The organism is Pseudomonas sp. S44, assembly GCF_016624805.1.
Taxonomy (GTDB): Bacteria; Pseudomonadota; Gammaproteobacteria; order Pseudomonadales; family Pseudomonadaceae; genus Aquipseudomonas; species Aquipseudomonas machongensis.
Genome location: NZ_JACVTY010000014.1, coordinates 1 through 56,930 on the forward strand (window position 1 = coordinate 1; position 56,930 = coordinate 56,930).

At 65.3% G+C, this 56,930-nt stretch carries 48 protein-coding genes (1 of these 48 running past the window's edge); 29 read left to right on the top strand and 19 right to left on the bottom strand.

Features of this window, described 5'->3' with window-relative positions; genetic code table 11:
• Positions 1-100: 100 nt before the first annotated feature.
• Positions 101-634 (bottom strand): cytochrome b, encoded by a 534-nt coding sequence (locus tag IAE40_RS12480; protein WP_125929736.1) that lies wholly within the window; start codon positions 632-634, stop codon positions 101-103.
• Entirely contained in the window at positions 631-1,677 is a 1,047-nt protein-coding gene (locus IAE40_RS12485; RefSeq protein WP_153773827.1) for a catalase family peroxidase, read from the bottom strand. The genes IAE40_RS12480 and IAE40_RS12485 overlap by 4 nt, the downstream gene beginning before the upstream one ends.
• A 130-nt stretch (positions 1,678-1,807) precedes the next feature.
• Between IAE40_RS12485 and IAE40_RS12490 the strand changes: the two genes are divergently transcribed.
• Genes IAE40_RS12490 through IAE40_RS12500 form a run of 3 tightly spaced genes read left to right on the top strand, consistent with a single transcriptional unit; the run spans position 1,808 to position 3,532 of the window.
• The gene (locus tag IAE40_RS12490) at positions 1,808-2,329 is read left to right on the top strand and encodes a sigma-70 family RNA polymerase sigma factor (RefSeq protein ID WP_200603257.1); all 522 of its coding nucleotides are present in this window, start codon (positions 1,808-1,810) and stop codon (positions 2,327-2,329) included.
• Complete coding sequence (locus IAE40_RS12495; RefSeq protein WP_197891054.1) at positions 2,326-3,078, top strand: anti-sigma factor family protein; 753 nt, start codon at positions 2,326-2,328, stop codon at positions 3,076-3,078. The genes IAE40_RS12490 and IAE40_RS12495 overlap by 4 nt, the downstream gene beginning before the upstream one ends.
• A 52-nt stretch (positions 3,079-3,130) precedes the next feature.
• Positions 3,131-3,532, top strand: a complete 402-nt coding sequence (locus IAE40_RS12500) for a hypothetical protein (RefSeq protein ID WP_054890856.1) — start codon at positions 3,131-3,133, stop codon at positions 3,530-3,532.
• Positions 3,533-3,535: 3 nt separating this feature from the next.
• Here IAE40_RS12500 and IAE40_RS12505 read toward each other — a convergent pair whose 3' ends face one another.
• The 4 genes from IAE40_RS12505 to IAE40_RS12520 all read right to left on the bottom strand — a co-directional run bounded on the left by IAE40_RS12505 (position 3,536) and on the right by IAE40_RS12520 (position 9,140).
• Positions 3,536-4,153 (bottom strand): LysE family transporter, encoded by a 618-nt coding sequence (locus IAE40_RS12505; protein ID WP_054890855.1) that lies wholly within the window; start codon positions 4,151-4,153, stop codon positions 3,536-3,538.
• Positions 4,154-4,259: 106 nt separating this feature from the next.
• Positions 4,260-5,510 carry a carbohydrate porin gene (locus IAE40_RS12510; protein WP_197891058.1) on the bottom strand — a complete coding sequence of 417 codons (1,251 nt, stop codon included), beginning with the start codon at positions 5,508-5,510 and terminating at the stop codon, positions 4,260-4,262.
• A 78-nt stretch (positions 5,511-5,588) separates the two neighbouring features.
• Positions 5,589-8,006, bottom strand: a complete 2,418-nt coding sequence (locus IAE40_RS12515) for a glucose/quinate/shikimate family membrane-bound PQQ-dependent dehydrogenase (protein WP_200603258.1) — start codon at positions 8,004-8,006, stop codon at positions 5,589-5,591.
• 219 nt (positions 8,007-8,225) lie between these two features.
• Complete coding sequence (locus tag IAE40_RS12520; RefSeq protein WP_200603259.1) at positions 8,226-9,140, bottom strand: AraC family transcriptional regulator; 915 nt, start codon at positions 9,138-9,140, stop codon at positions 8,226-8,228.
• Between the two features lie 102 nt (positions 9,141-9,242).
• Between IAE40_RS12520 and IAE40_RS12525 the strand changes: the two genes are divergently transcribed.
• From IAE40_RS12525 to IAE40_RS12545, 5 genes are read left to right on the top strand one after another with little or no spacing between them, the layout of a single operon-like run.
• The gene (locus tag IAE40_RS12525) at positions 9,243-9,803 is read left to right on the top strand and encodes a carboxymuconolactone decarboxylase family protein (RefSeq protein ID WP_153773823.1); all 561 of its coding nucleotides are present in this window, start codon (positions 9,243-9,245) and stop codon (positions 9,801-9,803) included.
• 46 nt (positions 9,804-9,849) lie between these two features.
• Positions 9,850-10,914, top strand: a complete 1,065-nt coding sequence (locus IAE40_RS12530) for an acyl-CoA dehydrogenase family protein (protein ID WP_200603260.1) — start codon at positions 9,850-9,852, stop codon at positions 10,912-10,914.
• The gene (locus tag IAE40_RS12535) at positions 10,911-11,732 is read left to right on the top strand and encodes an ABC transporter ATP-binding protein (RefSeq protein WP_054890849.1); all 822 of its coding nucleotides are present in this window, start codon (positions 10,911-10,913) and stop codon (positions 11,730-11,732) included. The genes IAE40_RS12530 and IAE40_RS12535 overlap by 4 nt, the downstream gene beginning before the upstream one ends.
• Entirely contained in the window at positions 11,719-12,924 is a 1,206-nt protein-coding gene (locus IAE40_RS12540) for an ABC transporter substrate-binding protein (protein ID WP_153773820.1), read from the top strand. The genes IAE40_RS12535 and IAE40_RS12540 overlap by 14 nt, the downstream gene beginning before the upstream one ends.
• Entirely contained in the window at positions 12,924-13,679 is a 756-nt protein-coding gene (locus IAE40_RS12545; RefSeq protein WP_054890847.1) for an ABC transporter permease, read from the top strand. Before IAE40_RS12540 ends, IAE40_RS12545 begins: the two co-directional genes overlap by 1 nt.
• A 69-nt stretch (positions 13,680-13,748) precedes the next feature.
• Here the strand turns inward: IAE40_RS12545 and IAE40_RS12550 are convergent, their stop codons facing one another.
• The 6 genes from IAE40_RS12550 to IAE40_RS12575 form a co-directional block, all read right to left on the bottom strand.
• A complete protein-coding gene (locus IAE40_RS12550; RefSeq protein ID WP_153773818.1) occupies positions 13,749-14,837 on the bottom strand; it encodes an LLM class flavin-dependent oxidoreductase in 1,089 nt (362 codons plus the stop codon).
• A gap of 30 nt (positions 14,838-14,867) precedes the next feature.
• Positions 14,868-17,420, bottom strand: a complete 2,553-nt coding sequence (locus tag IAE40_RS12555; RefSeq protein WP_200603261.1) for a TonB-dependent receptor plug domain-containing protein — start codon at positions 17,418-17,420, stop codon at positions 14,868-14,870.
• Between the two features lie 231 nt (positions 17,421-17,651).
• A complete protein-coding gene (locus IAE40_RS12560; protein ID WP_197891066.1) occupies positions 17,652-19,205 on the bottom strand; it encodes an ABC transporter substrate-binding protein in 1,554 nt (517 codons plus the stop codon).
• Between the two features lie 4 nt (positions 19,206-19,209).
• Positions 19,210-20,409: an LLM class flavin-dependent oxidoreductase gene (locus tag IAE40_RS12565; RefSeq protein ID WP_200603262.1), complete on the bottom strand. Its 1,200-nt coding sequence runs from the start codon at positions 20,407-20,409 to the stop codon at positions 19,210-19,212.
• Between the two features lie 12 nt (positions 20,410-20,421).
• Positions 20,422-21,645, bottom strand: a complete 1,224-nt coding sequence (locus tag IAE40_RS12570) for a lipase family protein (protein ID WP_200603263.1) — start codon at positions 21,643-21,645, stop codon at positions 20,422-20,424.
• A gap of 22 nt (positions 21,646-21,667) precedes the next feature.
• Positions 21,668-22,741, bottom strand: coding sequence for an ABC transporter substrate-binding protein (locus IAE40_RS12575; RefSeq protein WP_200603264.1), 1,074 nt, complete (start codon positions 22,739-22,741; stop codon positions 21,668-21,670).
• Positions 22,742-23,179: 438 nt separating this feature from the next.
• Here IAE40_RS12575 and IAE40_RS12580 point away from each other — a divergent pair, with 438 nt between their 5' ends.
• Positions 23,180-24,250, top strand: coding sequence for a sigma-54 interaction domain-containing protein (locus tag IAE40_RS12580; RefSeq protein ID WP_054890840.1), 1,071 nt, complete (start codon positions 23,180-23,182; stop codon positions 24,248-24,250).
• 54 nt (positions 24,251-24,304) lie between these two features.
• On the opposite strand, the gene metH is transcribed toward IAE40_RS12580, so the two are convergent.
• Positions 24,305-28,012, bottom strand: coding sequence for a methionine synthase (gene metH / locus IAE40_RS12585; RefSeq protein ID WP_153773804.1), 3,708 nt, complete (start codon positions 28,010-28,012; stop codon positions 24,305-24,307).
• Between the two features lie 173 nt (positions 28,013-28,185).
• Between metH and IAE40_RS12590 the strand changes: the two genes are divergently transcribed.
• The 5 genes from IAE40_RS12590 to IAE40_RS12610 all read left to right on the top strand — a co-directional run bounded on the left by IAE40_RS12590 (position 28,186) and on the right by IAE40_RS12610 (position 33,730).
• A complete protein-coding gene (locus tag IAE40_RS12590; protein WP_200603265.1) occupies positions 28,186-30,486 on the top strand; it encodes a fatty acid cis/trans isomerase in 2,301 nt (766 codons plus the stop codon).
• Between the two features lie 189 nt (positions 30,487-30,675).
• Entirely contained in the window at positions 30,676-31,710 is a 1,035-nt protein-coding gene (locus IAE40_RS12595) for an acyltransferase family protein (RefSeq protein ID WP_200603266.1), read from the top strand.
• A 58-nt stretch (positions 31,711-31,768) separates the two neighbouring features.
• Positions 31,769-32,353 carry a Fe-S biogenesis protein NfuA gene (gene nfuA, locus IAE40_RS12600; RefSeq protein WP_063545100.1) on the top strand — a complete coding sequence of 195 codons (585 nt, stop codon included), beginning with the start codon at positions 31,769-31,771 and terminating at the stop codon, positions 32,351-32,353.
• Positions 32,354-32,638: 285 nt separating this feature from the next.
• Positions 32,639-33,247, top strand: a complete 609-nt coding sequence (locus IAE40_RS12605) for an SCO family protein (RefSeq protein ID WP_054890835.1) — start codon at positions 32,639-32,641, stop codon at positions 33,245-33,247.
• Positions 33,248-33,730 (top strand): copper chaperone PCu(A)C, encoded by a 483-nt coding sequence (locus IAE40_RS12610; protein ID WP_197891082.1) that lies wholly within the window; start codon positions 33,248-33,250, stop codon positions 33,728-33,730. It abuts the gene before it with no gap.
• A 51-nt stretch (positions 33,731-33,781) separates the two neighbouring features.
• Here IAE40_RS12610 and IAE40_RS12615 read toward each other — a convergent pair whose 3' ends face one another.
• From IAE40_RS12615 to IAE40_RS12630, 4 genes are all read right to left on the bottom strand, one after another.
• Positions 33,782-34,009: a hypothetical protein gene (locus IAE40_RS12615; protein ID WP_054890833.1), complete on the bottom strand. Its 228-nt coding sequence runs from the start codon at positions 34,007-34,009 to the stop codon at positions 33,782-33,784.
• Between the two features lie 64 nt (positions 34,010-34,073).
• Positions 34,074-34,907: an AraC family transcriptional regulator gene (locus IAE40_RS12620; protein ID WP_200603267.1), complete on the bottom strand. Its 834-nt coding sequence runs from the start codon at positions 34,905-34,907 to the stop codon at positions 34,074-34,076.
• Positions 34,904-35,218 carry an AzlD domain-containing protein gene (locus IAE40_RS12625; protein WP_054890831.1) on the bottom strand — a complete coding sequence of 105 codons (315 nt, stop codon included), beginning with the start codon at positions 35,216-35,218 and terminating at the stop codon, positions 34,904-34,906. The genes IAE40_RS12620 and IAE40_RS12625 overlap by 4 nt, the downstream gene beginning before the upstream one ends.
• On the bottom strand, positions 35,215-35,916 hold the full coding sequence (locus IAE40_RS12630; RefSeq protein WP_200603268.1) for an AzlC family ABC transporter permease: 702 nt from the start codon (positions 35,914-35,916) through the stop codon (positions 35,215-35,217). The genes IAE40_RS12625 and IAE40_RS12630 overlap by 4 nt, the downstream gene beginning before the upstream one ends.
• Positions 35,917-36,067: 151 nt before the next feature.
• Here IAE40_RS12630 and IAE40_RS12635 point away from each other — a divergent pair, with 151 nt between their 5' ends.
• Positions 36,068-36,967, top strand: a complete 900-nt coding sequence (locus tag IAE40_RS12635; RefSeq protein ID WP_200603269.1) for a hypothetical protein — start codon at positions 36,068-36,070, stop codon at positions 36,965-36,967.
• Positions 36,968-37,026: 59 nt separating this feature from the next.
• Here the strand turns inward: IAE40_RS12635 and IAE40_RS12640 are convergent, their stop codons facing one another.
• A complete protein-coding gene (locus tag IAE40_RS12640; protein ID WP_197891088.1) occupies positions 37,027-37,695 on the bottom strand; it encodes a class I SAM-dependent methyltransferase in 669 nt (222 codons plus the stop codon).
• Between the two features lie 113 nt (positions 37,696-37,808).
• Between IAE40_RS12640 and IAE40_RS12645 the strand changes: the two genes are divergently transcribed.
• The 4 genes from IAE40_RS12645 (at position 37,809) to IAE40_RS12660 (ending at position 42,631) form a co-directional block, all read left to right on the top strand.
• Positions 37,809-38,561 (top strand): methyltransferase domain-containing protein, encoded by a 753-nt coding sequence (locus IAE40_RS12645; protein ID WP_200603270.1) that lies wholly within the window; start codon positions 37,809-37,811, stop codon positions 38,559-38,561.
• 88 nt (positions 38,562-38,649) lie between these two features.
• On the top strand, positions 38,650-38,796 hold the full coding sequence (gene ykgO / locus IAE40_RS12650; RefSeq protein ID WP_200603271.1) for a type B 50S ribosomal protein L36: 147 nt from the start codon (positions 38,650-38,652) through the stop codon (positions 38,794-38,796).
• A 103-nt stretch (positions 38,797-38,899) separates the two neighbouring features.
• On the top strand, positions 38,900-40,114 hold the full coding sequence (locus IAE40_RS12655) for a YeeE/YedE family protein (RefSeq protein ID WP_197891092.1): 1,215 nt from the start codon (positions 38,900-38,902) through the stop codon (positions 40,112-40,114).
• Positions 40,115-40,405: 291 nt separating this feature from the next.
• Positions 40,406-42,631, top strand: a complete 2,226-nt coding sequence (locus IAE40_RS12660) for a TonB-dependent siderophore receptor (RefSeq protein WP_153773796.1) — start codon at positions 40,406-40,408, stop codon at positions 42,629-42,631.
• 49 nt (positions 42,632-42,680) lie between these two features.
• On the opposite strand, the gene IAE40_RS12665 is transcribed toward IAE40_RS12660, so the two are convergent.
• Entirely contained in the window at positions 42,681-43,292 is a 612-nt protein-coding gene (locus IAE40_RS12665; protein ID WP_054890823.1) for a LysE family translocator, read from the bottom strand.
• Between the two features lie 218 nt (positions 43,293-43,510).
• Between IAE40_RS12665 and IAE40_RS12670 the strand changes: the two genes are divergently transcribed.
• The 10 genes from IAE40_RS12670 to IAE40_RS12715 all read left to right on the top strand — a co-directional run.
• Complete coding sequence (locus IAE40_RS12670; protein ID WP_200603272.1) at positions 43,511-45,181, top strand: ABC transporter substrate-binding protein; 1,671 nt, start codon at positions 43,511-43,513, stop codon at positions 45,179-45,181.
• On the top strand, positions 45,178-46,161 hold the full coding sequence (locus IAE40_RS12675; RefSeq protein WP_200603273.1) for an ABC transporter permease: 984 nt from the start codon (positions 45,178-45,180) through the stop codon (positions 46,159-46,161). Before IAE40_RS12670 ends, IAE40_RS12675 begins: the two co-directional genes overlap by 4 nt.
• Complete coding sequence (locus IAE40_RS12680; protein WP_200603274.1) at positions 46,158-47,021, top strand: ABC transporter permease; 864 nt, start codon at positions 46,158-46,160, stop codon at positions 47,019-47,021. Before IAE40_RS12675 ends, IAE40_RS12680 begins: the two co-directional genes overlap by 4 nt.
• On the top strand, positions 47,018-48,727 hold the full coding sequence (locus IAE40_RS12685) for a dipeptide ABC transporter ATP-binding protein (RefSeq protein ID WP_200603275.1): 1,710 nt from the start codon (positions 47,018-47,020) through the stop codon (positions 48,725-48,727). The genes IAE40_RS12680 and IAE40_RS12685 overlap by 4 nt, the downstream gene beginning before the upstream one ends.
• A 10-nt stretch (positions 48,728-48,737) precedes the next feature.
• Positions 48,738-49,949, top strand: coding sequence for an acyl-CoA dehydrogenase family protein (locus IAE40_RS12690; protein WP_200603276.1), 1,212 nt, complete (start codon positions 48,738-48,740; stop codon positions 49,947-49,949).
• A 119-nt stretch (positions 49,950-50,068) separates the two neighbouring features.
• Positions 50,069-51,268: an amino acid aminotransferase gene (locus tag IAE40_RS12695; protein ID WP_065862743.1), complete on the top strand. Its 1,200-nt coding sequence runs from the start codon at positions 50,069-50,071 to the stop codon at positions 51,266-51,268.
• A 279-nt stretch (positions 51,269-51,547) separates the two neighbouring features.
• On the top strand, positions 51,548-52,828 hold the full coding sequence (locus tag IAE40_RS12700; RefSeq protein ID WP_054890817.1) for a serine/threonine transporter: 1,281 nt from the start codon (positions 51,548-51,550) through the stop codon (positions 52,826-52,828).
• A 124-nt stretch (positions 52,829-52,952) separates the two neighbouring features.
• The gene (gene tpx, locus IAE40_RS12705; protein ID WP_054890816.1) at positions 52,953-53,453 is read left to right on the top strand and encodes a thiol peroxidase; all 501 of its coding nucleotides are present in this window, start codon (positions 52,953-52,955) and stop codon (positions 53,451-53,453) included.
• Between the two features lie 213 nt (positions 53,454-53,666).
• Positions 53,667-54,938 carry an MdtA/MuxA family multidrug efflux RND transporter periplasmic adaptor subunit gene (locus IAE40_RS12710; protein WP_153773793.1) on the top strand — a complete coding sequence of 424 codons (1,272 nt, stop codon included), beginning with the start codon at positions 53,667-53,669 and terminating at the stop codon, positions 54,936-54,938.
• Positions 54,935-56,930 carry the 5' portion of an MdtB/MuxB family multidrug efflux RND transporter permease subunit gene (locus IAE40_RS12715; protein ID WP_200603277.1) on the top strand. Its footprint extends 1,103 nt past the window's final position, so the window shows 1,996 of its 3,099 coding nt (coding positions 1-1,996); its start codon is at positions 54,935-54,937; its stop codon lies beyond the right edge, outside the window. Before IAE40_RS12710 ends, IAE40_RS12715 begins: the two co-directional genes overlap by 4 nt.

Here is a 56,930-nt window from a genome sequence, read left to right on the forward strand (position 1 = left end):
GCTTGGGGCAGGGTGGGAGATGCAGTGTCCTTCGCGGTGGTCATTGAAACATCCATGGCAGGCGGAAAGGTATCGGCCCCATTCCGCCTGCAGGCGTTTTTCAGTCGCTGCGGCGCAAGGGCCCTGGCCACATGCTACGCAATACGCCATCGCGACGCACCAGTGCATGGAACAGCGCTGCGCCGAGGTGGGCCAGGATGGTGACGAACAGCAGGTAGCCCGCCCAGCCGTGCGCTTGGCGCAGCACGGCATACAACTGCAGGTCGTGAGGCATGATCGCCGGCAGTTGCAAGGGCCGTGGGTAGCCGCCGGCCGAGAGCATCGCCCAGCCGAGCAACGGCATGGCCAGCATCAGCCCGTACAGCGCCAGGTGCGAGGCGCCGGCAGCGAAACGCTGCAGCGGTGGCAGGTCGGCGGGCAGTGGCGGGTGCGGCAGGGTCAGGCGCAGGATGATGCGCAGCACCACCAGTGCCAGCAGCGCCAGGCCCGTGGCCTTGTGCAGCTCCACCAGCCAGGGGTGACGTGGCGACAGGTCGCCGACCATGCTCACGCCGATGAACAGCATCGCCAGGATCAGTATCGCCATGAGCCAGTGCACCAGGCGGGCCAGGGGGTGGAAGGCGGACGGTTTCATGGGCGTGCTCCTGCGCCGAGGCTTTCACGGCTGCGGCGGTTGAACGATTCCGAGTAGGCGGCCGAGCGCGCGGCGAGGATCGGATCGGCGGAGGCTTCGATGCCGCTGGGCAGAATCAGCGGGTCGAAGTTGAGGTCGCGGCAGGCGCCTTGTTCAGGTGCATCGACGTGGTCGATCACCAGGGTGCCGGCATCGATGCTGCGGCGCGAGTCGGGCCATTGGCTGGCCGGGTCGTCGATGGCGTCGCCGGGTTCGGCGAGGGTCAGGCGCAGTGTCCAGCGCAACGGCGCCTGGCTGAGGCGTTGTTGCAGGTCGTGTTGCAGGTACAGGTTGTCCTCGACCTGGGCGGGCAGAGGGGCAAAGGGTGTTTGCGCGACCATGCGCCAGCGCACGGCTTGCGCCTTGCCACTGGCATCGATCAGGCGAAAGGCGTTGATGCTGTTGTAGTCGGTGTTGGCGAAGCTGTCGCTGGGCTTGGCGCTGGCGGCCCATTGGCGAAAGGCTGCGCTTTCCGGGTGGGCGGCGAAGAACGCCTGCAGCTTGGCCGGGTCCGGTTTGCCGGTGGCCGGGCTCGGGCCGCTGGCCACGACCAGTTCATAGAAAGCTTGCGGGGTGCTTACCGCCAACACGGGTGGATTGTTCATGCCGGTACGCCATACCTGGCCGTCGTCGGTACTCAGCTGGACCGCCAGGCTGCGGGTCGGTACGCCGGCGTCGGGGCTGTAGGGGTTGGCACCGCCGATGGCGAAGCGGCCGATCACCGGCACCCGTGCCTGGCTGAATACCCGCGCGCTCGACAGCGCCTGCGCCTGGCCGCTGCTTTCGAAGTAGCCGCTGACGCACAGGCCCTTGGCGTGGTTCTTGCGGTAGCCGGGATGGTGGCCGGCCTGGGCTTCGAAGGTGTCGATGATGCGCTGTGGCGTCAGGGCAGGGGTGCCGATCCATCCGGCGGCATAGGCGAAGCCCGCACCCAGCGCCACGACCGTGGCGCCTATGGCGGCCAGGCGCAGGGCCTTGGCAGGGCCTTGCAGGGGTGTGTTCATGGTGACGTTCCGAGTCAGTGAATGAGCCGGTATGACGTGGGAGCGAAAAATTTATTCCCTCGACGGGAATAGATTTCGTCGCGCCCCGTCTGCCCATTACACTGACAGCCCATGGGGCCGGGGCCTGACCATGCATGACCTGGATGAACAACAATGGCGCGAACTGCTGCAAAGCCTGCGGCGCTTCGCCCTGTGGCTGACCCGCGAAAGCGGCAGTGCCGACGACCTGGTCCAGGCCACCGTCGAGCGTGCGCTCACCCGCAGCGGTCAACAGCGAGAGGAACAGAACCGGCGTGCCTGGCTGTTCACCATCCTCTATCGGCTGTTCCTCGACGGCAAGCGCCGCGATCGCCTGCACTCGCGCTGGCTGAACTGGTTCGGTCGCGGCGGGCAGGCCGAGGAGCCGCTGGGCCACGAGACCGAGAGCATCGTGCTGGCCCAGGCCGACCTGCAGGCCTTCGCCCGCCTGCCCAGCGAACAGCGCGCGCTGTTGCTGCTGGTCAGCGTCGAGGGCTTGAGCTACAAGGAAGTCGCCCAGGCCCTGGATATACCGATCGGCACCGTCATGTCGCGCTTGTCGCGCGCCCGTGCCGCGTTGCGTGAACTGACCGAGGGCAAGCCATCGTCCCCGGCCTTGCGGAGACTGAAATGACTCGCCTGATCCCCACCGAGCAAGAGCTGCACGCCTTTGTCGACGACCAACTGGAGCCTGTACGCCGGGCCGAGGTCGAGGCCTGGCTTGCGGCCAACCCGGAGCAGGCCGCGCGGATCGAGGCCTGGCGCAGCGATGCCCGGCGCCTGCGCGCGGCGCTTGCCGGTTTCAACGACATGCCCCACAACCCGCAACTGGAACTCGCCCACCTGCGGCGGCGGGTGCGTCAGCGTCGCCAGCAGCGCTTCGCGTCGGCCGCTGTCCTGCTGCTGGCGTTGGGGCTTGGCGGGCTAGGGGGCTGGCAGGCACGTGAATCGACGATGCTGGCAGGCGATTTGCCGATGGCCGACGCGGTGCAGGCACACAAGCTGTTCGCCGACGCCACGGCCCTCGATGTCCAGGCCGATGACCCTGCACAGTTGCAGTCGTGGCTGGGGCGGCATTTCAACCGGGTCGGCCAGGTGCCGGATCTCAGCGGATACGGCTTCCAGCCTGTGGGTGCACGCCTGCTGGCCAACGAGGACGGCCCGGCGGCATTGTTGGTGTTCCAGGACAAAAAAGGCGAACGCATCAGCCTGTTCATGCGCTCCCCAGGCGGGCGCTACGAGCAGATGCCCAGCGGGCAGCGCGTCGATGGGCAGCTCGAGGCGCGCTACTGGTCCCATGGTGACTACAACTTCGCCCTGGTCAGTGCGGCAGACGATGCTCGCGCGGAACAGGTCAGGAGGACCTTGGGCGTCAGTCTCTAGCGACGATTTCCAGGGGAGGCGAACTTTCATTTGAAAGCGCTATGCTTGGCCCATGTCCAGCACACCTGCCTTGCGCCAGCCTTGCCCTCCCGGCGCCTGTGATTGCGGGCGCGAGCAGTTGCACGCGCACCCACCCCAGGCCCAACGCATTCTTCTGCTCAACCGCCAGGAGGAGAAGCGCCTGCTCGAACGTCTGGAAAACCTCCAGAGCCTGGAAGACCTGCAGCGCCTGCAGTCACGTCTCTACGAGCAATTGGGCATTCGCGTGCATATCGCACCAGGCTACAACGAGGTGCGTACCATGCGCGGCTTCGTCATCGAGCTGGACGACCAGCCGGGGCTGTGCCGCAAGACCCGCCAGTCGATCCCTGCTGCCATTCGCAAAGGCCTGGAGCGCAATCCGGAAGTGGCCTTCCGGCTGCTCGATGCCCACGACCTGCTTGGTGGTGCCTGAGTCTCAGCGCATCGCCGCCAGCTTGATGCCAAACCCGACCAGACAAGCACCGGCCAGCCGCTCGAGCAGGTTGGATATCCGCGGATTGGCGCGCATGCGCTCGGCCAGGTGGTGGGTCAGCAGCACCGCGAACAGGCCGTAGAGAAGGGTCAGCCCGGCGACCGTCACCGCCATGAAGGCGAAAGTGATGAAGCCCTGATGCTGTACCGGATCGATGAACAGTGGGAAGAAGGCCATGTAGAACATGATCGCCTTGGGGTTGAGCAGCGTGATCATCATGGTCTGGCGCAGGTAGTGACCGCTGTCCATGCGGCTTTCACGCGGCCCAGTGCCGGGCTTGCTCAACACCATGCGCAGGCCGAGCCAGGCCAGGTAGGCGGCGCCAGCCCATTGCACGACGTGGAAGGCGGCCGGGTAGGCGGCGAGCAGGGTGGCGACGCCTGCAACGGCCAGCCACATCAGCACCTGGTCGCCGAGGATCACCCCGAGGGTCGCCGCCAGCCCGCCCTTGATCCCGCCTTTGCCGGTGGCGGTGATCAGGGCGAAGTTGCCGGGGCCGGGAATGGCCAGGAGGACGATGAAGGCGATGACGAAGGCGCCGTAGTCGGTTACGCCGAGCATGGGAAAGTTCTCCTGGGGGAATGCCAGGATATATGCCACGTTCCGCCCGCCTTGCATAGCGGCTCATCATGAATGCGCTGGAACCTGCAGAAGCGGATCTTGCCGGTCAAAACGTCGCCTTGACCTGCAGCCCGACGACCAGCGCGTTGTCGATCGCTTCGCCGGAGAAGGCGCCCGGCTCGATGATGTACTGCACATCCGGGCGCAGGTTCAGCCATGGCGTGGCCTGGTAGCCATAGCTGAGTTCGATCAGTTGCTCGGCGCTGTCCAGGCCGGGGAAGTCACGCCCGGCATCCAGCGCGGTGGTTTCCAGCAACTGACGGCTGCGCGGATTCGGCACCGCCCGCCCGTAGCCCAGCGCCAGGGTGTCGCGCGGTCGTCCTTCGAAGGGCTTGTACAGCACCACACCGGCGCCATACCAGCGAGTGAAGGGCGAGGCGGCCTTGCTCGACGCTGAATATTGGCCGAACGCATGCAGGCTGCGACCCGCAGAGGCTGGGTCGTTCCACAACGCCTGGTCGACCAGCAGGTAATGGCCACTGCGTCCGGCCACGTCCTGGTCGCTGCCGATGCGCTTCACGTTGGAGCTGTCGTAGTAGTAGCCCAGCTTGTACTCGCCCGGCCGTTCGCCCTGCACCTTGTAGACCAGCTCCACAGGCACCACGGTGCCGGTGCTGTGCTTGGGCCCCAGGTGCCAGGCGCGGCTGGAGTTGCCGTTGCTCTGCGGATCGACGTTGAAGGCCGCCACGCGCAGTTGCCAGGAGGGCGAGAGATCGTATTTGACCCGGGCGCCGAGGTGCGCGTTGGGGTAGTTGGTCCAGCCGCTGCCACCGGACATGTTCAGCGGGTGGCCGCAGAAGCCGGCATTCATGAAATTGCACAGGATGCCGCTGTCCAGGCCGCCGAGGTCGTTGCCCATGGCCATGTAGCCGAGCTTGAGGTTCAAGGCCGGGGTGAACAGGTTGCGCTCGTAGCTCAGTTCGGTGAGGCGGGTATACAGGCCGCCGTAGTTCTCCTGGATCGGCAGACGGTTGCCGACCAGGTCTTCAGAGGCGCTGTTGCCGCGGCGGTCGTTGACGGTGAGCTGGACCTTGCCGCCGTTGTCCAGGCCATACAGTTTCGACAGGTCGAATTGCACGCCCAACTTGAGGTTCTGCGAATAACGCGCCGAGCGGTGCAGGCCACCGTGGGCGTTGTAGGCGGTCTCGCCGCTGTAGTCGCCGGTGATGTGGATGCCGTCTTCTTCCAGTTGCTGGCGCAGGCCGCCCCAGTCACCGGTCAGGGTGTTGTCGGCGGCGAGCGAAGCGGTGCTGGTCAGGGCGAAGACAAGAGGGGTCAAGCGAAAAGCGGGGGACATTGCAGGGTCTCGGATGGTCTGTGAGGGCCCCTTCGCGTGCAGGCCGCAGCGACTTGCACGCGAAGGGAGCAACGCGGTCTATGGCAAGGCGTACGAAATCACATAGTCGCCACGGTCAGTCGACTGTCGCGCGCCACCGGCGGTGATCACCACGTACTGCTTGCCGGTCTTGGGCGATACGTAGGTCATCGGCCCGCCCTGGCTGCCGACCGGCAGGCGCGCCTTCCAGATCTCGTTGCCGTTGCTGCTGTCGTAGGCACGCAGGTAGAAATCCTGGGTACCGGCGATGAACACCAGGCCGCCTTGGGTGGACAGGGTGCCGCCCAGCGTCGGCAGGCCGATCTTGATCGGCAGGTGCATGCGGATACCCAGGGGGCCGGTGTCCTCGACGGTGCCGACCGGCACCTGCCAGGCGATCTGCCGGGTCTTCATGTCGATCGCGGTGAGGGTACCGAACGGCGGCGCCTGGCAGGGGATGCCGGCCACCGACAGGAAGCGGTTCTTGTTCACCGCGTAAGGCGTGCCCTTGAGCGGCACGGCACCCATGCCAGTGTTCAGCGCCTCGCCACCGGAGGCTGCCTGGCCACTGTTCTGCGAAGGGATCATCTGGATCCACAGGCCCAGGCGCATGTCGTTGACGAAAATGAAGCCGTGCACCGGATCAGTCGAAAGGCTGCCCCAGTTCATGCCGCCCAGCGAGCCGGGGAAGCTCAGCGACAGGTCAGTGCCGGGGGCGGTGTACAGGCCGTCGTAGCGCATCTTCTTGAAGTCGATGCGGCACAGCAGTTGATCGTACGGGGTGGCGCCCCACATGTCTGACTCGGTCAGGGTCTGCGCGCCGATCTGCGGCATGCCGACGGATTTGGGCTGGGTCGGCGAGTAGGGCTCGTTGGGGATGTTGCTCGGCTTGACCGGTACTTCATCGACCTGAGTCAGCGGTGTACCGGTGGCGCGGTCGAGCACGTAGATCTGCCCGGCCTTGGTGCCGATCACGACTGCCGGCACCGTGCTGCCGTCGTCCTTGGTGAAGTCGATCAGGCTTGGCTGCATCGGCAGGTCGAAGTCCCAGAGATCGTTGTGCACGGTCTGGTAGACCCACTTCTGGTTGCCGGTGGTGGCGTCCAGGGCCAGCACCGAGGCACCGTAGGTGTGGTCGAGCTTGCTGCGCTCCACGCCGTAGATGTCGGTGGAGGAGGAGCCCATCGGCAGGAACACCGTGTTCATCGCCGGATCGTACGACATCGGCGCCCAGCTGTTGGGGGTGCTGCGCACGTAGGTGCTACCGTCGGCGGGGGCGTTGCGGTCCTGCGGATTGCCCGGATCGAAGGCCCAGCGCATCTGCCCGGTCATTACATCGAAGCCGCGCAGTACGCCGCCGGGCATGTCGGTCTGGACGTTGTCGGCGACCCGCCCGCCAACCACCACAGTGGTGCCAGCCATCAGTGGCGCCGAGGAAAGCTGGTAATAGGAATCCGGGACGTCACCCAGGCCGGCCTTCAGATCAACCTGGCCGTTGTTGCCGAAGCCTTCGCAGAAGGCACCGGTGTCGGCATCCACCGCGATCAGGCGACCGTCGATGGTGTTGGTCAGCAGGCGGCGCTGGCAGTTGGCGCCCGCCGGCAGCGCGGCAACGGTGATCGGCGAACTGTGCGGTTGGGTCGGCTGGACGATTGGCGCGGTGGCATCGAAGTAGGCCAGGCCACGGCAGCGCTGCCAGACCTTGGATTGCGCGTTGATGGCGTTTTTCCAGAGCTCCTTGCCGGTGTCGGCATCCAGGGCGATCAGGTTGTTGTGCGGGGTGCAGATGAACACCTTGTCGCCGACCTGCAGCGGGGTGAGCTGGTCTTCGGCGCCATTGCCGTCGCTGATCGCGACATCACCGGTGTGGTAGGTCCAGGCCACCTTGAGCTTGTCGACGTTGGCGCGGTTGATCTGGTCCAGCGCGGCGAAGCGGCTGCCGCCTTCGGTGTTGCCGTAGTGCGCCCAGTCCTTCTGCTCTTTGCCCGGTTCCACGGCGGTCAAGCCAGGGCCGTTGCCGGTCGGTGCGACGCTGGGGTGAGCGACGAACATATTGCCTGCGGCGATGGCCAGTACCACTGCCAGTGCTGCAGCCAAAGCATAGGCGCGTCGGCCGCGACTGCCGCCGTTGGCACCCACCAACAGGGGATAGATCAGCGTGACCACCAGGCCTATGGCGCCGAACATGAACAGCCGCGAGAACAGCGGCCAGAACACCAGGCCTACATCGGCCAGTGCCCAGATAACGGTGCCGAGCAGGAACACGGCGTAGAGCCATGCGCCGGCAGGCTTGCGACGGGCGATGAGCAGGCCGGCGATGGCCATCGCCAGGCCGCCGATCAAGAAGTACCAGGAACCGCCCAGGCCGACCAGCTTGACGCCGCCTGCGGCCAGGAGCAGACCGAGCAGGGCGATGATCACGCCCAACCCGACCAGGAGGAATGTGGAGGCGCCAGAAGCGCGGGGTGTGTCGTTCATGCCAAGGATCTCGCAGGTGGAATGCGTGAAGTCTAAGCCCTTAGCAAGCTAATTAACAAGTTAGTACATTTTATTCGGTGACGGATTGTCGCAGGCGCTTACAAGCTTTTCTTCGGGAAAAACCAGTAATCCAGCGGCTAAATGTAGCTAACTTTGGGCGAACGACATTGCTTAAACATTCGACCAACGTCGCATGCGCAAGGTCGCATTACGTCGAAATCAGCGCTTGAGTTCGTGTTGCTTGCGGTAGGCACCCGGCTGCATGCCGATCGCTTTTGCGAATGCTCGGGTGAAGGCCGCCACGGATTGATAGCCCGCCTGGGCGCCAACCTGTTCCACGGTATTGCCTGCGCGCAGCAACTGGCAGGCATGGCGCATGCGCAAGGCCAGCAGCACCTGGCCCGGCGACTGCCCGGCGAGTTCGTTGAAACGCTTGAAGAACGCCGAACGCGAAAGCCCGGTGCAGGCCGCCATGCTCTCCAGCGACCAGCTCTGGCCCGGGTCTTCGATCAGGCGTTCGAGCAGGCCGGCAAAGGCCGGCTGGCGGGCGAGGGCGATCAGCCCGCCCAGCGATTGGCCGCCATTTGCCTGCTGGCGCAGCACATAGAGGAACAGCAGGTGGGTCAGGCGTTCGAGCAACGTCTGCGACGGTGTCGGCTGGCGGCGGCACTCTTCCAGGATCAGTTCGAACAGTGCTCGCGCGGCGCTGCCGGCCGGTTCGCTGGCCCGCAGCAGGATCCAGTCGGCCAGCCCTTCGACGATCAGCGACGACAGCCCCGACTGGAACTGGAAGAACCCGCACACCAGGCCCACGCCGTCCCCTGCGTCGAGGTCCAGCGCCTGCATGGTGCGCCGCGGCTGGGCGCAGGCATCGACGGGGTCGGCGTCGCTGGAGAGCCTGTAGGCCAGGTCGCGCAGCAGAAACACCGCATCACCGCTGTCCAGGCGGATCGGCTCCGGTTGCCCGTCGATGTGCAGCCAGCAGTGTCCCTGAACCACCAGGTGAAAGCTGGCCCGGCCCATGCCCTGGGTGCTGGCGTGCCAGCCGCCGCAGTAGCGCCCGACGTGAAAGAGGCTGGCGTCGAGCTCCAGGCCCTCTAATAACCAATCGACAAGGTGGCAGGACGAAATCATCTAATGCAAAGACTCAGGAGCAAGGAAAGGCGACTGATGAATATGGATGCTATTTCTTATAACCAACAGACTGTATGGACACACATCAAAGGAGACTACTCCATGTCCTCGCGCATTACTCTACACACTCTGCAGAGCGCCCCGGAAGCTGCACGTCCCTTCCTTGAAGCCGCCCAGAAGAATTCCGGCTTCATCCCCAACCTGCTGGGCATTCTCGCCAACGCCCCGGCGGCCCTGGAAACCTACGTCACGGTTTCGGCCCTCAACGGCAAGTCCGAATTGACCCTGGCCGAGCGCGAAGTGGTGCAACTGATCGCTGCTACCAAGCACGGTTGCGACTTCTGCGTTGCCGGCCACACCGCCGTGGCCCTGAACAAGGCCAAGCTGCCGCAGGAGGTGGTCGATGCCCTGCGTGCGCGTGGCGAGCTGCCTGATGCGCGCTACGAAACCCTGGCCGAGTTCGCCCGTGAAGTCATCGCCACCCGTGGCAATGTCAGCGATGCCACCTATCAGGCCTTCCGCGATGCAGGTTTCAGCGAAGGCAATGCTCTGGAAGTGATTCTGGGCGTGAGTCTCGCAACCCTGTGCAACTTTGCTAATGTGTTCGCCCAGACGCCGCTCAACGACGAGTTGAGCAAGTACCGCTGGCAGCCTTCGGCGTAATCCACGCCTGGTGCCGGCGCGCCGGCGTTTTCAAAGGAGTAGGGACATGCTTGATTCTGCATTTCGACAATGGCTGGATGCCAATGCCGAGGCAATCGACCAGGGCCAGTGCGACCCGCACCTGGTGCTGGCCCAAATCGCCGAGTCGCAGTTGCTGCGGGTTGGCGTCGATCCGGCACTTGGCGGCTCGGGCGGTGACGTCACCGACGCCGTGGAGGCCATCGCTGCCATCGCCAGCCGCTCGCTGGCCTCGGCCTTCGTCTGCTGGGGGCAGCGGGCCTTCATCGAATACCTGCTGCACAGCCCCAACCAGGCCTTGCGCGAGCGGCTGCTGCCAGACCTGCTGACCGGCGAACTGGCCGGCGCCACTGGCTTGTCCAATGCCATGAAGTTCCTCTCCGGTATCGAAGCCCTGCAAGTGCAGGCGCGTACCGAGGGCGAGGGCTGGACCCTTGAAGGCCGCCTGCACTGGGTGACCAACCTGCGCAAGAGTGGCTTCGTGGTGGCGGCGGCGATCGAGGCTGAAGCGGGCCAGGCACCTTTCGTGCTGGCGATCCCGTCCAGCAGTCAGGGCCTCGAGCGTTCCGACGACCTGCAACTGATGGGCCTGCAGTCGAGCAGCACCGCCGCGCTGGCGTTCCACCAGGTCGCTCTGGACCGGACCTGGCTGTTGCACGAGAACGCCCGCGAGTTCCTGCCTCGGGTCCGGCCGGCATTCCTGGCGCTGCAGTGCGGCATGTCCATCGGCCTGACCCGTCGCGCCCTGGATGAAGTGCGCGAACACCTGCAAGGGCGCGGTTCGTTCCTCGCCGAAGCGGAACAGGTGTTGCGCGAGCGCCTGGAGAATACCGTCGGCGAGCTCAAGCAGGGCCTGCTCGACGGGCGTTTCCTCAACCAGCCCGCGGCACTGTTCAAGCTGCGCATCACCCTGGCCGAAAGCGCCGCCGATGCGGTGCAGATGGAGCTTCAGGCCAGCGGCGGCAAGGCTTATCTCACCGCCTATGGCGAAGGCTTCGCCCGGCGTTGGCGCGAGTCGGCCTTCGTGCCGATCGTCACGCCGAGCCTGGTGCAACTGCGCGCCGAACTGCAACGCCAGGCGGCGAACGTATGACCGACGTGTTGCTCGAAGCCCGCGCCATCAGCCTGGGCTACCCCCGCGAGGGCGGCTGGCAGGCGGTGCTGGAACAGTTCGACCTCAAGCTGTCGCCGGGCGAAGTGGTGACCATCCTCGGCCCCAGCGGTGTCGGCAAGTCCAGCCTGCTCCGCGTGCTGGCCGGTCTGCAGCAGCCTGGTGGCGGTGCGGTGTCACTGCACGGCGAGCCCCTGCAGGGGCCGCACCCGCGTCTGGCCGTTGCCTTCCAGGATCCAAGCCTGCTGCCCTGGCTGAGCCTTGAAAAGAACGTGGCCTTTGGCCTGGATTTCGCCCGTCAGCCTGCGCTGGCGGCGGCCGAGCGTCGTGCGCGGATCGACCACGCCATCGAGGCAGTGGGCCTGAACCATGCGCGCAGCCAGTATCCGGCGCAGCTGTCGGGCGGCATGGCCCAGCGCACGGCGCTGGCCCGTTGCCTGGCGCGCCAGCCCGAAGTGCTGCTGCTGGACGAACCCTTCGGCGCACTCGATGAAGTGACCCGCGCCGACATGCAGCAACTGCTGCTGCAACTGATCGCCACCCACAACACCGCGGCGGTGCTGATCACCCACGATATCGACGAAGCCCTGCTGTTGTCCGATCGCGTGCTGCTACTGGGCAACCACCCGGCGCGCACCCTCGGGCAATGGCACATCGACCTGCCGCAGCCGCGCGCGCAGCGGGTCGAGGAGCTGGGCGCGCTGCGCATCGAGATCCTGAAAACCCTACGGCAGGCGAGCCGCCCCACCTCAACATCTTCTTCCCCCCTGTCGTCGGAGCCTGCCCATGTGCATGGATGATTGCTGCTCTTCCACGTCGCGTCGCGATTTCATCAAGCTCAGCGCCATGCTCACCGCCGCCGGCGCCTTGCCGATGCTGTCGAGCCTGCAGGCACGCGCTGCCGCCGAGCCGGACGCGCCGGTACGCATCGGCTACCTGCCGATCACCGACGCCACGCCCTTGCTGGTGGCGCACAACAATGGCCTGTTCGAGGCCGAAGGCATCAAGGCCGAGCGTCCGGTGCTGCTGCGCAGCTGGGCGCAGGTGATCGAAGCGTTCATCTCCGGGCAGGTCAACGTGATTCACCTGCTGTCACCGATGACGGTCTGGGCCCGCTATGGCAGCAAGGTGCCGGCCAAGGTCGTGGCCTGGAACCACGTCGGTGGCTCGGGCCTGACCGTTGCGCCGGACATCACCGACATGAAACAGCTCGGTGGCAAGACCGTCGCCATTCCGTTCTGGTACTCGATCCACAACGTGGTGTTGCAACAGATGCTCAGTGACAACGGCCTGACCCCTGTGTCCAAGCCTGCCAACGCGCAACTGGCGGCCAACGAGGTCAACCTGCTGGTACTGCCGCCTTCGGACATGCCGCCAGCGCTCGCCAGCAAGCGCATCGCCGGTTACATCGTCGCCGAACCCTTCAATGCCCTGGCCGAGAATCTCAAGGTCGGGCGCGTGCAGCGCTTCACCGGCGATGTCTGGCGCAACCATGCATGCTGTGTGGTGTTCATGCACGAGCATGACCTGAACAATCGTCCGGAGTGGTCGCAGAAGGTGGTCAACGCCATCGTCAAGGCGCAGCAATGGACCCGCGATCACCGCGCCGAGGCCGCGGCGTTGCTGTCCAAGGCCGGTCCCAACAAATACACCCCGCACGAGCCTGCGGTGTTGACCAAGGTCCTGGCGCCTTCGGCCGAAGACCGCGCCGGCTACATCGCCAGCGGTGCGATCCAGCATCAGCAGTGGGACGAAAAGCGCATCGACTTCCAGCCGTACCCGTTCCCCAGCTACACCGAGGAGCTGGTCAAGCGCTTGAAGAACACCCTGATCGAGGGCGAGAGCGGCTTCCTCGCCGGGCTGGATCCGGCGCAGACCGCGCGCGACCTGGTGGACGACCGCTTCGTGCGCAACGCGATCGCCGCCGTGGGTGGCCCGTCGGTGTTCGGCATCGCCGACAACTTCGAGCGTAGCGAGGAGTTCGCGGTCTGATGCGCAAGCATGTCGTACATGGCGCCCTGGGCCTTGCCGGGCTGGCGGTGCTGTTGCTGTTGTGGTGGGCGGGGGTGCAGGTGTTCGGCGAGGCCGACGGCCTGTCGGCGCGTTTCTCGCCCCAGGCGACGCTGGAGAGCCTGGTCGAGCTGCTGGGCCATGGCGAGGTATACGGGCACATCTGGGTGAGTCTCAAGCGTATTCTCATCGGCCTGCTGCTGGCCCTGCTGATCGGGGTGCCGCTGGGTTTGCTGGTGGGCAGCTACCGGCATCTGGAGGCGGCGACCACGCCGGCGTTCCAGTTCCTGCGGATGATCTCGCCGCTGTCGTGGATGCCGGTGGTGGTGATGCTGATGGGGGTGGGCGATCAGCCGATCTACTTCCTCCTGGCGTTCGCCGCGCTGTGGCCGATCCTGCTCAACACCGCCGCAGGCGTGCGTCAGCTCGACCCGCGCTGGTTGCAGTTGTCGCGCAGCTTGAGTGCCACGCGCTGGGAAACCCTGTGCAAGGTGATCATCCCAGGGGTGATCGGCCATGTGCTGACCGGCGTGCGCCTGGCGATCGGCATCCTGTGGATCGTGCTGGTGCCGTGCGAGATGCTCGGGGTCAGCGCGGGCCTTGGGTACTTCATCCTCGACACCCGTGACCGCCTGGCCTATTCCGAGCTCATGGCGATGGTGCTGCTGATCGGTGTGCTGGGCTTCATGCTCGATGCCCTGGCGCGCGGGCTGCATCGGCGCTGGGTGCATGCCTGAGGTGTTGCTGGCGCCCGCAGGTTGGGCGCCGCACATCGGGCAGCGCCCCTCCTGTGGCGGCGCTGACGGTCAGCGTGTGATGCGGGCCTGGCGTCGCCGCACTTCTTCTCGCACCGCCGGAATCACCCAGCGTCCATAGTCCACGGTGTCGTACAGCGGGTCGTAGCCACGGTTGAGGAAGGTGGTCACGCCCAGGTCGACATAGTCGAGCAGGGCCTGCGCCACCGTTTCCGGTGTGCCGACCAGCGCAGTGGTGTCGCCATAGGCACCGACCGCGGTCGCGGTCGGCATCCACAGAGCACGATCATGCCGGTCTGCGCGTGCTGCAGCAGCGAGCAGGCGCTCGGAGCCGGTGCCCTTGATGCGCTTGCTCCACGGGCTGTCGGCGGCGAACTGCGGGTTGGCCTTGATCTGCGCCAGGATCTGCTCCGCTCTCTGCCATGCCAGCTCCTCGGTGGCACCGAGGATCAGGCGTACCGACAGGCTTACCCGCGGCGCTGCCACCCCGGCGCTGCTGGCGGCCGCCTTGAGCTTGGCGATCTGCTCGGCCACGCCACTCAACGGCTCGCCCCACAGGGCGTAGAGGTCGGCGTGCTTGACCGCGATCTGGTAGGCGATGTCCGACGAGCCGCCGAACGAGATCGGGATGTGCGGCTGTTGCAGCGGCTTGACCGGCGAGAACGCGCCCTTGATGTTGAAGTAGCGCCCCTCGAAATCGAACGGCGCTTCGGCGGTCCAGGTGCGGCGGACGATTTCCAGGTATTCGTCGGTGCGCTGGTAGCGTTCGGTCTTGTCCAGCAGGGTGTCGCCTTCCTGGGGTTCGGCGGTGATCCCGGTAATCGCGTGCAGGCGGATACGCCCGCCGCCGGTGGTGTGGTCGAGGGTGGCGAAGGCGCGCGCCGCCACGGTCGGGGCGGTGAGGGCCGGGCGGTGGGCGATCATGAAGCCCAGGCGCTCGGTGTGCGCGGCGGCGTAGGCGGCGATCTGCAAGCTGTCGGCGCTGCCGGGGCCGCTGGCGATCAGCACCCGGTCGAACCCGGCGTGCTCGTGGGCGCGGGCATGATGACGAATGAACGGCAGGTCGAAGTCGGGCGTGCGTACGCCGCGAGTCTCGGACCACTGGCGGGGAAAGATCATACCGACGAATTCGATGGACATGGCAAAGCCTCCCGGGTGTGGGGTTGAGGGTCAGAACTGGTAATCGACCTGTGCCAGCAGGGTTCGGCCCGGCATGGGTTGCAGGAAGGTGTTGGTGGAGCCGGCCAGGCCGCTGACGAAATTCAGCTCGTCGGTAACGTTGAGCATGCGCAGCGTCACCCCCCACTGCGGCTGGCGGTAGTACACGGCCAGGTCGAGGTTGTATTCGTCGGGCACCTTCACCGTCTTGCTCAGGTTCAGGTACCAGCTGCTGGTCCACCAGCCGGACAGCTCCACGCCAAAGCCTGAGTCGAAGCGATAGTCCACATAGCCCCCGGCGTTGTACTCGGGGATCTGCACGGCATCGAACTTGCCCGAGGGGCGCTGGTTGAGGCTGTTGTTGTCGCCGAACACGGTGCCGTTGTCGGGAATGAATCCTGCAGAGGCGAAGCCGGCCTGGCTGGTGAACTCGTTGTAGGCGCTGATGCGGCTGAGATTGAGGCCGCCGCGCAGGTGTTCGTCCTGGTAGCGCAGCGTCGCTTCCAGGCCTTTGACGATCAGCCGGGCGATGTTGTTGTTGCTGTCCGGCGCCTGGTCGCGGGCCTGGCGATAGGCCGCCAGGGTCAGGAACAACTGGTCGGGCACGGCTTCGACCTTCAGCCCAAGCTCGTGCAATACGCTCAGGCTCTGGAACGCCAGGGGGTTGAGCTGGTTGGCGCCGGCGCCGCTGCCCCAGCCCAGGCCGTTGGTGAAGAAACCGGTGTTGACCGCCAGCGAGCGGTCGAAGGTGTAGTACAGGGTGCTGTTGTCGGTGGGCTTGACGTAGGGGCTGACCTGGACCGAGAACAGCCGGTAGTTGTTTGCATCCTTGCGCTGGCTGGCGCCATTGACCACGAAGGGGTTCTCGATGCGTGCGTCGATCCAGCTGCGGCTGGCGCCGATGTTCAGGCCTGCACGTTCGCCCAGGCGCAGGTTGTGCTGGCTGAACAGGGTCTTGGTGGTCCAGGTGCTGTCGGCGGTGTACGGAGCGATGGATTCGGCGTACAGGCCATGCCCGGCCGGATACATGGCTGGCAGGTTGAGCCAGCCGTAGAGGTTGGAGAACTGCGCCACACCGGGCTGGCCGATCCAGGCCGCGTTGCCCCCGGCGGGGTTGCGACCGGCGAGGCCGAGCAGGTCGCCGGGGTTTTTCAGGCGCGGGTCCTGGGTCAGGTCGTAGGCGTTGATGGTCGAGCCGAAACTGTTGTTGGCGGCGATCGACTCGTTCGATTCGCGGCGATAGATCAGGCCGCTGTTGCTGTCGTCGACCAGGGTCAGGCCGCCGAGCTGCCATTGCCCGCGGGCACGGAACTCGAAGCGGTTGTCGAAGATGTCGTCCTTGCCCTGGACCTGGAAGGCGCCTACCGCATCGGTGGTGTCGGTGGAGTGCTGGTAGAAGGTGCTGTTGGCCAGGGTAATCGACGGTGTCAGCTCTCCTTCGATGCGCAGTTGCGTGGTGAAGCGTCTTGAGCGGTTCTCATCCTGGGCGCGCTGGCCGGTCTGCGACGACAGCGAGGTCAGGCCGTTGCCTGCCAGCGACGGGTCGTAGACCCAGCCGCGCAGGCTGCCGGGGTTGGCCTGGGTGTTGGGCGAGGCGCCCTGGAAGCTGCCGTTGACCACCGAATACTGCCCTTGGGCATTGCGCTGGCGTTGCACCCAGCCCAGCACCTGGGCGTCGCTGGCACCGGAGGACAGCACCGGCGACCACAGCGTATTGCCGTTCTGGATGATCGGTGTGGCGCGGCCGGCGTAGTACTTGCCGTGGTCGACCAGGTCCTGGGAGGCGCGGTTCCAGCCGTGGGTGATGTTGTAGTCGTAGTAATCGTCGTAGGCGGCGTTCCAGTCCACACGCACATGGTCGTTGCGAAAGGCCAGGGCGCCGTAGAAGGCGTCGAAGTTGTTCTCGACGTTGTCGTAGAAGTCTTCCTGGCGCTGGCGGGTGATGCTGACCCGGTAGGCGAGGTTGTCGCTGATTGGGCCGGTGTTGTCGATGCTGAATTTGGTCGCATCGCGCGATTCGCCGTCGGGGATCCAGCTGCCGATTTCGCCGGAGAGCTTGGTGCGAAAACGTTCGAAGTCGGGCTTCTTGCTCAGGTAGTTGACGTAGCCGCCGCTGCCGCTGACCGAGCCGTAGGTGACCGACGAGGGGCCGGCCACGATGTCGGCGCCCTCATAGGCGTTGAAGTTGGCAGGGTGGCGTACGCCATAGGCGCGCTGGCCGTCCTGGAACACTTCGCTGTTCTGGCCGCGCATCTGCGGGGCGATACCGGCGTTCTGGCCGCCGCCGCGGGTGATGCCGGGGGCGTACTTGACCAGGTCGTCGGCACTGCGGATCGGGTCGCGAGCCAGTTGCTCGGCGTTGACCTGGGTGACCGAACGTGGGGTGTCGAGCACCTTGGCTTCGAGGCCGCCGTAGATCGATGAGGGTGGGCGAGTGGGCAGGGCGTCGTCGTCGGGTTGTTCGGCCTGGACGGTGACGGTTTGCAGGACCGTGTCGTCGGCCAGCAACGGGGTGCTGGCCAGGGCCAGCAGGGCGAATGCAGGGTGCAGGGCTGCGCGGGGCATGGAGTGGGCCTCGTTCGGGTAAGGTGGAATGGAGGTGGGGCGCAGCCGCGCCTGCGGTTGTTTTTGGGGTTATGTGGGGGTTGTGCCGGCCCTATCGCGGGACAAGTCGGCGCGCCAAACCGCCGCTCCCACAGGTACCCCGTGGTCTGGGAGATCGGTGGGGTATCGGTGGGAGCGGCGGTTCGGCGCCCCGACTTGTCCCGCGATAGGGCCGGCCCAGACAGCGCGTGATCATGACTTGAGCCACAAACTTTCGAACCGCCAGGTACTGAACAGCGAGCGCTCCGGCTGCGCCCCGCCGACGCGGTTGCTGACGCTGTCGAGCAGGTCGGCGTAACCCCAGATCAGCATCCCGCCGCGCTGGTACTGGATCTCTTGCGCGCGATGCACCAGCAATTTGCGCTTTTCCAGGTCCGGCTGGGCCATGGCGGCGAGAAACGCCTCGCTGAATTGCGCGTCGTGGAAGTGGGTCTTGTTGGCCACCGCGAACGGCGCATCGGTATGGATGGCGCTGGCCAGGAACGGCGCACCGATGCTGCCCCCGGTGCTCAAGGTCCAGTCGTCGCGCTGCGGCCCCTGGAACGTTGCCAGGTCAACCTGGCGCACCTTGAGGGTGACGCCGATGCGTTTGGCCTGCTCGGCCAGCACCAGCGCCGAGGCGAGCCCCGGCCCGGGTGTCGTCACCAGCTCCACCTCGAGCTGTTCGTGGCCTGCCTCGCGCAGCAACTGCGCGGCCCGCTGCGGGTCGTGCGGCCGCGGGCCGAGGGCGTTGTTGAAGGTTGGGTCGAAGGGGGCGTACAGGTCATTCGCCACGCGACCCTGACCGTTCAGCGCACGGCGTACCAGTTCCTCACGGTCAGCCAGCAGGCGGAAGGCCTCGCGTACCCGTGGGTCGTCGAACGGCGCCTTGGCGGTGTTCATGTCGAACGACAGCCAGTTGCCACTCACCGACTTGAGCAGGGTCAGCCGCGGGTCGGCCTGCAGCACCTGCAGGTGCTCGGTGGACATGACGTTGGCCATGTCGATCTGCCCGGCGCGCAGGGCCGCCAGGCGCCCGGTCTGATCCTTGAAGTCGATGATCTCCAACTCGTCCGCGTAAGGCTTGTTCGGCTTGAAGTAGTTGTCGAAACGGGTGAACAGCGAGCGTTGCCCAGGGGTAAAACTCTTGAGCTTGAACGGCCCGGCGCCGACTGGATTGCTGACCGGATGGTAGTCCACCGGCACGATGCCGCCGAAATTGACCCAGGTCTCGGGCAGCGGCAGGTAGCTACGGCCTTCGCGAAAACGCAGGCGCACGGTGCGCTCGTCGAGCTTCTCCAGATGGTCACGATCGACCCAGTGCAGCAGCGCTGCATAGGGCGAGGCCAGTTGCGGATCGGTGAGGCGGCGGATGGAGAAGATCAGGTCGTCGGCATCGATGGTCTTGCCATGGTGGAACTCCAGGCCCTGCTTCAGGCGCAGGGTCCAGCCGCTGGCATCGGCGTTGGGCTCGGCGAACTCGGCCAGGGCCAGGCGCGGCTGCATCTGCTCGTCCCATTCCCACAGTTTGCTGTACAGCGCAAAGCCTCGCACGATGCCGCTGCCGATGGGCTTGTGGGCGTCGAGGTTGCCGCTCTGGTTGCCGTCGATGATACCCAGGCGCAGGCGCCCGCCGTGGCGTGGCTGGTCGGCGACAGCGGTGGCCGGGGTGTCGCTGGGGCCGCAACCGACCAGCAGCCCGCCCGCCAGCACGCCGGTATGGCCGAGGAAGCTGCGCCGGCTCAGGGGGTAACCGTCCCTGGTCATGGGCTCAGGCTCCGTTGGCCGCGTGCAGTTGCACGGGCGTTTCAGGCAGGCGGGCGAGGGCGGCGCGCTCGCCACGGAAGTGCGGCAGGATGTGCTCGCCGATCCGATAGGCCTCTTCCAGGTGCGGGTAGCCGGCGAGGAAGAACAGGTCGACGCCGATGGCGTTGTACTCGCGGATCCGCGCCACCACGTTCTCGTAGCTGCCGACCAGGGCGCAGCCGGGTGGGATGCCGATGTAGCCGAAGCCGGTCCAGACATTCGGATGGATGAAGAAGTCGTCGATGCCGGGGGTATCGCCCTTGTCGGTAAAGCCTTGCTCGTAGCTGAGCTTGCGTGCCGTGCGCAGGCCAGCGTGGGCGGCCCTGGCCTTGACCGCGCCCTTGGCGATGCCTTCGTCGAAGAAGCGCTGCGCCTCGGCGCGGGCCAGGGTCTCGGTCTCGCGGGCGATCACATCGATCGACAGGCCGAAGCGGATGTCGTTGCGTCCGTACTTCAATGCGCGGGCGCGGATGTCGGCGATCAGCGCGGCGATTTCGTCCGGGTGCTCGGCGCGCATCAGGTAGAAGTCGGCATGCTTGGCGGCGAACTCACGCGCCGCGACCGACGAGCCAGCGGTGCAGATCAGCGGCAACTCGGCCTTCTTCAGCGGCCCGCGCAGGCCACCGCCGTCGGCGTGGTAGTACTTCCCGTCGTAGTGGAACTGCTCGTTGTGCCAGTAGCCCCTGACCACATCCATGAACTCGGTGGCGCGCGCATAACGGTCATCGTGGCTTTCGTAGTCGCCAACCTGGCGCTGGATCGCGTCCGAGCCGCCGTTGATGATGTTCCAGACCAGGCGGTTGCCGGTGGCCCGCTGGTAGGTCGCTGCCTGCTGCACCGCGACCCAGGGCGTGTAGTGATAGGGCTGGAAGGCCGTGACGAACTGCAGCGTCCGGGTCTCGCGGGCCAGCAGCGAGCACACCGTCCAGGGCTCCTCGCCGCTGGGGGCGTTGACCATCAGCGCGCCGCCGAAGCCGTTGATCTCGGCGGCGCGGGCCACCTGGCCGAGGTAGTCGATGTAGGTGAAGTGATCACCCACGGCGAACCCCGATACCGCGCCGGTGCTCGGCCCGCCCGGGTGCCAGTCGCCGCGGTTGCGGCTGTCGCCGGGAAGAAACTGGGTTTCGCCATGCAGTGGCAGGCGGGTAAAGAACTCGATGCTCATGCCGGGCCTCCTTTACTGGACTGTGGGTTTGCAGATCGGGGTGATGGGTTCGCCGTTGATGACTTTGTGGGCGAAGGGGATCGAATCCTTGAGCGAGGCGTTGACGGTCTCGCTGTGGCCCAGGCCCTTGTACAGGTGGCCTTCGACGATGGAGCCGGCGTCGCAGGCGTCCTGCATCAGCTTGGCCTGGCTGGCGGCGGTGGGAGTCTGGTCCTCGGCGCCGGTGCCGATGAAGATCGGCTGCGCCAGCTTCAGCGTCGGGTAGGAGACCTGCGCCAGCCATGGCTTGAGCTTGTCGCCCTGGTAGTCCTTCTTGGTGTTGGCGGTGGTAAGGCCGGTGCCGACCACGTCGCTGACCAGCGAGGACAGACAACTGCTGCGGGCCTGCTCGAACAGTGGCAGGGCCTTGTCAGTGTAGTGATCGCGAGGGTCGATGCTCGGGTCGTACTGCTGCGCGGCGAGCAAAGTGTAGAAGCCATAGGCCAGGGATGGGTCGACCTTGTTGTTGTCCTGTTCACCGACGTTCTTCGAGCCGACGGTGTAGATCACTCCGGTGCCGATGCTGCCCCTGACGCCCAGCTCCGGCGCGTAGGTGGCGGCATAGGCGCCTGCGGCGAAGGCCCCGGCGCCGCCCTGGGACTGGCCGACGATCAGCACCTTGTCGGCCAGGCCCGGCACGCCGTGCACCACGGCACGCGCAGCGTCGAGGATGCCGTAGGCGGCGGTGCGGTTGTTCAGCAGTGGGTGACCACCGGGCACGCCCAACCCTTGGTAGTCGGTGGCGACGATGGCGAAGCCCTCCTTGAGCCAGCGGTCGAGGTATTGCACGTCACGGTAGGATCGCCCGGCCCAGGACGGCGCGCAGATGTCGGCAACGCCGACCGTACCGTGGCCCCAGCTCAGCACCGGCCAACCGCCAGCGGGTGCCTTGCCCTTGGGGATGAACAGCGCCCCGGAAACCACGACCGGGGTCTTGCCGTCGCGTCCGTCCAGCGAGCTGTAAAGGATCCGCTGGGCGCTGGCGGCGTTGGGCAGGCTCAGCGTCTGCTCCAGCGGCTCGCTGCGTAGCAGCTTGCCGGGGGCGGCGGGGATCACTTCGCTCCAGCTGTAGAACGCCGAGACACGGCCATCGCCTTGCTGCGGGTCGGGCTTGGGGGCGTAGGTCGGGGCGGCCAGGGCGCTGATCGAAAAGGCCAGGGCGCTAAGGCTGAAAACGAGGGTGGCAGGCAGTTTCATGGACGGGTCTCTTTTCGGAAATTCAGGGTTGTTTGCTCAATTGCGTGGCGACCGCAGGCCAGTAGCCGGTGAGCTGCAGGTCTTGCAGGGCCTGGCGGGTGAAGTGGGTGGCGAGGTCGTGGCGAATGTCGTAGGGCGTGCGGATCAGCCGGTTCTCCAGGGCGTAGCGGGCCAGGGCCTGGTAATGGGCTTTGAGCTGGGCGTCGGTCTTCGGTGCCCAGCGGTCTTTCCAGGCCACCGGATCGTCCTGGTCATCGCGGCGCAGCACGCTTTCGGCAATGCCGGCGCGAGAGGAGAGCTTGTAGTAGGCGTCGCGGTTCTCTGCCTGGGAGATCCACCAGGCGGCCTTGACCCAGGCAGTGGCGACCAGTTGGGTGAGGTCGGGGTGCTGCTCGACGAACAGGTCGGTGCCGAACAGGTCGGAGACCAGGCGCCAGTCGTTGGCGCCTTGCTTGGTCGACCAGAGAATGCGCGCCACGCCTTTGTCTTCCAGGGCATAGGCTTCGTTGAGCAGCACGGCGGCATCGACCTTGCCGGCGGACACCGCGGCGGCGCCAACCTGCGGGTTGAGGTTGGCGATCTTGAAGTCGGCCAGGCTCAGGCCCTGGCTGTGCAGGAAATTGCTGAAGGCGAACTCCCAGGGACGGCCACGGTGCAGGGCCAGGCGCTTGCCCTTGAGGTCCTGGATGCTGCGCAACGGCGAGCCGGTGGGCACGACGAGGTAGATGTTGTTGCCGCTGCCGCCGGGCACGACCAGCTTGCCCGGCACGCCACCGGCACCGGCGATCACGGTCGGCAGGTCGCCGCGCACGGCGAAGTCCAGGCTGTTGTTGCTGAAGCCCTCGTTGATCTGCGGGCCGGCGCCGGCGTGGGGCAGGGCGACCCATTCGAGCTTGACGCCGCGCTCGGCCAGTTGCTGTGCCAGCCAGCCTTCTTCGATGACCCGGCCAGGGATGCCGCCGAACACCGGCGCGCCGCCCTGGGTGAAGGCGACGATGGCGATGCGCACGGCGGGCGGAGCTTCGGCGGCGAGGGTGGTGAAGCTCAGTAGCAGGCCGGTGAGCAGGGCCAGGGCGTGACGCCAGGGGTTGTTCATATGCGGCTCCAGGAGGTGGTGGTGGGGTCGGGGCTGCGGTGCAGCCCATCGCGGGCAAGCCCGCTCCTACGGGTACTGCGCGGTTCTGAGGACCTGCGCTGAACCTGTAGGGCCGGACTTGCCCGCGATGGCCGCGCAGCGGCCCCAACCACCAACAGGGTGTTATCTCCCCTTGAGCGAAATGCATGCCAGCACCGGCCCGGATCCGCTCCAGCCCCGGTGGCACTAGGCCTTCAGGTCCTCAACCCAGAGCCCTCGCGATGGCCTGGCTGCTGATCCCTGCGCAGGCCATTGCTGGCCCGTTGCTGCTCCAGCAGCAATCGAGGTGTTGATTTCTTCAATATGTCAATTTCGAATATATAAATATTTATTAATAATTTTTGGGTCTAAATTTATTCGTGCACTATGAGGGCGCGCTTCAACTGCCAGGAATGCATCATGTCGCTGATCACTCACCCCAATGCCCGAGAGCTGACCAAGTCGGTACGTGCCACCGTGCTCGTCTTCAAGGACCCACGCTCGCAGGAGCTGCTCAGCCGCATCGAGCGCCTGGCCCCGAGCGAGGCCAACACCCTGATCATCGGCGAGACCGGCACCGGCAAGGAGCTGGTTGCCCGCCACATCCATCACCTGAGCCGCCGTGGCCGCGAGCCGTTCGTAGCGGTCAACTGCGGCGCTTTTGCAGAAACCCTGGTGGAGAGCGAACTGTTCGGCCACGAAAAGGGCGCCTTCACCGGCGCAACCTCGAACAAGGCCGGCTGGTTCGAGGCCGCCAATGGCGGCACGCTGTTTCTGGATGAAATCGGTGACCTGCCGTTGAATATGCAGGTCAAGCTGCTGCGCGTACTGCAGGAGCGCGAGGTTGTGCGCCTGGGCTCACGCACGCCGATCCCGATCAACGTGCGGCTGGTGGCGGCGACCAACGTCAACCTGGCCGACGCGGTGGTGGCCGGGCATTTTCGCGAGGACCTGTTCTACCGCCTGCACGTGGCGACCATCCGCCTGCCGCCACTGCGCGAGCGACCTGGGGATATCCTGCCGCTGGCCGAATTCTTCATCGAAGAGCACTGCCGACGCCTGGGCTATGACCGCGCGTCACTGAGTCTCGAGGCTGAGCGCAAGCTGCTGGCGCATAGCTGGCCTGGCAACATCCGCGAGCTGGAAAACGCCATCCATCACGCCTTGCTGGTGTGCAGGCAGCAGGTGGTGGCACCGCAGGACCTGCACCTGGTGGACATGCGCCCGCAGGCGGTGTTGCCGGGAGAAGTGGCCGTGACGGCGGGATTGCCAGTAACGGCAGCGGCGCCGGTGAGCCTGGAAAGCGCACTGCTGGCACTGTTCGAGCAGAACGTGCCGAACCTGTACGAGCATATCGAGGAGACGGTGTTTCGCGCGGCCTACCGCTACTGCCATGGCAACCAGTTGCAGACTGGGCGTTTGCTCAATATCAGCCGCAACATCGTGCGGGCGCGGTTGGAGAAGATCGGTGAGCTGGGGAAAGCCGGGTAGCCGAGGCTTGCTCGGCATGGGCCGCGGGGTGCCTGAGCACCCCACGCAGCCCGCTTAGCCTTCGTAGCCCAGATTCGGCGCCAGCCAGCGCTCGCTCACGCTGACATCCTGGCCTTTGCGGGCGCTGTAGCTGTCGATCTGGTCCTTCTCCACCTTGCCGACGGCAAAGTACTGCGCCTGCGGATGGGCGAAGTACCAGCCGCTGACCGCTGCCGCCGGGAACATCGCGAAGTGCTCGGTGAGGAACACGCCGCTGGGGCCGGTTTCGCCGATGGCCGTGCCATCGAGCAGGCGGAACAGGGTCTCTTTCTCGGTGTGATCCGGGCACGCCGGATAGCCCGGGGCAGGGCGGATGCCGCTGTACTGCTCCTTGATCAGCGCATCGTTGTCCAGTTGCTCGTCCTTGGCATAACCCCAGTAGTCCTTGCGCACGCGCTCGTGCAGCCATTCGGCGCAGGCCTCGGCCAGGCGGTCGGCCAGCGCCTTGACCATGATCGAGCTGTAGTCGTCGCCCTTGTCCTGGTAGGCCTTGGCCACTTCCTCGGCACCGATGCCGGCGGTGGTGATGAACCCGCCCACATAGTCGCTGATGCCACTGTCCTTCGGTGCGACGAAGTCGGCCAGCGACCAGTTCGGCTTGCCGTCGGGCTTGATGGTCTGCTGGCGCAGGTGGTGCAGGGTGGCCAGCGGCTTGCCGTCGTCGCCATAGACTTCGATGTCGTCATGCGCGACCTGGTTGGCCGGCCAGAAACCGAACACCGCGCGGGCGCTGATGAGTTTTTCACTGATCAGCTTCTCGAGCATGTCGCAGGCATCCTGGTACAGCGCGGTAGCCGCTTCGCCGACCACCTCGTCGGTGAGGATGCGCGGGAACTTGCCCGCCAGGTCCCAGGAGATGAAGAACGGCGTCCAGTCGATGTACTTGGCCAGTTCGCGCAGGTCGATGTCCTCCAGCACCTTGACGCCGGTGAAGGAGGGCACCACTGCCTGGTAGTTGGCCCAGTCGTACTGCGGCTTGGCGGCGATCGCCTGCGCGTAGCTCAGACGCTCGGTGCGGGCGCTGCGGTTGGCGGTGCGCTCGCGCACTTCCACGTACTCCTGGCGGGTCTTCTCGACGAAGCCAGGCTTGAGCTCCTTGGACAGCAATTGCGTGGCCACGCCCACGGCGCGCGAGGCGTCGGTGACGTAGATCACCGCGTCGTTGGCGTACTTGGGTTCGATCTTCACCGCGGTGTGCGCCTTGGAGGTGGTGGCGCCGCCGATCATCAAGGGCAGGTGGAAGTCCTGGCGCTGCATCTCGCGGGCGACGTGGACCATCTCGTCCAGCGACGGGGTGATCAGGCCGGACAGGCCGATGATGTCGCAATTCTGCTCGCGGGCGGTCTGCAGGATCTTCTCGGCCGGGACCATCACGCCCATGTCGACGATGTCGTAGCCGTTGCAGCCCAGCACCACGCCGACGATGTTCTTGCCGATGTCGTGCACGTCGCCCTTGACCGTGGCCATGAGGATCTTGCCCTTGGCTTCGGGCTTGTCGCCTTTTTCGGCCTCGATGAACGGGATCAGGTGGGCCACCGCCTGCTTCATCACCCGCGCGGACTTGACCACTTGCGGCAGGAACATCTTGCCCGCGCCGAACAGGTCGCCGACCACGTTCATGCCGCTCATCAGCGGGCCTTCGATGACTTCGATGGGGCGCGACGCTTGCTGGCGGCACTCCTCGGTGTCTTCGACGATGTAGGCGGTGATGCCCTTGACCAGCGCGTGTTCCAGGCGCTTGTCCACGGGCATCGAGCGCCACTCTTCGTTTTCCACTTCCTTGGCCGCGCCGCCACCCTTGTAGTCGTCGGCGATGGCCAGCAGGGCGTCGGTGCCTTCGGGGGTGCGGTTTAGCACCACGTCCTCGACCTTCTCGCGCAGTGCCGGCGGGATCTCGTCGTAGATCTCCAGCTGGCCGGCGTTGACGATACCCATGGTCAGGCCGTTCTGGATGGCGTGGTAGAGGAACACCGAGTGGATCGCCTCGCGCACCGGGTTGTTGCCACGGAACGAGAACGACACGTTGGACACGCCGCCGCTGGACAGCGCGTAGGGCAGGTGGTCACGGATGTAGGCGCACGCCTCGATGAAGTCGACGGCGTAGTTGTTGTGTTCCTCGATGCCGGTGGCGACGGCGAAGATGTTCGGGTCGAAGATGATGTCTTCGGGCGGGAAGCCCACTTCGTTGACCAGGATGTCGTAGCTGCGCTGGCAGATCTCGCGTTTGCGTGCCGCGGTGTCGGCCTGGCCGACCTCGTCGAAGGCCATCACCACCACGGCGGCGCCGTAGCGCTTGCACAGGCGGGCGTGGTGCTTGAACTGCTCGACGCCTTCCTTCATGGAGATCGAGTTGACGATGCCCTTGCCCTGGATGCACTTCAGGCCCGCTTCGATCACCTCCCACTTGGAGGAGTCGATCATGATCGGTACGCGCGAGATGTCCGGCTCGCCGGCGATCAGGTTGAGGAAGCGGACCATGGCGGCCTGGGAGTCGAGCATCCCTTCGTCCATGTTGATGTCGATCACCTGGGCGCCGGCCTCGACCTGCTGCAGGGCGACCTCCAGGGCTTCGGTGTAGTTTTCCTCGCGGATCAGCCGGGCGAACTTGGCGGAACCTGTGATGTTGGTGCGCTCGCCGACGTTGACGAACAGCGACTGGCGATCGATGGTGAACGGTTCCAGGCCCGACAGGCGGCAAGCCTTGGGAATGTCTGGAATGGCCCGCGGCGGGTACTTGGCCACGGCCTCGGCGATGGCCTTGATATGCGGCGGGGTAGTACCGCAGCAACCGCCGATGATGTTGAGGAAACCGCTGGCGGCGAACTCCTCGACCACGGCGGCCATTTCCGCCGGGGTTTCGTCGTATTCGCCGAAGGCGTTGGGCAGGCCGGCGTTGGGGTGCGCGGACACGTGGGTGCCGGCCTTGGTCGACAGTTCTTCCAGGTACGGACGCAGGTCCTTGGCACCCAGGGCGCAGTTCAGGCCGACCGAGATCGGGTTGGCATGGCGCACCGAGTTCCAGAAGGCTTCGGTGGTCTGGCCCGACAGGGTACGGCCGGAGGCGTCGGTGATGGTGCCGGAGATCATGATCGGCAGTTCGATGCCGTCATCTTCGAACACCTGCTGCACGGCGAAGATCGCCGCCTTGGCGTTGAGGGTGTCGAAGATGGTCTCGATCAGGATCAGGTCGGCGCCGCCTTCGATCAGGCCGCGGGTGGCCTCGATGTAGTTTTCCACCAGCTCGTCGAAGGTGACGTTGCGGTAGCCGGGGTCGTTGACGTCCGGGGAAATGGAGCAGGTGCGGCTGGTCGGGCCGAGCACGCCGGCGACGAAGCGCGGGCGGTCGGGGGTTTCGAGCGTCTTGGCGTCGGCCACCTGGCGGGCGATGCGCGCGCCCTCGACGTTGAGCTCGTACACCAGCGCTTCCATGCCGTAGTCGGCCTGGGAAATCTGCGTGGCGTTGAAGGTGTTGGTCTCGAGAATATCGGCGCCGGCGTCCAGGTAGGCCTTCTCGATGGCGGCGATGACATCGGGCTGGGTGAGCAGCAGCAGGTCGTTGTTGCCTTTAACATCGCTTGGCCAATCGGCGAAGCGCGTGCCACGATAGTCGTCTTCCTCGAGGCGGTAGCTCTGGATCATAGTACCCATGCCGCCGTCGAGAATCAGGATGCGCTCCTTGAGGGCATGCTGGAGTGCTTGGAGACGAGCGCTGCGGTCGGACATGAGAACTACCTGGTCGGACAAATAACGGAAGTGCGGAATAATAACAAAGCTGCACGGATTTTAGGCGCATCGCCCGGTCTCATGAATTTGATTCATGTTGGTGGTGCCAAGGCTCAGTCCCAGGGACAGAAAGGCAAATCGTGACAGCTATCAAGAACCAGGACATTCGGCACATGGTGCATCGTTTTATCGTTGCCATCTTCGCCCTGCTCGTCAGCGGCGCAGCATTGGCGCAGGCCCCTCAATCGAGCTCGGCCATCTCTTATACCCGTGACATCCAGCCGATCTTCACCCAGAAGTGCGTGGCCTGCCACGCCTGCAACGACGCCGCCTGCCAGCTCAACCTGGGCAGCGCAGAAGGTGCCGAGCGCGGCGCCTCCAAGGTGCCGGTGTACCAGGGCGAGCGCAGCCAGGCGGTCGCCACCACGCGATTGTTCTATGACGCGCAGAATGAAGAGGGTTGGCGCAAGAAAGGCTTCTACTCGGTGCTCGACAACCAGGGCAGCCAGGCTGCGCTGATGGCGCGCATGCTCGAACTGGGCCACAAGACGCCGCTCACGCCTAACGCCAAGCTGCCCGAGGAGATCGTCCTGGGCCTGAACCGCAACAACATGTGCCCGTTGCCGCACGAGTTCGACGCCTATGCCGGTGCGCACCCGAAAGAGGGCATGCCGCTGGCGGTTACCGGGCTGACCGACCAGGAATATTCGACCCTGCAGCGTTGGCTGGCGGCCGGTGCACCGATCGAGTACCAGCCGATCCAGCCAAGCCCCAGCGAAGCGAAGCAGATCGCCGACTGGGAAGCTCTGCTCAACCGTCCGGGCTCCACCGAGGCGCTGGTCGGGCGCTGGCTGTACGAGCATCTGTTCCTGGCGCACATCTATTTCGTCGGCGGCGAGCAGGGGCACTTCTTCCAGTGGGTCCGTTCGCGCACGCCCAGTGGCCAGCCGGTCGACGTGATCGCCACGCGCCGCCCCAACGACCCGCCGGGCAATGATTTCTACTACCGGTTGATCCCGGTGCAGGGCGTGATCGTGCACAAGACGCACATCACCTACCCGATGGGGCCGCAGAAGCTCAAGCGGGTCAAGCAGCTGTTCTACAGCGGCGACTGGCGCGCCACCTCGCTGCCGGGCTATGGCCCGCAGCGCCGGGCCAACCCGTTCGAGACCTTCGAGGCGATCCCGGCGGTGGCGCGCTACCAGTTCATGCTCGACAACGCCGAGTACTTCGTGCGCACCTTCATCCGTGGCCCGGTGTGCCGCGGGCAGATCGCCACTGACGTGATCCGCGACAACTTCTGGGCGCTGTTCCAGGAGCCGGCCCATGACCGCTACGTCACCGATGCCGCCTACCGCGGCCAGGCCACGCCGTTGCTGGCCATGCCGGGGCAGATCGACGATGTCGGCAGCGTACTGAGCCTGTGGCGTGCCTACCGCGACAAGCGCAACGACTACGAGACCCTGCGCCGCGAGGCCTACGCCGAAATGCCAGCGCCGAGCTGGTCGACGCTGTGGGCAGGCAACGACAACGCCTTGCTCAGCATCTTCCGTCACTTCGACAGCGCCTCGGTGAGCAAGGGGCTGATCGGTGACGTGCCGTTGACCATCTGGCTGTTCGACTACCCGCTGCTGGAGCGCACCTACTACCAACTGGCGGTCAACTTCGACGTGTACGGGAATGTCTCGCACCAGTTGCAGACGCGCCTGTACTTCGACCTGATCCGCAACGGCGCCGAGGTCAACTTCCTGCGCCTGATGCCGGCCAATAAACGCGGCGCGATCCTCAGCGACTGGTACCAGAACAGCGGCAAGGTGAAGATGTGGCTCGACTACACCGACATCGACACCGATACCCCAAGCGCCCTGCAACTGAACGAGCACAATGCCACGCGCGACTTCGGCCTCAAGCTGCTGCAACGCACCGGCAGCCTGAACGCAGCGCCCGATCCGATCAACCGTTGCACCGGCGCCTATTGCTCGCGGCCACAGATGAACGAGGAGTTTCGTGATGTGGAGCAGAGCCTGAGTCGCCTGGTGTCGCGCCCGGCCGCAGGGCTCAAGGTGATCGGCCAACTGCCCGAGGCGACCATGCTGCGCATCGAAGGGCAGGGCGGTCAGCGTCAGGTCTACAGCCTGTTGCGCAACCGCGCGCACAGCAACGTCGCCTTCCTGCTGGGCGAGGCCTATCGCTACCAGCCGGGGCTGGACACCCTGACCCTGTATCCGGGCGTGCTCAGCAGCTACCCGAACTTCATCTTCAACATTCCGGCCAGTGACGTACCGGAGTTCGTCGAGGACATGGAGGCTGCGCGTGACGACCAAGGCAAGTTCGAGCGTATCGTCGAGCGTTGGGGCGTGCGCCGCAGCCACCCGCAGTTCTGGCGGTACTTCCACGACCTGAACACCTACATCAAGGAGACCGAGCCGGTGGAGGCGGGCGTGCTGGACATGAACCGCTACGAGAACCTCTGATCGATTGCCGGGAAAGGCGTCCGACCTTTCCCGGCTTTCTGCGGTCGGACCTGTGGGTGGCCCCGGCGATGCGTTGCAGCCCATCGCGGGACAAGCCCGCTCCCACAGGCGGGAGCAGGCGGGTTCCGTGATTCGCGCGAGCAATGCTCGCCTGTGGGCCTGAATGCACCAAGAACCGCAGGACAACCCATGCTGTATTCGCTTCAAGCGCTTCGGGCGTTCGCCGCCTGGGTGGTGGTCTGCCACCACTTCATGCAGATCTTCTTCGATTTCAATGCCAAAGGCCCCGTCGGCCGCCTGCTCGCCGAGCGCGGTGCGGTGGGGGTCGACATCTTCTTCGTCATCAGCGGCCTGGTGATCTACCTCTCGACCCGCGACAAGGAGATCGCCCCGCGCGAATTCCTGCTCAACCGCGCCTTGCGCATCGTCCCGGCGTACTGGTTCTACACCTTGCTCATGGCGCTGCTGTTGCTGGTGGCCAGCCGCTGGATGCCGCATCAGGTGTTCGAGTGGCAGCACCTGGTGCTGTCACTGTTGTTCGTGCCAGCGGAAAACCCGGGTGGCTATGGGCTGTACCCCACCCTCAACGTGGGTTGGACGCTGAACTTCGAGATGTTCTTCTACCTGCTGTTCGGCCTGGCGTTCCTGGTACGCCAGCGTCATCACCTGGTGCTGGTCACCGCGGCGCTGCTGCTGGTCAGTGAGGTGCTGGGGCGCCTGGGTGTGCTCAGCCGCTTCTACAACAACGACATCATCTACGAGTTCCTGCTGGGCATCGGCCTGGGTGTGCTGTACCGGCGCGGGCTGATCCGCGAGGGGCTTTGGCTGCCGCTGGCGGTGCTGGCGGCGGCGGGGTTTGCGCTGTACCAGCTCGACGCCTCGCAGCGTCTGCTGCACTGGGGCCTGCCGAGTGCGATGGTGGTGCTGGCCTTCATCGCGCTGGAGCCGTACTTTCGCGGCAACCGGGTGCTCAAGGCGCTGGGGGACTGTTCGTACTCGGTGTATCTCACCCACGTGCTGGTGCTGTGGGGCGGCTGGTTCATCAGCCAGCGGTTGCGGCTCAATCCATACCTGGTGTTCGCCTTCTGCGTACCGTCAATCGGACTAATGTCGTGGTTCAGCTACCAGTGGCTGGAGCGTGGTCTGTATCGGCGCCTCAAGGCCTGGTTCGGGGTGCGCGGGACACGGCAGGTGGCGCCTGCACTATCCCGAGTCAATTACTAGGACTTTGTTCGAGGCCTGGCTTGGCGTACACTGGGCGGCAAGTCTGTGAGGAACTTCCATGAGCGCTATAACCATTACCGACGCCGCCCATGATTATCTGGCCGATCTGCTCTCGAAGCAGAACACGCCCGGGATCGGCATCCGCGTTTTCATCACCCAGCCGGGCACCCAGTACGCCGAGACCTGTATCGCCTACTGCAAGCCGGGCGAAGAAAAGCCTGACGACACCGCCGTGGGTCTGAAGAGCTTTACTGCCTACATCGACGCCGTCAGCGAGCCGTTTCTCGAAGACGCACTGGTCGACTACGCCACCGACCGCATGGGCGGCCAGCTGACCATCAAGGCGCCGAACGCCAAGGTGCCGATGGTCAACGAAGACAGCCCGATCAACGAGCGCATCAACTACTACCTGCAGACCGAGATCAACCCCGGTCTTGCCAGCCACGGCGGCCAGGTGAGCCTGGTCGATGTGGTCGACGACGGCATCGCCGTGCTGCAGTTCGGTGGCGGTTGCCAGGGTTGCGGTCAGGCGGACGTCACCCTCAAGGACGGCATCGAGCGTACGCTGCTCGAGCGCATCCCGGAGCTCAAGGGTGTGCGTGACGTGACCGACCACACGCAAAAAGAGAACGCCTACTACTGATAGGCCCTATCGCGGGGCAAGCCCGCTCCTGCAGGTACGGCGTCGTACCTGCAGGAGCGGGCTTGCCCCGCGATTGCATTCGTCGCCCGCCAAAAATGCCTTCGCCCAGCAACAAAGTGTTACTGTTTCAAGCCCTGCGACAACAGGCCGCAGCCCGTAAATCAAGGGCTGCGGGCCGATCTTCCAGGTGTCGGGTAGCTGGTCTCGGGGTGTCATGCCAGAATGCCCCGGTTTTTCGACCGGCCCTGCTCGAGGGCCGGCACCTTCCCTGTAAAGGATGGTTCCATGACTGATCTACTGACCCGGCGCGCGGTCGTCGCCGGGATGGGCGTACTGGGGCTTGGCCTGCTGGCGGGTTGCAACCCGGCCCGGGGCCTGGACTTCAAGTACGGCAAGAACATGAGCAACGAGATCCTTGGACGCAAGTTCAAGCTCAAGGATCCGCAGGGTAACGAGCGTACCCTGTCGAGCTTCTACGGCTCGATGCCGATGATCTTCTTCGGTTTCACCCAGTGCCCGGCGGTCTGCCCGACCACGCTGGCACGCGCCGCGCAGATCCGCAAACTGCTCAAGGGCCGTGACCGTGACCTGTTCCAGGTGGTGTTCATCACCCTGGACCCGGAGCGTGACACCCCTGAGGTGCTCGACGCCTACGTCAAGGCCTTCGATCCTTCGTTCGTCGCCCTGACCGGCACCCCGGAAGAAATCGACGAGGTGGCCAGGGAGTTCAAGGTGTTCTACGAAAAGGTCCCTGCCGGCGACACCTATACCATTTCCCACTCGTCCACCAGCTACGTCTACGACACGCGTGGCACCCTGCGCCTGAGTCTGGGCCATTCCCTGAATGCCCAGGAATGCGCCGAAGACCTGCGCACCCTGATGGAGATCTGCTGAATGTCGATGCAACCGATCAAGCGCGGCCTGGCCGCTCTCGCCCTGCTGGGCCTGGCCCTGCCGGCCCTGGCCGACACCACCGTAAGCGACGCCTGGGTGCGTGCCAGCGTGCCGCACCAGCAGTCCACCGGCGCCTTCATGACCCTGACCGCCAGCACCGACAGCAAGCTGGTGAGCGTGGCTTCGCCGGTGGCCAAGACCGTGCAGGTGCACGAGATGACCATGAATGGCGATGTGATGGGCATGCGTGAAGTGAAGGGCGTGGAGCTGCCGGCCGGCAAGCCGGTGACCCTCGATCCCAATGGTTTGCACGTGATGTTGATGGGCCTGAACGAGCAGGTGAAGGAAGGGCAGCAGGTGCCACTGACCTTGACCATCGAAGATGCCAAGGGCCAGAAGCAGACACTCGAGGTGCAGGCGCCGGTCAAGCCGCTGACTGCCGAGATGGATGCCGGGCACGACCATATGCACATGGAGCACTGAGTACCGACAAGGGCCGCGCAAGCGGCCCTTGTTCTTTCTGCTTGCTGTCGTTCAGCTACGGAATCGCGGCAGCGGCCGGTCGATGGTCAGCGAAGTCAGGGTTTTGCGAACCTGGGCTTCGTCGGCCTCCAGGGCCTTGAGGCTCGCGCGGATCTTGCCGGCCGAGGGCACATCGCCCTGCCGGTCGATCCAGTCGGCGATTTCCTTGCAGGCGCTGCTCAGGCAGGCCTGGCGCTGGTTCATCAGCGTGATGAGGGTGGTGAGCTCTCGTTCTGACATGGCAGGATTCCTCCGTTCAGCCTTCTCAGTGTAGCAGCGGCTGGCGGTATTGCCGGGCGACGGGTCAGTGGTTCAGGCAGGCGAGGCGGTAGGCGCCTGGCGTCACGCCGAAGGCCTGCTTGAACTGCCGGCTGAGGTGGCTCTGGTCGGCGAAGCCCAGTGCAAAGGCCACTTCCGAAGCCGGCAGGCCACGGCGCAGGAATTCCCGGGCACGGGCCAGGCGACGCTGCTTGAGCCAGGCATGGGGCGGCAGCCCGGTGGCCTGGCGAAACACCCGGGCAAAGTGGAAGGGTGACAGGTTGACCGCCGCGGCCAGTGCCTCCAGCGAAGGCGGGTCGGCCAGTTGGCTCTCCAGCAGTTCGCGGGCCCGTGCCACGGCCAGCGGTTCGTTGCCGGGGGCAGCAGGTTCGCTGCAGTGGCCATGACGTTGTACCAGCGCCAGAACCGCCTCGCGCCAGGCGGTTTGCTGCTCCAGCGCGCTCGCGCCGGCCTCCGACAGGCGATGCACACGGCTGAAGGCCGCCGCCAGGGTCGGGTCCTGCACCACGCTCTGCCTGAAGTGCGGCAGGCCGTGGCGGCCCAGTTCCAACTCGTCCAGCACCCCGGTGACACGTTCGTGTTCCGGATAGAACGCACGGTAGCGCCAGCCCGCCTCGTGGGCCTTGGCGCCGGTGTGCAATTCGTCGGGGTTGATCAGTACCACGCTGCCGACCGGCGCCAGGTGATCACTGCCACGGTGCCAGAAACACTGGGCGCCGGACTCTATCACGGTGAACACATAGCCTTCGTGCACATGCGGCGCAAAGCGCTGCTGTACGTAGCGGGCGTGCAGCATCTCGACATCGCCGAGGGCGGGTGCCTGCCACAGGTGGATCTGTTCGCGCAGGGGCGTGCTCATGTCAGCCAGCTGCGCAGGACAAAGAAGATCAGCATGCTCGCCAGCATGCTCAGCAATACGCTGCGGGTCAACAGCACCAGGGCGATGGCTACCAGCGAGCCGAGCAGGTACGGATTGAGCGGATCGAGGTTCAGCTGATGCTCGGGCAGGAAGATGATCGGCCCGCAGATTGCCGTGAGCATTCCCGGCACGGCGAAACCGAGGAATTGGCGCACGTTGGAGCCCAGGCGCAGGGGCAGGCGCGGCTCGAGAAAGACGTAGCGATTGAGGAACACCACCACACCCATGGCGACGATCAGCAGCCAGATCATGCGCGGCTCCCGGCGAATTTCTGACAGACAAAACCCGCAGCCATGCCCAGCAGGCCGGCGGCCACCAGCGCCGTTTCCCATTGCCAATGGCTGAACAGCACCGAGCAGAACAGCGACACCGCCACGCACACCAGGGTCGGCACGCTGCGTACCAGCGGGGTGATCAACGCGACGAAGGTGGCGACGATCGAGAAGTCCAGGCCGAGCTGGTCCAGGTGCGGGATGTTCTGGCCGAGGATGATGCCGGCCAGTGTGAACAGGTTCCAGGCCACATAGAAGGTCAGGCCCACGCCCAATGCGTACCAACGGTTGAACTGTTGCTGGTCGTGGTGGCTGGTCAGAGCGAAGAGTTCGTCAGTAAGCAGAAAGCCCAGCCCCAGTCGCCAGCGGGTCGGCAGGCCGGACACCACAGGGCGCATCGACAGCCCATAGAGTAGGTGCTGCGACGTCAGCAGCAGGGTGGTCAGCAGGATCGACAGCAGCCCGGCGCCGCTCTTGAGCATGCCGATTGCCACCAGTTGCGCCGCCCCGGCAAAGACGATGGCAGACAGCCCCTGACCCTGCCAGGCGCTGAGGTTGGCTTCGATGGCCATGGAGCCGGCCAGCAGCCCCCAGGGCGCAACGGCGAGCGATAACGGCAGGATGGCGACGGTGCCTTGGGTGAAAGCATGGCGGGCGAGGGGCGGACTGCTGGACATGGCGGCTACGGACAGGGGCAGGGATGTCCAGCATGCCAGAGGAAAAAGCTGCCTGGCTTGAACGATCTTGCTGGTTTGCGGGTGCGATGCGCTTCACGACATTTTTTTCACATCCCCTTGCTAGGATCGCCGCCACAAGAAGGAGCGATCGATGATTCAAGTGTTGCGCAAGCGTGGCGTCAAGCTGACCTTGACGGCGACGGCAGGCGTGGTGGCCTGCGCCCTGGGCTTCTTTGCCTGGCAGACGTTCTATCCGGTGCAGGCCTCCGATGGCTGGCATCTGCAGGTGCTGCACCGTGACGTGGCCAAGGCTGCCTCGCTGCTGCCGCTGGCCGATGGCAGCCTGTTGGTCAGCCGCGAGCTGGACGATGGGCTGGGCAGTATTCTCAAGATCACCCCACAGGGCGAGCGTGTGGTGGTGGTCGATGGCCTGTCCAAGCCTGACGGCATGGTCGCGGTCGAGGGCGGCTGGGCGTTCAGCCAGGAGGGCGGACTGGCCCCGGTCAGCGTGTCTCGCGATGGCCAGATCACCGCCTTGTTCAACGGCGAAAGCGTGCAGGGCCTATGGAACGATGGCGATCACCTCTACGCCATCGAGGATCGCAAGGGCGATGGCCGCCTGATGCGCTACGACTGGCAGAGCGGCCAGGTGGAAGTGCTGCGCTCGGCGCTGACTGAAACCGAAGGCCTGACCCGCTGCAGCGGTGGCCAGTTGCTCTATACCGAAAAGGCTGCCGGCAAGATCCGCGCGCTGAACGAAGGGGGTGAAGACCCGGTAGTGGCCGAGGGGCTGCGCAATCCCACCTTCCTGTTCTGCGACCAGCGCGGGCTGTGGATCAGCGAAGACTCCACGCATCGCGCGCGCCTGCTGCGCATCGATGCCGATGGCAAGCGGCATACCGTGTTGTCCTTCCTCAAGGCACCGCAGTCGATCGTGCCCGATGGCAAGGGTGGCTACCTGCTCGCCGAAGGCGGCCGCGATCGCGTCCTGCACCTGTCGCCGCCCGAGCAGGAACTGGATGCGCATGTGGCCAGCCTCGACGGCCAATAGCCCTGGCCCGTTGGGCGGGCAATGCGTTGCGGCAAGCCCTCCCAGGGCCGGCAAGCGTTTCACTTGGGTTGCGCGATCAGCAGCAGCGACTGCGGCACCGGGCTTTGGGGGTGTTGCGGCTCCTGCAGCGTGCACAGGTTGAAGCCTGCCATGTCCAGTGCGGCAAGCCAGCTGGACAGCGTGCGGAAATACCAGGGCATGGGTTCCCAGTTGCCCTCGAAGCCTGCAAAGGACTCGACCCGCCAGCCATCCTGATAGTTGCCCGCGGCAGCACTCCACGGGTGCAGGGTCTGGATCAACAGTGCGCCGTCGTGTGCCAGCCTTGGCGCCAAGGCGCCGAGCAGCGGGATGATGTCCTGATGCAGCAGGGCGAAGTTGGCACAGATCAGCGAATAGTCCCGACCGATCTCCACCTCGGCGCCAATCAGTTGCGCGTAGCTGGCCAGGTGCACCTGCGCTGAGCCTGCAGCCTTGGCCGACTCGACCAAGGTCCTGTCGCCGTCGACACCCACCGCCTCGATGCCCCGGCCTTCCAAGGCGCGCAGCAGCCAGCCCTCGCCACAACCGAGGTCGAGCACACGCTCCGGCTGGCGGCCGAGGATCGCCAGCAAGATCGCCTGGTCGGTGACCTGGCGGCGCGAGGCGATGCTGCCGCTGCGCACGGCCTCGATCCAGGCCTCGGCATTGCGCTGCCAGCTGTCCAGCAACTGGGTGGTGGGATCGGGCATCGGTTGGCCTGCTCACATTGGCGATGAACAGCATTCTAGTGCAACGCTGCCGCGATACTTGTGCATTGACCCATGCCGCCGCCACACTGGCCTCCCTTAACAAGGAGCAGCGCATGGCACTTTCGACGACGGATTTCACCACCCGGTTGCTGATAGACGCTGGCGTCGGCCCTGGCATGCGGGTGCTGGATGTCGGCTGTGGAACGGGTGATGTTAGCGTGCTGCTCGCCGAGTTGGTCGGGCCTGACGGGGCGGTGGTCGGCGTCGACCAGTCTCTGGCCGCGCTTGAGCTGGCGCGCCAGCGTTCGCCTTTTTCGGGCCATGCCCCGGTCGAGTTCGTCGCCTGTGACCTGCATCGCTTGCCTGAAGCCCTGGGGCTGTTCGATGCCATCGTCGGTCGGCGAGTGCTGATGTACCAGCCAGACGCCGTCCTGGCCGTGCGCAGGTTGTCCAGGCTGTTGCTGCCTGGTGGCGTGCTGGTGTTCCAGGAACACGACAGCACCCTGACCCCGGCAAGCCTGGCGCCTTTTCCGCTGCATCGCCGTGCCCAGCAGTGGCTGCAGCGCATGCTCGCCCACGAAGGGGCGGACCTGCATATCGGCTTCAACCTGCATCGCATCCTCACCGAAGCCGGACTGCAGGTGCAGAGCCTGCGCGCCGAATGCCTGTTGCAGACCCCGGACAGTCCCTACGGGCTGGCAGCGATCATACGTGCGTGCCTGCCACGAATCCTCGAGCACGGCATCGCCACGGCGCGTCAGGTGGGGATCGAAACGCTACAGGCACGGCTGGATGCCGAGCGCATGCAGTCGCAGGGGATCTATATCGGCGACATGGCCTTCGGGGTGTGGGCGAACAAGCGTTGACGCAGTAGGAGAGGGGGCTTGCCAATCGCTAATGATTCTCGTTAATGTAATGTTATTACGTTATCAAACGCCCTGTCGGAGAATCACTATGCAAGTCTTGTCATCCCTCAAGCACGCCAAGATGCGCCACCGCGACTGCCAGGTGGTCAAGCGCCGCGGCCGCCTTTATGTCATCTGCAAGTCGAATCCGCGCTTCAAGGCGCGCCAGGGTGGCGTGAAGAAGAAGCGCGGTTGAGCGGCAAGTCTGCTTTCAAGGATGTGAGCAAGACGGTTGCTCCCATCCGCGAATGTGCGGCGGTATACTCGCCGCCCGTTCGACTGTTAATCCGAGTATTTCAATGGGTTTTTCCGCTACCGTCACACCTGAGCCGCGTCGCCTTGGCGCGCCGCTGATTGCCCTGGCCCTGCTGCTGGCAGGCGCCTGGTTCCTCAACCTCAATGCCGGTTTCAAGCAGGTGCTGTTGCTGTTGGTCGGCGCGGCGCTGGGCCTGACCCTCTACCATGCCGCTTTTGGCTTTACCTCGGCCTGGCGGGTGTTCATCAATGAACGCCGTGGCGCAGGTTTGCGCGCGCAGATGGTCATGTTGGCGCTGGCGGTCCTGCTGTTCTTCCCGGCGCTGTCGGCGGGCAGCTTGTTCGGCAACCCGGTCACCGGTCTTGTGGCCCCAGCCGGGGTATCGGTGGTGTTCGGCGCGTTCATCTTCGGCATCGGCATGCAACTGGGCGGTGGTTGTGCCTCGGGCACGCTGTTCACTGTCGGTGGCGGGAATGCGCGGATGCTGGTGACGCTGCTGTTCTTCATCATCGGCTCGGTCACCGCGACCCACCATGCCGACTGGTGGTTCGCCTTGCCCTCGTTCCCGGCCACCTCGATCGTCCAGGCCTGGGGCATGGGGCCTGCGCTGGTGGTCAGCCTCGCACTGTTCGGGGTGATCGCCTGGATCACCGTGGTGCTGGAGAAGCGTCGCCATGGCGCACTGGAAGCGCCCGTGGGCAGCGAGCACCAAGGCCTGCGTCGTTTCCTGCGCGGGCCGTGGCCGCTGGTGTGGGGCGCAATCGCGCTGGCGCTGCTCAATTACGCCACCCTGGCGCTGGCCGGACGCCCCTGGGGCATTACCTCGGCCTTCGCCTTGTGGGGCGCCAAGACCTTGAACGGGTTGGGCGTGGATGTGGGCAGCTGGGTGTTCTGGCAGGCGCCGGCCAACGCCAAGGCCTTGGCTGCACCGCTGTGGCAGGACATCACCACGGTAATGGACCTGGGGATCGTGCTGGGCGCCTTGCTCGCCGCCGGCCTGGCTGGACGCTTCGCGCCGAGCCTGAAGATCCCGACGCGTTCGCTGGTCGCCGCGGTGATCGGTGGCCTGCTGCTGGGGTACGGTTCGCGCCTGGCCTATGGCTGCAACATCGGCGCCTATTTCAGCGGCATCGCCTCGGGCAGCGTGCATGGCTGGTTGTGGTTGGTGGCGGCTTATACCGGCAACCTGATCGGTGTGCGACTGCGGCCGCTGTTCTTCGCTGGCGAGCGGCGCGCAGCGACCCTGACCGGTTGCTGAGGCGCCTTCAGGGCACTGCAGCGTAAGCGATAGGTGCCTGCCAACTGTTGAGAAACTACATGAGGTTTTTCTATAAATTACCTCATGTATGTTTCTTATCTTATTGATATTAATAGTTTTATTTTGTGGGTAATTCCGGCCCGACCAAGGCTCTGAACCTTACAAGCTGATCTTCTGTTTTCGTTTTGATGACAATTCGATAATGATTCTCATACGAGATTCGTTGTCATATGAATGCCGGTCAACCGGTATTCAGGACTTTCATCGAATCGAACAAGGAGAAAGGCAGCGATGTTCGCGCCCATCAGCCGTAGCATGACCCTGACCCTGGGTCTGTGCGCCACCGTCATCAGCCCGGCAGGGTTGGCCGAAGAGCGCGAAAAGCGTTCCGAGGAAGGCGTACTGGAGCTCGGCTCCACCGAAATCCTCGCCCAGGGCCTGGGCAGCACCACCGAGCACACCGGCTCCTACACCACCGGCAGCATGAGCGCCGCCACGCGCCTGAACCTGTCGATCAAGGAAACCCCACAATCGGTCTCGGTGCTGACCCGCCAGCAGCTGGACGACTTCCAGCTCGACACCCTGTCCGAAGCGCTGAGCCACGTCACTGGCGTGACCGTCCAGCGCAACGACTCCGAGCGACCGACGTACTATGCGCGCGGCTACTCTATCAACAACTTCCAGATCGATGGAATGCTCAACACCTTCTCGGGGCTCAAGTCCGACTCCGACACCATCATCTATGACCGTATCGAGGTGGTGCGTGGCGCTACCGGCCTGACCACCGGTGCGGGTGATCCCTCCGGCACCATCGCCATGGTGCGCAAGCGCCCGACCCATGAGCTGGCGGTGAAGACCGGCATCAGTGCCGGCAGTTTCGACAACTACTACAGCTACCTGGACGTTGGCGGCCCGTTGGGCTGGGACGGGCGCTTGCGTGGGCGCACGGTGCTGGCCTATCGCGACAACAAGTCGTACATGGACCACTACCAGACCCAACGTGAGGTGGCCTACGGCATTCTCGAGGCCGACCTTACCGACAGCACGGTGCTGGCGGTCGGCTACGACTACCAGAACAAGCATGTCCAGGGCTCCAGCTGGGGCACCGTGCCCTACTGGAACGCCGATGGCAGCAAGGCCAACCTGCCGCGCTCGACCAACCTGGCGGCCCCCTGGTCGTCCTGGCCGCTGAAGGACCAGACGGTGTTCGCCACCCTCGATCAGCAACTGGGCAACGACTGGCTGCTCAAGGCGGCCTACACCCACCGCCAGAGCGACAGCGACGGCAAGGTCTACTACGGCGGCAATGGCTTCCCCGAGGCCGACCGCAGTGGCATGAAAGCCTGGAGCAGTCATTTCTCCGGAGAGGAGCAGATGGATGCCGTGGACTTCAACCTTGCAGGCCCCTACCAGCTGCTGGGCCGTACCCACGACTTCATGATCGGCTACGGGGTCTCCGAGCGACGCGACAGCTCGCCGTACTACACCGGCCGCAACGATCCGCAGGGCTACGCGATCATCCCCGACTGGAAATACATGGGCGGGATTCCCAAGTTCTACGATCGCAAGACTGGCCTGGATGAATCGCGCTCGCGCATCGAGCAGAAGGCCGGCTACATCGCTACCCGGCTCAATCCCACCGATCGCCTGCACCTGGTCCTCGGCAGCCGCTACGGTAGTTGGAAGACCACCAGCAAGTCCTGGACATACGATGACAACCTGGCGGTCACCGACATCTCCCGCAGCGAGCAGACCCAGAACGACCAGTGGACGCCCTATGCCGGTGTGCTTTACGACCTCAACGAGCAGTTCACGGTCTATGTCAGCTACACCGATATCTTCAACCCGCAGACCAACAAGGACATCAGCGACAAGTACCTGGACCCGGTCGTGGGCAAGGTCTACGAGTTGGGGTTGAAGGGCAGCCTGTTCGAGGATCGGGCCAACCTCAGCGCCGCGGTGTACCGCAGCAAGCAGGACAACGTTGCGGAGGTCGACGACTCGGTGCCGCCAGGCCCCAACGGTGAGCAGTACTACAAGTCCGGTGGCAAGGGGGCGGTGGTCGAGGGCTTCGAGGCCGAGTTGGCAGGCGAGGTGATGGCGGACTGGCAGATGAGCCTGGGCTACAGCTACACCCACGCGCTGCGTGGCGACAAGACGCGCAAGGACACGGCCCGACCGATGAATCTGGTGCGTTTCTCCAGCACCTACAAGGTGCTGCCAAAACTGACCGTGGGCGGCACCCTCGACTGGCAGAGCCACACCTTCGGTGTCGGCAACCGCCCGGTGGGGCGCAATGCATCGGGTGGCATCATCACCGTCAGGGACCGCATGAGCCAGCGGGCGTTCTCGGTGGTCGGGCTGATGGCCCGCTACCAGGTCGACGAACACCTGTCGGCCTCGGTGAACGTGAAGAACCTCTTCGACGAGCACTACTACAACAACCTGGGGTTCTACAACGGCGTCTATAACGGCGAACCGCGCACCCTGATGGTCAGCCTGGACTGGTCGTTGTAGCGTCTTGCGCCTGGCCTGCGATGCGCACGCACGCGCTCGCAGGCCAGGCTCAGCGCCCCAGCGGCAACGCCACCGCGATCATCGCGAACAGCGCGCCGCAGCAGCGGTTGAAACCCTTGCCGCCCTTGGCCAACCACGGCCTGATGCGACCGGCCAGGCGTGCCAGCAGGTATTCGACCAGGCATTCCACGCAGGCGAACGTCGCCGCCATCACGATGAACTGCAAGGCCAGGCCGCGTTGCGGGTCGATGAACTGTGGCAAAAAGGCGCCATAGAACAGCAGCACTTTCGGGTTGGACAGCGCCGACAGCAAACCCTGGCGGAACAAGCCGGCATTTCCCAGCCGGGTCTGGCCCTGGGCCAGGTCCAGGTGCAAGGGTGGGGCCCGCCAGAGCTGGATGCCGAGCCACAGCAGATAGGCGCCGCCGACCCACTTGAGCACTTGCAGCACGGAACCCGACGTTTGCAGCAGTGCGCTCAGCCCGAACATCGCCAGGGCGATCAGGGCGCTGAAACCACACATGCCGCCGAGGATGGTGAACAGCGTTCGCCGCGCGCCGTAGCGGGCGCCATGAGTGAGGGCCAGCAAACTGTTCGGCCCCGGGGTCAGTGACAGGCCGATGCTTGCCAGCAGGTAGATGAACCAGGTGTCGAGTGCCATGAGAACGCCTTGTAGGAGAAGGGGCGGCGGGCCCGCTGCGCGGAAGCGGCCCTGTGAGTGCGGAGTATAGGGCCGCTTGTCTTTATGCATGGGTATGATCTGACAGTTCAACTGTTGGCTTGCCAACACCCTGCGCACACTTTGCCCGCCATCGATCACCGCGTATTTGGCAAATCCCAGCAAAATCAGGGGGTTGAAACCCGGCACAACTCCTGCAAATGCCCCTGCATGCCCAGTCATCCGCAGGAGCGCCCTTGAACCGACTCAACTTCCCCTTGATCCCGCTCTGTGCCGTGCTGGCGCTGGTCGGCTGCGAGCGTGCCGAGCAGGTCATGACCCATAGCGACCAGCCGGTGCGCGGCGGAACCCTGGTCTATGCCACCGACCGCGAGCCCACCTGCCTGGACCCGCATGTGGCGGGTGACATGCCGCAAGTGTTCGTGGCTCAGCAGTACCTGGATTCGCTGGTGTCGATGGACAGCGACGGCCGTATCGGCCCTTGGCTGGCCGAGCGCTGGGAGGCGTCCGCCGATGGCCTGAGCTACACCTTCCACCTGCGCCACGACGTGCATTTCACCGACGGCACGCCGTTCAATGCCCAGGCGGTCAAGGCCAATCTCGACCACATGGCCGACCCCAAGACCCAGTCCAGCACCGCAGGCGGCTATATCCGCCAGTATCGCGGCACCGACATCGTCGACGAATACACTGCCGTGGTGCACCTGGCCACGCCTTACGCCGCCTTCCTCGAAGTGCTCGCCCAAGGCTTTCTCGGTATCCAGTCACCCACCGCGCTCAAGCGCAGCCGTGACGAGAACTGCGAAAGTCCGGTGGGCAGCGGGCCATTCAAGGTGCTGCGCTGGGACCGGCAGAACCAGGTCGAGCTGGTGCGCAATGCCGACTACAACTGGGCGCCGCCGACTGCCAGGCACCAGGGCCCGGCGTATCTCGAGCGCATCGTGTGGAAGTTCATCCAGGAACCTTCGGTGCGTTTCGCCTCGCTGCAGGCCGGTGAGGTGGACGTGATCGAGAGCGTACCGCCCGAGTCGCACGAGGCGGCGCGGCGCAACCCGGATGTCGAGCTGATCATCGCCCAGCGCCCCGGCAACCCCACTAACGGCACGTTCAACCTGCGCCGGGCGCCCTTCGATGATATCCGTGTGCGCGAAGCTTTCGTGCGCAGCGCCGATATCGAAGGTGCGCTCAAGAGTGTGTACTTCGGCGAGTTTCCGCGAGCCGGCGGCCCGCTCAGCGTGGCCACGCCGTTCTACAGCGGCGAGTTCGAGCGCAGCCAGGACTACGATCCGCAGCGCGCCGCCCGATTGCTCGATGACGCAGGCTGGACCGGGCGTGATGCGCAGGGTTACCGCACACGCAATGGCAAGCGCCTGAGCGCGGTGGTGCTGATCGGCGCGCGTACACCGCCTTCGGAGCTGACCCTCTGGGAGCAGGTGCAGGCCACCACCCGTCAGGCCGGCCTGGAGCTGGTGATCGACCAGATGAGCGACGCCCAGGTCACCGCGCGCCAGGCCGCCTGGGACTACGACATCCGCACCGGCTACTGGAATACCAACACCCCGGATGTGCTGCGCATCATCTTTGGCTCGGCGTTCGTCCAGCCGGCAGGCGTCGGCGGCTATCACCAGAACTCCTCGGGCTTCGCCGATCCGGGCTTCGACGCGTTGCTCGACGACGCCCTCGCCACCCAGGACCCGGAGCGCCGTCGGGCGCTGTACTTCAAGGCTCAGCAACAGGCCGCCAGCCAGTACCTGCAATTGACCACTTACCCGCAGAGCACCCGGCTGGGTCTCTACAAGACGGCCCACGGCGTGCGCCTGGAGCCCTCGCTGGCGGTGACCTACCTCTATGACGCATGGGTGAGCAAATGAGTGAAGCGACGACCCTGACCGATCCCCGCCGCGAGCGCCTGCGTGCGCTCGGACGCCGCGCCGCTATTCGCCTGGGCGGTGGCCTGCTGGTGCTGTGGGCGGTGGCGACCCTGACGTTCTTCGCCCTGCGTCTGATGCCGGGTGACCCGGTGCTGGCGATTCTCGGTGGCACCACCGGCAACCCGACGCCGGAGGCCATCGAGGCAACCCGGCGCGAGTACGGCCTGGATAAACCGTTGCCGGTGCAATACGCGCTGTATCTCGGGCGTCTGGTGCAGGGCGACCTGGGCCAGTCCTATTCCCAGCACCAGCCTGTGACCCGCGTGCTGGCGGAACAGGCCGGGGCAACCCTCGAGCTGACGTTCGCCGCACTGGTGCTGGCCTGGTTGCTGGTGCTGCTGTTGACGGTGGTCACGGCTGGCCGGGGCCGGCTCATCGGCGGACTCGCCTCGCTGGCCGAAACCCTCAGCGCCGCCTTGCCGCACTTCTGGCTGGGGGTGGTGCTGCTGGCGGTATTCGCCTTCGGCTTGCGCTGGTTCCCGCCGGCGGGCAGCGACAGCCTCGCAAGCCTCGTGCTGCCGGCATTCTCCCTCGCCATTCCGTTGGCAGGGTTCATCGCCCAGGTGACCCGGGAATCACTCGAGCTGACCCTCGATCAGCCCTTCATTCTCAGCGCCCGCAGCCGTGGCCTGAGCGACCTGGCGGTGCGCTTCCGGCATGCGCTGCGCCACGCCCTGCTGCCGGGCGTGTCGCTGTCGGGCTGGGCCATCGGTGCGCTGATCAGCGGGGCGGTGGTGTGCGAAGTGATCTTCTCGCGCAAGGGCGTGGGCCGTCAGTTGTACCAGGCGGTGCAACTGCAGGATTTGCCGTTGGTGATCGGCATCACCCTGGTGGTGGCTGCTGCCTACGTGCTGGCCAACGTTCTCGTGGACCTGCTCTATCAATGGATCGACCCACGCCAACAGGAGACGAGCGCATGAGCGACCTGATTCTTGAACACAGCCAGACGCCAGTGCGTCGACAAGTGCGTTTGCCCTGGCCGCCGCTGGGGGCGAGCCTGGCGATCCTGTTCCTGCTGGCGCTATTGCTGGCGGCGCTGGCGCCGGGGCTGTTCACTCGCATCGACCCCTTGGCGATCGTGCCTCGTGAGGCGTTCCAGGCACCGAACTGGACGCACTGGCTGGGCACCGACCAGTCGGGGCGCGACATCTTCGCGCGTATCGTCCACGGCGCGCGTCAGAGCCTGCTGATCGGCGTGGCGGCCACCTTGCTGTCGATGGCCATCGCCGTCAGCCTCGGGCTGCTCGGCGGATTGGGCGGGGCGCGGGTGGACCGTGGCGTGGGCTGGCTGCTGGAGGTGCTGTTCGCCTTTCCCAGCCTGGTGCTGGCGCTGCTGTTCGTGGCGGTGTTCGGCAGCGGTGTCGGCCCACTGATCATCGCCACCGGTCTGGGTGGGGCACCTGGCTACGCGCGGATGGTCCGCGGCCAGGTGCTGGCGGTGCGCAATTCGGGCTATATCGAAGCGGCGCGGGCGCTGGGGCACCCGACCGCACGCATTGTCCTGCGTCAGTTATTGCCCAATGCCATGCGCCCGTTGGTGGTGACCCTGACCATGGGCGTCGGTCAAGCCATTGTCTGGGCATCTGCCCTGAGTTTCCTGGGGCTTGGTGCCCGACCACCTGCACCTGAGTGGGGCACCATGCTGTCGATGGGCCGCGATTTCATCGCCAGCGCCTGGTGGCTGACCTTTTTCCCCGGCCTGTTCATCGTGCTCACCACGTTGGCGACCACCGCGGCCGGCCGCTACCTTCAACACCGCCTGGAGGGCCGCCTGCCATGAGCGACAAGACCTTGATCGTCGAGGGCCTGAACGTGACGTTCGAAGGCCGCAGCGTGGTGCGTGAACTGTCTTTCACCCTGGCGCCGGGTCGCTGTGTGGCCCTGGTGGGGGAGTCTGGCTCGGGCAAGAGCGTCAGCGCCCGCAGCCTGGTGGGGTTGGTGGGTGCGCGTGGCGAGGTGACCGCGCGCACCTTGGGCTTTGCCGGTCGCGACCTGCTGGCCCTGAGCGAGCGTCAGTGGCGTGCGGTGCGTGGCAAGGATATCGGCTTCGTGCTGCAGGATGCGCTGGTGTCGCTCGACCCGCTGCGGCCTGTGGGCAAGGAAATCCTCGAGGTGTTGCAGACCCATGGCTATGGAGATCGGGCGCAGCGCGCTGCGCGCGTACTGACGCTGCTCGAACGGGTCGGGGTGCCGGACGTGGCGTTGCGTGCGCGGCAGCGGCCAGGCCAGCTTTCTGGAGGGCTGCGCCAGCGGGCGCTGATCGCCAGTGCGCTGGCACTGGATCCGGCGCTGGTGATCGCCGATGAACCCACCACTGCGCTCGATGCCACGGTCCAGGCGCAGATTCTTGAAGTGTTCCAGCAGATCAAAGCGCGGGGTGCATCGCTGCTGATCATCAGTCATGACCTGGCGGTGGTTGCGCAACTGGCCGATGAGGTCGTGGTGCTGCGCCATGGCGAGGTGGTGGAGCAGGGGCCGATGCAGCAGGTGCTGCGCCAGCCACGGCATCCCTATACCCAGGCGCTGTTGGCCGCGGTGCCGGCGGAGCATCCGCGTGGCAGCCGCCTGTCGCCGGAGCGTTCGGGCGAGGGAGTAGCGCGTAGCGCCGTGCCTGGCGAGGTGCTGCTGCAAGCCCACGGCCTGGGTAAGCGTTACACCGGCCCTGACGGCGTGGTGCGTCAGGTGGTCCAGGGCGTGGACTTCACCCTGCGCGCCGGGCAGACCCTGGGCATCGTCGGCGAGTCCGGCTCGGGCAAGACCACGGTTGCGCGCATCGCCCTCGGACTGCTGCAACCGGACCAGGGCGAGGTGCTGTATCGCGGCCAGCCATGGAACCGCCCGGGCAATACCGTCAGCGAAGCCAGCCGCCGCCCGCTGCGCCAGCAGATCAGTGTGATCTACCAGGATCCGCTGGGTTCGTTCGACCCGCGCTGGACCGTGGCACAGATCCTCGATGATGCCTTGCAGGTGGCGGGCTTCGAGGCTGCGGCGCGTCCGGCGCGCATTCATGTGCTGCTCGAGCAGGTGCGCCTGCCGGCCAGCCTGGCCAGCCGCCGCCCGTTGCAGCTCTCCGGCGGCCAGCGCCAGCGTGTGGCGATCGCCCGCGCCATCGCCAGCGAGCCGAAGCTGATCATCTGCGACGAGCCGGTGTCGGCGCTGGACGTGTCGGTGCAGGCCCAGGTACTCGACCTGCTGGCCGACCTGCAGGACACCTTGGGCCTGGCCTATCTGTTCATCTCCCACGACCTGGGCGTGATTCGCCATGTCAGCGATGACGTGCTGGTGATGCGCCATGGCCAGGTGGTCGAGCACGCGCCGGTCGAGCAGTTGTTCGAGCAGCCTGCCCACGAATACACCCGCCGTCTGCTCGGCTCGGTGCCGCGCCTGCCGGGCAGCGGCGCCGAGCTGGTGGTGCCGCCGCTGGACCTGGAACACGAAGCCTTCGACCTGTTCGATGAGTCACGCCTCTGGAAAATCGCCATTTAAGGATTGCCCCATGACCACCTTCCAACGTTTCCCCTCCCAGGCTCCCGCCGCCAGCGTCGAGGCCTTGAAGACGCGCATCGATGCGCTGCTGCCACACATCGCCGCCGGTGCCGCCGAACGCGAGCGCGAGCGCCAACTGCCGTTCGAGGCCATCGCCCAACTGGCTGCCGCCGGGCTCTACACCGTGCGTATTCCGACCCGTTATGGTGGGCCCGGTGGCACGGTGAGCGATGTCATCGAGCTGCTGCTGAAGATCGCCTCGGCCGATTCCAACGTTGCCCAGGCCCTGCGCCCGGGTTTCGCCTTTGTCGAGGGCCTGCTGGTGTCGAGCGCAGAGGATGCCGAACAGGAGCGCGAGCGCTGGTTCGCGCGCTACCTGCAAGGCGCGGTGATCGGCAATGCCGGCTGGGAACTCGGCGGCGCCAATGGTGCCATCGCTGCAAGGCTGGTCCGCGAGGGTGACCACTATCGCGCCAATGGCAGCAAGTTCTATAGCACCGGAGCGTTGTTCGCCGACTATGTCAGCGCGGTGGCGCTGGATGAGGACGAGCAACCGGTGTCGTTCATCCTCCCGCGTGATCGCGACGGCCTGGAGCTGGTCGATGATTTCGATGCCATGGGCCAGCGCCTGACCGCCAGCGGCACCACGCACCTGCGCAATGTGCGGGTGGAGGAGAGCGAACTGCGCACGCGTACCGTGGAGGAGGGCCGGCGTACGCTGGTGACGCCGTTCCTGCAACTGTTCCTGGGCACCGTGCTGGCCGGGATCGCCCGCAATGTGCTGGACGATGCCACCCGCTTCGCTCGCGAGCATGCCCGGCCGATCAAGCACAGCACGGCCAGTCGTTCGGTGGACGACCCCTATGTGGAACTGAGCGTGGGCGATATCGCAGCGCGCGCCTACGGCGCCGAGGCGCTGGTGCTGAAGGCGGCCGCCACGATCGACCGGGCCTGGGCGGCGCAGTTGGACGAGGCATTGGTGGAGCAGGCTGCCCTCGAGGTGGCGCAGGCCCAGTACCTGGTCGCAGAACTTGCGCTCAAAGCGGCCGAGACGCTGTTCGACGTCGGCGGCGCCTCGACCACCGGGCGCGCGCACAATCTCGACCGCCATTGGCGCAATGCCCGTACCGTGGCCAACCACAATCCACGGCAGTGGAAGGCGGCGGTGGTCGGGGCCTGGCAGCTCAAGGGCACCCGCCCACCGGTGTCGGGGTTGTTCTGAGGAGGCGCTATGCAAACCTGCACTCACAGCTTGCACATTCAATGATGTTCCTTGCGCGCCACTGCAGGTATGCTCGGGGAAGCCTTTCCGAACTGTCCTGATCCAAGGAGCTGCACGCTGTGTTCAAACATGTCGATGCCTATGCCGGCGACCCGATTCTCTCGTTGATGGAAGCCTTCAAGGTCGATCCCCGTGCCGACAAGGTCAACCTGAGTATCGGCCTGTACTACGACGAAGCCGGTGTGGTGCCGCAGCTGCCATCGGTAGGCCAGGTCGAGGAACGCCTGGCCGGCCAGCCGCATGAAGCCTCGCTCTACCTGCCCATGGAGGGCCTGGCCAGCTACCGCCAGGCGATCCAGGCACTGCTGTTCGGTGCCGACCACCCGGCCGTGACCGGCGGGCGTGTCGCCACTGTGCAGACCGTGGGTGGCTCGGGAGCGTTGAAAGTCGGTGCCGACTTCCTCAAGCGCTACTTCCCGCAGTCCGAGGTGTGGGTCAGCAATCCGACCTGGGACAACCATCGCGCGATCTTCGAAGGCGCGGGCTTCAAGGTGCACACCTACCCGTACTTCGACCAGGCCACCCGCGGCCTGGACTTCGATGGCATGCTGGCAAGCCTGCAAACCTTGGCCAAGCACAGCATCGTCCTGCTGCACCCGTGCTGCCACAACCCCACCGGCGTCGACCTGAGCCAGAGCCAGTGGCAGCAAGTGGTCGAGGTGGTCAAGGCGCGTGAGCTGATCCCGTTCCTCGACATCGCCTACCAAGGCTTCGGCGAAGGCCTGGCCGAAGACGCCTATGCCATCCGGGAAATGGCCCGTGCCGGTGTGCCGTGCCTGGTCAGCAACTCGTTCTCCAAGATCTTCTCGCTGTACGGCGAGCGGGTAGGGGGGCTGTCGGTGGTCAGCGATGACGCGCAAACCGCCCAGAGCGTACTGGGTCAGCTCAAGGCTACCGTGCGCCGCAACTACTCCAGTCCACCCAGCCATGGTGCACTGCTGGTCGCTGGAGTGCTCGGCGATGCCGGCCTGAACGCCCAGTGGCAGGCGGAAGTCGAGACCATGCGCAAGCGTATCCTCGACATGCGCCAAGGGCTGGTCGATGCACTGGCCAAGCAATTGCCAGGCCAGGACTTCCAGTTCTTCCTGCGCCAGCGCGGCATGTTCAGCTACACAGGCTTCAGTGCCGAGCAGGCACGTCGCCTGCGTGACGAGTTCGGTGTGTACATCATCGACAGCGGCCGGGTGTGCATGGCGGGCCTGCGTCCGGACAACCTGCAGCGTGTCGCCGAGGCATTCGCGGCGGTGCAACAGGGCTGATCCGCCGGCCCAGGCATGCCTGGGCTGTGGGAGCGGGCTTGCCTGCGAATGAAGACGTGAGATTACCGACGCCTTCGCGGGCAAGTCGCAGCGGCGAACCGCCGCTCCCACCATCATCCGCTTACTTTTCCCAAAACAGGTGCCGTCCCTCGGACGGGGCTTCGCAACAGCACCTATTCAGTGCACAATCGCGCCCCTCTTTTTCGGTTGAGGTGGCGTGAGGCTTCTATTTCGCCACTCTCAGCCTGTTGCAGTCTTGCGAGTGGAGTTGCACCCGGAATGAATGAGCAGGCCCAAAGCGTTGAACAACGCTTCGAATCGACCCAACAAGCCACCCTCGGTAGCTGGTCGCGTCAAGACACCACCTGGATGCTGGGCCTGTTCGGCACGGCCATCGGCGCAGGTACGCTGTTCCTGCCGATCAACGCCGGCCTCGGCGGTTTCTGGCCGCTGCTGATCCTGGCCGTGCTGGCCTTCCCCATGACCTACTACGCACACCGTGCGCTGACCCGCTTCGTGCTGTCCGGCAGCAAGGGCGGCGATATCACCGAGGTGGTCGAGGAGCATTTCGGCATCACTGCCGGTGCACTGATCACCGTGCTGTATTTCTTTGCCATCTTCCCGATCCTGCTGATCTACAGCGTGGCGCTGACCAACACGGTCGCAAGCTTCATGGAGCATCAATTGCACATGACGCCACCGCCCCGGGCGATCCTCTCGTTCGTGCTGATCCTCGGCCTGCTGGCCATCGTGCGCTGCGGTGAACAGGCCACGGTCAAGGTCATGAGCCTGCTGGTGTATCCCTTCATCGTCGCCCTGGCGCTGCTGGCCTTGTACCTGGTGCCGCACTGGAATGGTGGCATTCTCGATACTGCTGGCCAGTTGCCGTCTGGCTCGGCGTTCGTGCACACCCTGTGGCTGGCGATCCCGGTAATGGTGTTCTCGTTCAACCACTCGCCGATCATCTCGGCCTTCGCGGTCGACCAGAAGCGTCGCTATGGCGACCACGCCGATGAGCGCAGCGGGCAGATCCTGGCCCGTGCCCACCTGCTGATGGTGGTGATGGTGCTGTTCTTCGTGTTCAGCTGCGTACTGACCCTGAGCAGCGCGCAACTGGCCGAGGCCAAGGCGCAGAACCTGTCGATCCTGTCGTACCTGGCCAACCACTTCAGCAATCCGGCCATCGCCTTTGCTGCGCCGCTGATCGCTTTCGTCGCCATCGCCAAGTCGTTCCTGGGCCACTACATCGGTGCCAGCGAAGGCCTCAAGGGCATCATCGTCAAGACCGGCCTGCGCCCGGGCGCCAAGACCCTGGACCGCGTGGTCGCGGCACTGATGCTGGTGGTGTGCTGGATCGTCGCCACGCTCAATCCGAGCATTCTGGGCATGATCGAGTCGCTGGGCGGGCCGATCCTCGCGGTGCTGCTGTTCCTGATGCCGATGTACGCCATCCGCCGTGTGCCGTCGATGCGCAAGTACAGCGGTGCGATGTCCAACCTCTTCGTCGTGGCGATCGGCCTGGTGGCCTTGAGCTCGGTGGTCTACGGCCTGCTGAACTGAGGCCGTTGCACAGCGCAGGCGGGCGCGCGGCAATCCGCGCCTGCCTGTTGCTCGAAGCTTGCAGCCTGGCGCTAAAAGCGATTAACTCGGAATCCTTTTCAAACCCCGTATAAGGATTTCTGCCATGGCTCAAGTGACTCTCAAAGGCAACCCGGTTCAGGTCAAGGGTGAGCTGCCCAAGGTCGGTGCCCAGGCGCCTGCCTTTTCCCTGGTCGGCGAAGGCCTGGCCGACAAGTCGCTGAAGGACTATGCCGGCAAGCGCAAGGTGCTGAACATCTTCCCGAGCGTCGACACCCCGACCTGCGCCACCTCGGTACGCAAGTTCAATGCCCAGGCCAATGATCTGGCCAACACCGTGGTGCTGTGCATCTCGGCCGACCTGCCGTTCGCCCAGGCACGCTTCTGCGGCGCCGAAGGCCTGGAGAATGTAAAGAACCTGTCGACCCTGCGTGGTCGTGAGTTCATCGAGAACTACGGCGTTGCCATCGCCGACGGCCCGCTGGCCGGCCTGACCGCCCGCGCCGTCGTGGTGCTGGATGAAAACGACAAGGTGCTGCACGCCGAGCTGGTCGGGGAAATCGCCGACGAGCCGAACTACGAGGCGGCTCTGGCTGTTCTGAAGTAAACGCTGGCCAGAGGGTCGCCCGCGCGGCCCTGGCGGTTTACACACTGTTACGCCGGCCCGGAAGCCATTCCGGGCCGTTTTCATTTAAAGTTCATCGTTTTAGCAACGTCAGCCAATGGTAAATGCCTGGTAAAGGCCCTTTGCTAAAACGATGCCAGTGCTTATCGTTCAACCTCCCCAGTCGCCACTCTCTGAACAAGGTTCGTTCAACCCATGCAAGCTTCTGCCTCCCGTTCTCCCCGTCGCTGGCTGTTCGGCCTGCTGATCCTGCTGCTGGTGGCCTTGCTGGCCTGGTGGCTGTGGCCTGCCGCTGCCCCGACCCACAAGGAGCAGGGCGTGCGCATGGGCAAAGGCGGGCGCCCAGGCTTTGGTGCCTCCAGCGACCCGGTGCCGGTGCGCGTCGAGCCGGTGCGGGTCGGCGACTTCCCGCTCTACTACAAGGCGCTGGGTACGGTGACGGCGACCAACACGGTCAATGTTCGCAGCCGGGTGGCGGGTGAGCTGGTCAAGATCCACTTCAAGGAAGGGCAGCAGGTCAAGGCTGGCGACCTGCTGGCGGAAATCGACCCGCGCTCGTACCGTATCGCCCTGCAGCAGGCGGAGGGCACCCTGGCGCAGAACCAGGCGCAGTTGAAGAACGCTCAGGTCGACCTGGCCCGCTATAAAGGCCTGTATGCCGAAGACAGCATCGCCAAGCAGACCCTGGACACCGCCGAGGCCCAGGTGGGGCAGTTCCAGGGGCTGGTCAAGACCAACCAGGCGGCAGTCAATGACGCGCGCCTGAACCTCGAATTCACCCAGATCCGTGCACCGATCAGCGGTCGCCTGGGGCTGCGCCAGCTCGACCTGGGTAACCTGGTGGCAGCCAACGACACCACGGCGCTGGTGGTGATCACCCAGACCGAGCCGATCAACGTCGCCTTCACCCTCCCGGAAACCGAGTTGTCCACGGTGCTCGAGCGCTACCGCAGCGGCGCGCGCCTGCCGGTCGAAGCCTGGGACCGTGGCGACAGCAAGCTGCAGGCCACCGGCGTGCTCGGCAGCCTCGACAACCAGATCGACACCACCACCGGCACCCTGAAGTTCAAGGGTTTCTTCGAGAACAAGGACCTCGCCCTGTTCCCCAACCAGTTCGTCAACGTACGCCTGCTGGCCGATACCCTCAAGCAGGTGGTGCTGGCCCCGGCGGCGGCGATCCAGTTCGGCAACGACGGCACCTTCGCCTATGTGGTCAACGCCGAGAACAAGGTCAATGTGCGCAAGCTCAAGGTCGGCGCCAGCGACGGCGAGAACAGTGTGATCCTGGAGGGCCTGAAGGCTGGCGAGCGTCTGGTGCTCGAAGGCACCGACCGCCTGCGCGAGGGCACCCAGGTCGAGGTGGTCGAAGACAGCTCGCAAGTCCCGACCACCCCTGGCCAGCACCTGCAAGGCCAGGAAGCCAAAGGTTCGGCCCAGACCGGTGAGTCGAGCAAGGCGGGCGCATGAACATCTCGCGGCTGTTCATCCTGCGCCCGGTCGCCACCACGCTGAGCATGCTGGCCATCGTCCTGGCCGGCCTGATCGCCTACAAGATGCTGCCGGTGGCGGCTTTGCCCCAGGTCGATTACCCGACCATCCGTGTCATGACCCTCTACCCGGGCGCCAGCCCCCAGGTGATGACCAGCGCGGTCACTGCGCCGCTGGAGCGCCAGTTCGGCCAGATGCCGGGCCTCAGCCAGATGGCCTCGACCAGTTCGGGCGGTGCTTCGGTGCTGACCCTGCGCTTCAACCTGGACATGAACATGGACGTTGCCGAGCAGCAGGTCCAGGCTGCGATCAACGCCGCCAGCAACCTGCTGCCCAGCGACCTGCCGGCGCCGCCGGTGTACAACAAGGTCAACCCCGCCGATACCCCGGTGCTGACCCTGGCCATCAGCTCCGGCACCCTGCCACTGCCAAAGCTCAATGACCTGGTCGACACCCGTGTGGCGCAGAAGATCGCCCAGATCAGCGGTGTCGGCATGGTCAGCATCGCCGGCGGCCAGCGCCAGGCGGTGCGGATCAAGGTCAACGTCGATGCCTTGGCCGCCAATGGCCTGAACCTGGACGATGTGCGCACCTTGATCGGCGCCTCCAACGTCAACCAGCCCAAGGGCAACTTCGATGGCCCGACCCGGGTGTCGATGCTCGATGCCAACGACCAGCTGCGTTCGCCCGACGAATACGCCAACCTGATCCTCAAGTACAACAACGGCGCACCGCTGCGCCTGAAGGACGTCGCCGAGATCGTCGACGGTGCCGAGAACGAGCGCCTGGCCGCCTGGGCCAACGAAAACCACGCGGTGCTGCTGAACATCCAGCGCCAGCCCGGCGCCAACGTCATCGAAGTGGTCGACCGCATCAAGCAGATGCTGCCGTCGATCACCGATAACCTGCCGGCCGGCCTCGACGTCAGCGTGCTCACCGACCGTACCCAGACCATCCGCGCTGCGGTGCGCGATGTGCAGCACGAGCTGCTGTTCGCCATCGCGCTGGTGGTGATGGTGACCTTCGTCTTCCTGCGTCGGGTCAGCGCCACCATCATTCCGTCGATCGCCGTACCGCTGTCGCTGATCGGCACCTTTGGTGTGATGTACCTGGCCGGCTTTTCGATCAACAACCTGACCTTGATGGCCCTGACCATCGCCACGGGTTTCGTGGTGGACGACGCCATCGTCATGCTGGAGAACATTTCCCGGCACATCGAAGAAGGCGAAACGCCGATGCAGGCAGCACTCAAAGGCGCCCGGCAGATCGGCTTCACCCTGATTTCGCTGACCTTCTCGCTGATCGCGGTGCTGATCCCGCTGCTGTTCATGGCCGATGTGGTCGGTCGGCTGTTCCGCGAGTTCGCCATCACCCTGGCGGTGGCTATCCTGATTTCGCTGGTGGTGTCGCTCACCCTCACGCCGATGATGTGCGCGCGTTTGCTCAAGCGTGAACCCAAGGAAGAAGAGCAGAGCCGCTTCTACCGCGCCAGCGGTGCCTGGATCGACTGGCTGATCGAACGCTACAGCCACGCCCTGACCTGGGTGCTCAAGCACCAGCCGCTGACCCTGCTGGTGGCGGTGGCCTCGCTGGCGCTGACGGTGTTCCTCTACATCATCGTGCCCAAGGGCTTCTTCCCGGTGCAGGACACCGGGGTGATCCAGGGCATTTCCGAAGCCCCGCAGTCCATTTCGTTCAGCGCCATGAGCGAGCGCCAGCAGGCGCTGAGCAAGGTGATCCTGCAGGACCCGGCGGTACAGAGCCTGTCTTCGTACATTGGGGTGGACGGTGACAACGCCACGCTCAACAGTGGACGTTTGCTGATCAACCTCAAGCCCCATGCCGAACGTGATGTCACGGCCAGCCAGGTGATCAACCGCCTGCAGCCGCAGCTCGACCGGCTGGTGGGTATTCGCCTGTTCATGCAGCCGGTACAGGACCTGAGCATCGAGGACCGGGTCAGTCGCACCC

Bases quoted from the DNA above. Each gene is read 5' to 3' on its own strand.
- metH (WP_153773804.1), bottom strand. From the start codon at position 28,012: ATGTCCGACCGCAGCGCTCGTCTCCAAGCACTCCAGCATGCCCTCAAG.
- IAE40_RS12530 (WP_200603260.1), top strand. From the start codon at position 9,850: ATGCTTGATTCTGCATTTCGACAATGGCTGGATGCCAATGCCGAGGCA.
- IAE40_RS12505 (WP_054890855.1), bottom strand. From the start codon at position 4,153: ATGCTCGGCGTAACCGACTACGGCGCCTTCGTCATCGCCTTCATCGTC.
- IAE40_RS12680 (WP_200603274.1), top strand. From the start codon at position 46,158: ATGAGCGACCTGATTCTTGAACACAGCCAGACGCCAGTGCGTCGACAA.
- IAE40_RS12565 (WP_200603262.1), bottom strand. From the start codon at position 20,409: ATGAGCATCGAGTTCTTTACCCGCCTGCCACTGCATGGCGAAACCCAG.
- IAE40_RS12545 (WP_054890847.1), top strand. From the start codon at position 12,924: ATGCGCAAGCATGTCGTACATGGCGCCCTGGGCCTTGCCGGGCTGGCG.
- IAE40_RS12590 (WP_200603265.1), top strand. From the start codon at position 28,186: ATGGTGCATCGTTTTATCGTTGCCATCTTCGCCCTGCTCGTCAGCGGC.
- IAE40_RS12525 (WP_153773823.1), top strand. From the start codon at position 9,243: ATGTCCTCGCGCATTACTCTACACACTCTGCAGAGCGCCCCGGAAGCT.
- IAE40_RS12560 (WP_197891066.1), bottom strand. From the start codon at position 19,205: ATGACCAGGGACGGTTACCCCCTGAGCCGGCGCAGCTTCCTCGGCCAT.
- ykgO (WP_200603271.1), top strand. From the start codon at position 38,650: ATGCAAGTCTTGTCATCCCTCAAGCACGCCAAGATGCGCCACCGCGAC.
- IAE40_RS12700 (WP_054890817.1), top strand. From the start codon at position 51,548: ATGAATGAGCAGGCCCAAAGCGTTGAACAACGCTTCGAATCGACCCAA.
- IAE40_RS12570 (WP_200603263.1), bottom strand. From the start codon at position 21,645: ATGAAACTGCCTGCCACCCTCGTTTTCAGCCTTAGCGCCCTGGCCTTT.
- IAE40_RS12510 (WP_197891058.1), bottom strand. From the start codon at position 5,510: ATGTCCCCCGCTTTTCGCTTGACCCCTCTTGTCTTCGCCCTGACCAGC.
- IAE40_RS12620 (WP_200603267.1), bottom strand. From the start codon at position 34,907: ATGAGCACGCCCCTGCGCGAACAGATCCACCTGTGGCAGGCACCCGCC.
- IAE40_RS12605 (WP_054890835.1), top strand. From the start codon at position 32,639: ATGACTGATCTACTGACCCGGCGCGCGGTCGTCGCCGGGATGGGCGTA.
- IAE40_RS12635 (WP_200603269.1), top strand. From the start codon at position 36,068: ATGATTCAAGTGTTGCGCAAGCGTGGCGTCAAGCTGACCTTGACGGCG.
- IAE40_RS12630 (WP_200603268.1), bottom strand. From the start codon at position 35,916: ATGTCCAGCAGTCCGCCCCTCGCCCGCCATGCTTTCACCCAAGGCACC.
- IAE40_RS12710 (WP_153773793.1), top strand. From the start codon at position 53,667: ATGCAAGCTTCTGCCTCCCGTTCTCCCCGTCGCTGGCTGTTCGGCCTG.
- IAE40_RS12615 (WP_054890833.1), bottom strand. From the start codon at position 34,009: ATGTCAGAACGAGAGCTCACCACCCTCATCACGCTGATGAACCAGCGC.
- nfuA (WP_063545100.1), top strand. From the start codon at position 31,769: ATGAGCGCTATAACCATTACCGACGCCGCCCATGATTATCTGGCCGAT.
- IAE40_RS12675 (WP_200603273.1), top strand. From the start codon at position 45,178: ATGAGTGAAGCGACGACCCTGACCGATCCCCGCCGCGAGCGCCTGCGT.
- IAE40_RS12495 (WP_197891054.1), top strand. From the start codon at position 2,326: ATGACTCGCCTGATCCCCACCGAGCAAGAGCTGCACGCCTTTGTCGAC.
- IAE40_RS12485 (WP_153773827.1), bottom strand. From the start codon at position 1,677: ATGAACACACCCCTGCAAGGCCCTGCCAAGGCCCTGCGCCTGGCCGCC.
- IAE40_RS12645 (WP_200603270.1), top strand. From the start codon at position 37,809: ATGGCACTTTCGACGACGGATTTCACCACCCGGTTGCTGATAGACGCT.
- IAE40_RS12625 (WP_054890831.1), bottom strand. From the start codon at position 35,218: ATGATCTGGCTGCTGATCGTCGCCATGGGTGTGGTGGTGTTCCTCAAT.
- IAE40_RS12610 (WP_197891082.1), top strand. From the start codon at position 33,248: ATGTCGATGCAACCGATCAAGCGCGGCCTGGCCGCTCTCGCCCTGCTG.
- IAE40_RS12500 (WP_054890856.1), top strand. From the start codon at position 3,131: ATGTCCAGCACACCTGCCTTGCGCCAGCCTTGCCCTCCCGGCGCCTGT.
- tpx (WP_054890816.1), top strand. From the start codon at position 52,953: ATGGCTCAAGTGACTCTCAAAGGCAACCCGGTTCAGGTCAAGGGTGAG.
- IAE40_RS12655 (WP_197891092.1), top strand. From the start codon at position 38,900: ATGGGTTTTTCCGCTACCGTCACACCTGAGCCGCGTCGCCTTGGCGCG.
- IAE40_RS12595 (WP_200603266.1), top strand. From the start codon at position 30,676: ATGCTGTATTCGCTTCAAGCGCTTCGGGCGTTCGCCGCCTGGGTGGTG.
- IAE40_RS12575 (WP_200603264.1), bottom strand. From the start codon at position 22,741: ATGAACAACCCCTGGCGTCACGCCCTGGCCCTGCTCACCGGCCTGCTA.
- IAE40_RS12480 (WP_125929736.1), bottom strand. From the start codon at position 634: ATGAAACCGTCCGCCTTCCACCCCCTGGCCCGCCTGGTGCACTGGCTC.
- IAE40_RS12660 (WP_153773796.1), top strand. From the start codon at position 40,406: ATGTTCGCGCCCATCAGCCGTAGCATGACCCTGACCCTGGGTCTGTGC.
- IAE40_RS12665 (WP_054890823.1), bottom strand. From the start codon at position 43,292: ATGGCACTCGACACCTGGTTCATCTACCTGCTGGCAAGCATCGGCCTG.
- IAE40_RS12515 (WP_200603258.1), bottom strand. From the start codon at position 8,006: ATGAACGACACACCCCGCGCTTCTGGCGCCTCCACATTCCTCCTGGTC.
- IAE40_RS12670 (WP_200603272.1), top strand. From the start codon at position 43,511: ATGCCCCTGCATGCCCAGTCATCCGCAGGAGCGCCCTTGAACCGACTC.
- IAE40_RS12490 (WP_200603257.1), top strand. From the start codon at position 1,808: ATGCATGACCTGGATGAACAACAATGGCGCGAACTGCTGCAAAGCCTG.
- IAE40_RS12685 (WP_200603275.1), top strand. From the start codon at position 47,018: ATGAGCGACAAGACCTTGATCGTCGAGGGCCTGAACGTGACGTTCGAA.
- IAE40_RS12520 (WP_200603259.1), bottom strand. From the start codon at position 9,140: ATGATTTCGTCCTGCCACCTTGTCGATTGGTTATTAGAGGGCCTGGAG.
- IAE40_RS12535 (WP_054890849.1), top strand. From the start codon at position 10,911: ATGACCGACGTGTTGCTCGAAGCCCGCGCCATCAGCCTGGGCTACCCC.
- IAE40_RS12690 (WP_200603276.1), top strand. From the start codon at position 48,738: ATGACCACCTTCCAACGTTTCCCCTCCCAGGCTCCCGCCGCCAGCGTC.
- IAE40_RS12640 (WP_197891088.1), bottom strand. From the start codon at position 37,695: ATGCCCGATCCCACCACCCAGTTGCTGGACAGCTGGCAGCGCAATGCC.
- IAE40_RS12550 (WP_153773818.1), bottom strand. From the start codon at position 14,837: ATGTCCATCGAATTCGTCGGTATGATCTTTCCCCGCCAGTGGTCCGAG.
- IAE40_RS12580 (WP_054890840.1), top strand. From the start codon at position 23,180: ATGTCGCTGATCACTCACCCCAATGCCCGAGAGCTGACCAAGTCGGTA.
- IAE40_RS12540 (WP_153773820.1), top strand. From the start codon at position 11,719: ATGTGCATGGATGATTGCTGCTCTTCCACGTCGCGTCGCGATTTCATC.
- IAE40_RS12555 (WP_200603261.1), bottom strand. From the start codon at position 17,420: ATGCCCCGCGCAGCCCTGCACCCTGCATTCGCCCTGCTGGCCCTGGCC.